We start from the raw sequence: 56,017 nt of genomic DNA, 5'->3' as shown, positions 1-56,017 counted from the left end.
TTGGTCACCAGACAGCGCGCCCGGCTGTCGGACGAGGCGGCGCTGCTGATGTGCAGGATCGAGCGGTTCTGGCGATGGAAGCTGACGAGGAAGAGGTTCAGGTAGGCGATCCAGACGAACATCATGGCAAGGTTCGCCACGAGGTTTAGAAACTCCGAATTCTCCTGAAGCCACTGCATCGTCGATCCGCTCCGCGTTCCCTGGGTTCACCATTGAACGGGGCGGCGGCGGCGCCCGTTCCCGGCCGGAGCCGGAAACGGGCCTTGGGTCAGCGGGTGATCAGCTCCGGACCCATCAGCAGGGTCGGCAGCCATGTCGACAGGATCGGCACGTAGGTCACCAGGATCAGGAACACGAAGAGCACCGCGAGGAACGGCAGCGCCGCGCGCACCACGCCCATCACCGACATGCCGGCCACGCCCGAGGTCACGAAGAGGTTCAGGCCGACCGGCGGGGTGATCATGCCGATCTCCATGTTGACCACCATGATGATGCCGAGATGGATCGGGTCGATGCCGAGCTCGATGGCGATCGGGAAGACCAGCGGCGCGACGATGACCAGCAGGCCCGACGGCTCCATGAACTGGCCGCCGATCAGCAGGATCACGTTGACGATGATCAGGAACATCACCGGCCCGACCCCGGAGCCCAGCATCGCCGCGGCGATCGATTGCGGGATCTGCTCATCGGTCAGCACGTGCTTGAGGATCAGCGCGTTGGCGATGATGAACATCAGCACGATGGTGAGCTTGCCGGCCTCGAACAGCGTGTCGCGGGTGTCGCGGTGGAAGAACACCGTGATCAGCGCGATGGGCTTGCGCCACAGCGGCAGGTTGCGTTCGCCCTCCGGACGCTTCAGCGGCCCCATATCGGCATAGACGAAGTTGGCGATCAGGAAGGCGTAGACCGCCGCCACCGCCGCCGCCTCGGTGGGCGTGAAGATGCCGCCATAGATGCCGCCGAGGATGATGACGATCAGGAACAGACCCCAGGAGGCCTCGCGGCCCGAGGCGAAGATCTCGCCCCAGCCCAGCCAGTCGCCCTTGGGCAGGTTGCGCATCCGGGCGATGACGTAGATCGTCACCATCAGCATGGTGCCGGCGAGGATGCCGGGGATCACCCCGCCGAGGAACATCCGCCCGACCGAGACGTCGGTCGCCGAGGCATAGACCACCATGACGATCGAGGGCGGGATCAGGATGCCCAGCGTGCCGGCATTGGCGATCACGCCGGCGGCGAAGTCGCGGGTATAGCCGACCTGCCGCATGCCGGCGATGACGATCGAGCCGATGGCCACCACGGTCGCCGGCGAGGAGCCCGAAAGCGCCGCGAAGAGCATGCAGGCGAAGACGCCGGCGATGGCCAGGCCGCCGTGGAAATGCCCGACGATGGCGATCGAGAAGCGGATGATGCGCTGCGCCACGCCGCCCGTCGACATGAAGGCCGAGGCCAGGATGAAGAACGGGATGGCGAGCAGCGTGTAATGCCCGGCCATGGCCTGGAAGAAGGTCTGGGCGATGGAGCCCAGCGAGGTGTCGGACAGCACCAGCAGGAACACCGTGGAGGCGAAGCCCAGCGCCACGGCGATCGGCACGCCGATCAGCATCAGCCCGATGATCAGGGCAAACAGGATAACGACGTCCATCGGGTCAGTCCTTCCGGTCCACGTGGGCCATGTCGGCGAGCGCGTCCTCGACCTCGTGGCTGACGATCAGGCCGGGCTGCGTGCCGGTCCAGATCCGCACCATTGCCTGCACGAAGCGGAACAGCAGCAGCGCCGCGCCGAAGGGCAGGATGAAATAGGGGATGAAGCGGGGCAGCTTGTCGTAGCTTTCGCCCTCGTTCATGATCGGCTGGATCCACCGCAGCCATTCCGGGAACGGGATGTCCACCACCTCGTACCAGCCGCGGTAGGAGGTGCGGCCCATCTCCTCGAACCCGGTCGGGAACCAGCGCCCGGTGGTCTGCGGCAGGTTGGCGAAGTTCGACCAGTAATCCCAGGCGCCCTTGGTCAGCAGGAAGGCATAGGCGATGCAGACCGTCGCGGCGATCAGCGCCAGGACCCGGCGCACCGGCGCGGAGAACACGTTGACCAGCGCGTCGACGCCGAGATGCGCGGTCTTCTTGACGCCGTAGCTCACGCCGAACAGCACCAGCCAGGCGAACAGGAACGACGTCGCCTCGAGACCCCAGATCAGTCCAGTGTTGAAGCCGTAGCGCAGGACCACGTTGATGAAGGTGATGATCGTCATCGCGCCGAGGAGAATGGCGATGCAGGTCTCCTCCAACTCGTCGACGAAACGCCCGAATAGGCCGGACGGCCGGGGGCTGGCGGACATGACATGTCTCCGCTTGGCAGGGTGGAACAGGGCGTGGCGCGGCTCCGCCCCCGGCCGGCGGCCGGGGGCGGTGTCACGCACGGGGCGGGATCAGAAGTTCTGGTTGATCGACTGCGCGGCGTCGATGTTCTCCTGGCCGACATCGTCGGTGAACTGCTCCCAGACCGGCATCATCGCGTCGACCCAGGCCTGGCGCTGCTCCTCGGAGAGTTCGCGGATCTCGCCGCCGGCATCGAGGATCGCCTGGCGCGCCTCGGCATCGACTTCGCCGACCGCGGCGTTGCGCTCCTCGGTCACCTCGCTGAGGATGGTGGCGAGCTGCTCGCGCACGCCCTCATCGAGGCCGTCCCACCAATCGGTCGAGGTCACCACGAGGTAGTCGAGCGCGCCGTGGTTGGTCTCGGTGGTGCCGTCCTGCACCTCGAAGAACTTCTGGCCGTAGATGTTCGACCAGGTGTTCTCCTGCCCGTCGACGACGCCGGTCTGCAGCGCGCCGTAGACCTCGGAGAAGGCCATCGGCTGCGGGCTGGCGCCGAGCGCCTCGAACTGCGCCTTGAGCACCTCGGATTGCTGCACGCGGAACTTCAGGCCCTGAGCGTCCTCGGGCGCCATCAGCGGCTTGTTGGCCGAGAGCTGCTTCATGCCGTTGTGCCAGAACTCGAGCCCGAGCAGGCCGCGGCGGACCATCGATTCCTTCATCTCCTGGCCGGCCTCGGAGGCCTGGAAGGCATCGACCGCCTCGATGTTCTTGAACATGAACGGCAGGTCGTAGATGCGGAACACCTTGGTGAACTGCTCGAACTTCGACAGCGACGGCGCGGCCAGCTGGACGTCGCCCTGCAGCATCGCCTCGAGCACCTGGTCGTCGTTGTAGAGCGTCGAGTTCGGGTAGACCTCCATGCAGGCGGTGCCGTCCATTTCCTCGTTGACGCGCTCCATCAGCAGGTTCGCGGCAATGCCCTTGGGATGCTTGTCGGTGTTGGTGACATGGCTGAACTTGATCACCATCTCGCCGTCGTCGCAGGCCGCGACCGCGGCGCCGGCGCTCAGCGACAGCGCGGTCAGGGTGGCCGCGGTGGTCAGAAGCGTCTTCATGAGATCCTCCCAGATCGTCTTTCAGGACAACGCGGCCCGGGATCCGGGACGCGCCATGCCGGCAGCAAACCGCGCAAGCGCCCGTGTCGCAAACGATTTTGCATAGCGGGCATGCAGCACGGGAAAGACGTTTTTGAACAACACGTTAGGGAAGTCTCCGCAGCCAGGCCCCGAGGCGGCTGTGCGGAAATCCACACAGCGGCTGCGAAAATCGTGCGAAAAACCGCACAGCGCCGGCGTCAGCTCCGGTAGGCCTGCGGCCGCAGCCCGTATTTCGCCAGCTTGTCGTAAAAGGTCTTGCGCGGCAGCTTGAGCGCCGCGGCGGCGACCGAGGCCTGGCCGTCGGCGCGGCGCAGCGCCTCCTCGAGCAGCGAGCGTTCGACCTGCGCCATCTGCTCGGCCAGTCCCAGATCCGCGGCGATGCCCGGCGCCTCGGCGAGGCCCAGCGCGAAGCGCATGGCGGCGCTCATCAGGGCGCGGGCATTGCCGGGCCAGTCGCGCGCCATCAGGCCGGCAATGACGTCGGGGGTGATCTCGGGCGGGGTCAGCCCGGCATGTTCGCTGGCCTGCGCGACATAATGGCGGAACAGCACCGGGATGTCCTCGGGCCGCTCGGACAGAGACGGAATGTGCACCGGAGCCACGTCGAGGCGCCAGAACAGCTCCGCCGACAGCCGCCCGGCCTCGACCTCGGGCGCCAGCGGCGCGGTGCTGCCGGCGATCAGCCGGGTGCCGCCGGCATCGAGCGCGTCGACCAGCGCCACCTGGGCGTCGGCCTCGAGCTGCGCGATCTGGTCGAGGAACACCGACCCGCCGGCGCAACTGTCCCAGAGCGCGGCGAGACCGGCGCGGTCGAGGCTGCCGGCCGCGCGCTTCTCGAAGGGGCGCTTGGCCTCGGGCGCGCACAGATGCACCACCTCGGCGACCTTGGAGATGCCGGTGCCCGGGGCGCCGGTGACCAGCACCGCGGTGCCGGCCCGGGCCGCCTGCCGCACCGCCCGGCGCAGCCCCTCGGCCGCGGCCGAGGTGCCGAAGATCAGCCGCGCGGCCGGGTCGCCGGCCTCCAGCTCGGCCTTCAGGCGGCGGTTCTCGAGCACCAGCGCCCGGGTCTGCAGGGCCCGCCGGATCGCCGCCACCAGATCTGCCGGCGCGCAGGGCTTTTCGAGGAAGTCGAAGGCGCCCTGCCCCATCGCCCGCACCGCCATGGGAATGTCGCCCTCGCCGGTCAGCAGGATCACCGGCAGGTCGGGATCGGCCTTGCGCGCGAAGTCGAGCAGGTGGAAGCCGTCGCGCCCGGGCATGCGGATGTCCGAGACCACCACACCCTCGAAGCGCGGGCCGATGCGGTCCTTGGCCTCGACGAAGCTGCCGGCGGTGATCGGTTCGAGATCGGCCAGCTCGAGGCTCTGGCCCAGCGCCTCGCGCACCGCGGCGTCGTCGTCCACCAGGAGCACCTTGCGGATCATGCCGCCGCCCTCGCCTCGTCCAGTTCCACGGTGAAGACGGCGCCGCCCTCGGGATGGGTGGCGCCGTGCAGGCGGCCGCCGAAGCCCTGCACCAGCCCGTAGGAGATCGACAGGCCGAGTCCCATCCCCTCCTCGCCGGTCACCTCCTTGGTGGTGTAGAACGGGTCGAAGATGCGGTCCGGCTCGGCGATGCCGGGGCCGGTGTCGCGCACCGAGAGCAGGACCCGGCCGCCGGGATCGCGCAGCACCCGGATGGTGACGCGTTTCTCGGGGCTCGCCGCCATCGCGTCGAGCGCGTTGGAGACCAGGTTGACCACCACCTGGGTCAGTCGGACCTCGCCGGCCAGCACCACGGTGGTGATCTCGGGGCGCTGCCAGTCGATCTCCGCGCCGGTCTGGGCGATGCGGGTCTCCAGCATCTCCAGCGCCTGTTCCACCGCCGCGGCGACGCCGACCCGCTTCACCGGCTCGGCCTCCTGGCGGGCGAAGGCGCGCAGGTTGCGGATGATCCGCGCCATCCGCGCCGCCATGTCGCCGATGCGCTGCAGCGCCTCGCCGGCGCGGTCGGTGCGGCCGCGCTCGAGAAAGGCCGCGCCGTTCTCGGCGAAGGAGCGGATCGCCATCAGCGGCTGGTTCAGCTCGTGGCTGATCCCGGCCGACATCTGGCCCAGCGCGGAGAGCTTGCCGGCCTGGACCAGTTCGGCCTGGGCGCGGGTCAGCGCCGCCTCGGCCTCCTCGCGCTCGGTCACTTCGCGGCGCAGCGCGGCGTTGGCACCCGACAGCTCGCGGGTCCGCTCGGCGACCCGCTCCTCGAGCCGGAGATTGGCCGCGGCGAGGGTGCGGCGGCGCTCCATCGCCAGGAACAGCAGCGCCCCGAAGAACAGGCAGAGCGCCGCCGTGGCCGCCGCCTGCAGCGTCGCGAGCCGGCGCGCCGGGGCGATGTCGACCAGCGCCGCGCCGGTCAGGCCGATGACCGGCAGATCCTCGGTCAGGTAGAGCGCGCGCCGCGGCACGTAGGGGCTGAAATCCTGGTGCCAGAGCAGGTGGCCGGCGCGTCTGAGCGGCTCCGCCTCGTAGCGGTTGCCGCGCGGCGACACCATCGCGGCGGCGCCGTCGCGCCGCCAGTAGAGCAGTTCCGAGCGGTTGGTCGCCACCACCCGGTCCGCGGCATCGGTGAAGAACACCGTGGGCAGGTCGCCGCGCCAATCCTGCTCCAGCTCTCCCAGATCGACGGAGACGACGAGCATGCCGCGCACCCCGCCCCCGGGGCCGAAATCGGGCGCTGCGAAGGAAAAGAGCCGCTGCCCGGCCGCGTCCTCGCCCAGCACCGCGAGTTCGGCGCCGAGCGCCCCCTGGGCGGCCCGCGCGACGATCGGCGCCGCCGCGATCCGGCCGCGCCGCCCGTCCGACGCGGCGAGGATGCGCCCGTCCGGGGCGGCGTAGAGCGCGCGGTAGGCGCCGGTCTTGTCGGCCGCGGCCAGCAGCACCCGCTCGGCCTCGGCGCGGCGTTCGGGCGCGGCGTGCAGCGCCGCCAGGGCCGGGTGATCGGCCAGCAGCACGGCGAATTCGCGGTAGCGCCGCAGCTGCGCCACCAGCCGGTCCGAGGCCAGCGCCAGGTCCGACCGGCCGCGCGCCGCGACCGGGCCGAGCGCCTGGTCGTAGCCGTAGGACCAGACCGCCGCGGTGGTGCCGAGCGTGGTCGCGGCGAGCAGCGCGAGCAGCAGGAGGCGGGAGATCAGCGGACCGGTCATGGCGACGCTTCTACCCCGCCCCGCGGCGCCAAGGCCAGCTGCCGTCGCGGCGGCGTCAGAGCGGCAGTTCGGTGGTCGACTTGATCTCCTCCATCGACAGCAGCGCGGTGACGTTGTGCACCTTCACTTCGGCGATCAGCGCCTGGTAAAAGGCGTCGTAGGCGCGGGCGTTCTTGACCCGCACCTTGAGGATGTAGTCGATGTCGCCGGCCAGCCGGTGCGCCTCCTGCACCTCGGGGCGCTCCTTCAGCGCCTTGAGGAAGCGGCGCTGCCAGTCGGCCTCGTGCTCGGAGGTGCGGATCAGCACGAAGAAGCAGGCCTCGAAGCCCAGCGCCTCGGCATCGAGCCGAACCGTCTGCGCGCCGATCACCCCGGCCTCGCGCAGCTTGCGGATGCGCGACCAGACCGGGGTCTTGGAGGATCCCACGGCGCGGGCGATCTCCTCCAGCGACCGCGAGGCGTCGCGCTGCAATTCCTGAAGGATTTTCCGATCCGTCTCGTCCAGCCGCATCAGCGTTCTCTCCCAAGGCCCATGACGAAACGTGCGGACCGGATTTTCCACCTGTGTAGAACGAGAGTTCTTGTTTTTCCATACGGCTAGCAAGAAAGCGGGACAAAATTCTATATCTCTCGCTAACCCGATCCGTGTGCGGAGGCCTGGCCGAATGCAACATTTCCCGATCTTCGTGGCCCTTGCCGGCCGCCGCGTCGTGCTCTCCGGCGGCGGCGAGGCGGCGCTGGCCAAGCTGCGGCTGCTGCTCAAGACCGAGGCCCGCCTGACCGTCTTCGCGCCCGACCCGGCCCCCGAGATCGCCGCCTGGGCCGAGGCCGGCAGGCTGCGTCTCGAACGCCGCCCGATGGAGCCCGGCGACGCCACCTGCGCGGTCCTCTTCTACGCCGCCGACGAGGACGCTGTCGAGGATGCCCGCACCGTGGCGCTGGCCCGCGCCGACGGCGCGCTGACCAACATCGTCGACAACCTCGAGGACAGCCAGTTCATCACCCCCGCCATCGTCGACCGCGACCCGGTCACCGTGGCGATCGGCACCGAGGGCGCCGCGCCGGTCCTGGCGCGCGCCATCAAGGCCGATCTCGAGGCCCGGCTGCCGCAGGCGCTGGGACCGCTGGCGCGCATCGGCAAGACCTTCCGCAAGGCCGTCGAGGCGCTGCCCTTCGGCCGGCCGCGGCGCGACTTCTGGGCGGATTACTACTTCGAGGCCGGCCCCCGGACGCTGGCCGAGCGCGGCGAGGACGGCATCCGCGCCGGTCTCGACGATCTGCTGGCGCGCCACCTCGCCACCGAGGCGCGGCCCGGCCATGTGCAGTTCGTGGGCGCCGGCCCGGGCGACCCGGACCTTCTGACGCTGAAGGCCCGCAAGGCGCTCGACGCCGCCGACGTGGTCATCCACGACCGCCTCGTGGCCCCCGAGATCCTCGAACTGGCCCGCCGCGAGGCGCTGCTGATCGATGCCGGCAAGGAAGGCTTCGGCGCCTCGATGCGCCAGGAGGACATCAACGCGGCGATCGTCGCACATGGCCGCGCCGGCGCCCAGGTGGTGCGGCTCAAGGGCGGCGATCCGACCGTCTTCGCCCGGCTCGACGAGGAGATCGAGGCCTGCGACGCCGCCGGCATCGCCTGGTCGGTGGTGCCCGGAATCACCGCCGCCTCGGCCGCCGTCGCGGCGATCGGCCAGAGCCTCACCAAGCGCGGGCGCAACGCCTCGGTGCGCCTGCTGACCGGGCACGACATGCGCGGCTTCGCCGATCACGACTGGAAGACGCTGGCCCGCTCCGGCGAGGTCGCGGCGATCTACATGGGCAAGAAGGCGGCGCGCTTCATCCAGGGCCGCCTGCTGATGCACGGCGCCGCCGGCGAGACCCCGGTCAGCGTGGTCGAGAACGCCTCGCGGCCCGAGCAGCGCATCCTCGCCGCGACGCTGGGCGGCCTGCCCGCGGCGCTGGCCGAGGCCGACCTGTCCGGCCCCGCGCTCGTTCTCTACGGGCTCGCCCCGCGTGCGGCCGAGGCCGCGCTCCCCGAACTCGCATCCCAGATTGCACACCAGGAGGCCCTCTGATGCCCCGCGCCTTCACCCCCAAGGTCGTCACCGGAAACGCGCTGATCGAGGGCGACGTGATCTACCTCGCCGCCGATGGCGGCTGGACCCGCAGCCTCGCCGAGGCCGAGATCCTCACCGACGAGGCCGATGCCGATCTGCGCCTGCTCGAGGCGCAGCGCCAGCGCGACGCGGTGGTCGGCGCTTACCTGGCCGACGTGGCCCCGGGGGCGCGCGGGCCGGAGCCCACGCATTTCCGCGAGGCCTTCCGCCGCACCGGTCCCTCCAACTATTTCCACGGCAAGCAGCAGGACGCGGGCTGAGCGGCGCCCGGCGGACCCCCGCGGTCCGCCTCGCCGCACCCTGCCCCACCCGAAAGGATCCCGCCATGTACCGCTACGACGATTTCGACGCGGCCTTCGTCGCCGAGAGAAACCGCCAGTTCCGCGCCCAGGTCGCGCGCCGCATCGACGGCAGCCTGACCGAGGACGAGTTCCGCCCGCTGCGGCTGATGAACGGGCTGTACCTGCAGCTGCACGCCTACATGCTGCGCGTGGCGATCCCCTACGGCACGCTGGACAGCGCCAAGATGCGTCAGCTGGCCTATATCGCCGAGCGCTGGGACAAGGGCTACGGCCATTTCACCACGCGCCAGAACATCCAGTACAACTGGCCCAAGCTGACCGACGTGCCGGACATCCTCGATGCCCTGGCCGAGGTCGAGATGCACGCCATCCAGACCTCCGGCAACACCATCCGCAACGTCACCGCGGACCATTTCGCCGGCGCCGCCGAGGACGAGATCGCCGATCCGCGCCCGACCGCGGAGCTGATCCGGCAATGGTCCACCGACCACCCGGAATTCCAGTTCCTGCCGCGCAAGTTCAAGATCGCGGTGACCGGCTCGGCGCATGACCGCGCGGTCATCGCCTCGCACGATATCGGGCTCCGGATCGTCGAGAAGGACGGCGCCATCGGCTACCAGGTGCTGGTCGGCGGCGGCCTCGGCCGCACCCCGATGATCGGCAAGGTGGTCCGCGACTTCCTGCCCAAGGCCGACCTGCTGCCCTATCTCGAGGCCATCGTCTCGGTCTGGAACCTGGCCGGGCGGCGCGACAACAAGTACAAGGCGCGCATCAAGATCACCGTCCACGAGCTCGGGCTCGAGGAGATCGCCCGCCGGGTCGAGGCGCGCTTTGCCGAGCTGCGCCCGTCCTTCTCCGGCGTCGACCAGGAGATGCTGGCCGCCATCGAGGCGCAGTTCGCCGCCCCCGCCTGGCGCAACGCGCCCACCGACGCCTTCGACGCCGCCTACGCGGCCGACCCGACGTTCCGCGCCTGGGCCGACACCAACCTGTCGGCGCACCGCGCGCCGGGCTACGCCATTGCCGAGATCTCGCTCAAGGCGCATGGCGCGACGCCGGGCGATGCCAGCGCCGAGCAGATGCGCGTGATGGCCGATCTGGCGCAGCGCTTCGGCCATGACGAGCTGCGCATCAGCCACGAACAGAACGTGGTGCTGCCGCATGTCCACAAGTCCGACCTGCCGGAGGTCCACAAGATCCTCAAGGCGCACGGGCTGGCCACCGCCAATATCGGCCTGATCTCGGACATCATCGCCTGCCCGGGCATGGATTACTGCGCCCTCGCGACCGCGCGCTCGATCCCGATCGCGCAGCAGATCGCCACGCGCTTCGACGAGCTGAAGATCGAGCACGAGATCGGCGAAATGAAGATCAAGATCTCGGGCTGCATCAATGCCTGCGGCCACCACCATGTGGGCCATATCGGCATTCTCGGGCTCGACCGCGCCGGCGTGGAGAATTACCAGATCACGCTGGGCGGCGACCACACCGAGACCGCGAGCCTGGGCGAGCGCACCGGACCGGGCTTCTCGGCCGAGGAGATCGTGCCCGCCATCGAGACCATCGTCGAGACCTACCTGGCCGAGCGTCGGGACCGCGAGGAACGGTTCCTCGACACCTTCCGCCGCGTCGGCATGGCGCCCTTCAAGGCGGCGCTCTACCCGGCCAAGGACAAGACCAAGCAAGAGGCCCGTGCCGATGCGGCTTGATCCGATCAAACCCGAGACCGAGGTCGATCCGGCGCCCGCCGGCCCGACCGCGGCCGAACTCGCGGATCTGCGCGGGCGCGTCGCGGCGCTGAACGCGCGCTACCGCCATCACGGCGCCACCGCGGTGCTCGAGGGCGCGCTGCGCGACCCGGAGGCCGGGCGCATCGCCATGGTGTCGAGCTTCGGCGCCGAATCGGTGGCGCTGCTGCATCTCGTGGCGATGGTCGACAACACCACCCCGGTGCTGTTCATCGACACCCGCCTGCTGTTCGCCGAAACGCTGGTCTACCAGGAGGATGTGGCCGAACGGCTGGGGCTGAAGGACGTGCGGGTGATCCGCGCCTCCGAGGCCGAGCTGCAGGCCCGCGACCCCTACGGCGCGCTGCGGTTTTCCGACCCCGATTCCTGCTGCGACCTGCGCAAGACGCTGCCGCTGGAGCAGGCGCTGGACGGGTTCGACGGCTGGATCACCGGCCGCAAGCGGTTCCAGACCTCGGCCCGCGCCGCCATGGAGTTCTTCGAGCTCGAGGAGGCGACGGGGCGCATCAAGGTCAATCCGCTGGCCCATTGGGCCCCCGACGATGTCGCGGCCTACATGGACGAGAACCGCCTGCCGCGGCACCCGCTGATCCGCGAGGGCTACCCGTCGATCGGCTGCTGGCCGTGCACCTCGAAGGTGGCGCCGGGCGAGGATCCGCGCGCCGGACGCTGGCGCGGCCGGGACAAGGACGAATGCGGCATCCATTTCGTCAACGGACGCGCCGCGCGCGGCGACCAGACACAAGGAGAGAACGCATGAGCGTGATCGTCACCGATGCGGGCTTCGCCCCCGCCGCCGGGCCGGACGGCGCCGGGGCCCTGACCCTGGCGCCCGATGCCGACCTCGACGCCATCGAGGGTCTCGACGCCGCGCCGCTGGTCCGGGTCGAGTTTCCCAGCTTCTCGGACGGCCGCGGCTTCACCCTGGCGCGGCTGCTGCGGCTGCGCGGCTATGCCGGCCATCTGCGCGCCACCGGCCACGTCATCGCGGATCAATACGCGATGGCGCGGCGGTCGGGCTTCGACGATGTCGAGATCTCCGACGAACTGGCCGCCCGCCAGCCCGAGGAGCAATGGCGCTTCCGCGCCGGCTGGCAGGCCCACGATTACCAGGCACGGGTCCGGGGCTGAGCCCGCCCCTTCCCTTTTGAATGTTTGTATGCTAACAAAAAGACGCGCGACCCCTTCCGCTCGCGAAAGGATGTGACATGACGGAGCAGAGCACCGTGACCCAAGCCCAGGCCAAGCCCGTGAAGGCGCCGACCCTGCCGGATGCGCAGAAGGTCACCGCCGTGCGGCACTGGACCGACAAGCTGTTCTCGTTCCGGGTGACCCGGCCGGCCTCGCTGCGCTTCCGCTCCGGCGAATTCGTGATGATCGGCCTGATGGGCGAGCCGGACGCCAAGACCGGCAAGGCCAAGCCGCTGCTGCGCGCCTATTCCATCGCCTCGCCGTCCTGGGACGAGGAGCTGGAATTCTACTCGATCAAGGTGCAGGACGGTCCGCTGACCTCGCGGCTGCAACACATCCAGCCCGGCGACGAGATCATCCTGCGGCCCAAGCCCGTGGGCACGCTGGTGCATGACGCCTTGCTGCCCGGCAAGCGGCTCTGGCTGTTCGCCACCGGCACCGGCTTCGCGCCCTTCGCCTCGCTGCTGCGCGACCCGCAGACCTTCGAGGATTACGACGAGGTCATCGTCACCCATACCTGCCGCGAGCTGGGCGAGCTGGCCTATGGCGCCGAGACCATCGAGGCGATCCGCAGCGACGAGCTGCTGAACGAACTGATCGGCGCCGAGAACCTCGCGAAGCTGCGCTACTACCCGACCACCACCCGCGAGGAGAGCCCGAAGATGGGCCGCATCACCGACCTGATGCGGTCGGGCGAGGTCTTCGCCGATCTCGGCGTGGAGCCGCTGGCGCCCGAACGCGACCGCGCCATGGTCTGCGGCAACCTCGCCTTCAACCTCGAGATCAAGGAACTGCTCGAAGGCTACGGGCTCGAGGAGGGCGCCAATTCGGACCCCAAGCATTACGTGGTCGAAAAGGCGTTTCTCGACTGATCGCGCCGCCGACCCGACACGACCCGTCACGGCCCGCCGCTTCGCCGCGCGGGCCGTCGACCGTTCCGGCCTCCGGGCCGACCGGGTGCCGGCGCGCGGGGCCGGCCGCCCGGGCCCGGGAGCTTGCCGCCGATAAGGCGAAATCGCCCCCTCAGCGGCCCCAACAGCCCGTTTTGCCGCTTGAATCGCATCCGGCCAAACATTACCTTGGCGCCCTGACAAAAACGTTCGAAAAGGAGCCCGGCCATAGCCCGCAGACCTCACAACGCGCCTCCCACGCGCGACACCGGCCCCCGCGTCAATGACCGCATTCGCGTCGCCGAGATCCGCCTGATCGGCGCAGATGGCGAAAATATCGGCGTCGTGCCGCCCTCCCGTGGTCTGGAGCTGGCCGAGCAGGCCGGGCTCGACCTGGTGGAAATCTCGCCAAACGCCTCGCCGCCGGTCTGCAAGATCATGGACTTCGGCAAGTTCAAGTACGAACAGCAGAAGCGCGAGGCCGAGGCCCGGAAGAAGCAGAAGATCATCGAGGTCAAGGAAGTCAAGTTCCGGCCCAACACCGATGTTCACGACTACGACGTCAAGATGCGCAACGTGGTCCGCTTCCTCGAGGCCGGCGACAAGGTCAAGGTGACGCTGCGCTTCCGCGGCCGCGAGATGGCGCACCAGAACCTCGGGCGCGAACTGCTCGAACGGGTGGCCGAGGACGTGAAGGAACTCGGCAAGGTCGAGAACATGCCGAAGATGGAAGGTCGCCAGATGGTCATGATGATCGGACCGCTGACGCGCTGACCCAAGCGCCGCCGGCCATCCCGGCCGGCGCAGCGCGACGCTGCCGCAGCCGCCGCCCCGCCGGCGGCTGTTTGCGTTCCGGAACCGGCCGCGCCCGTCCGGGGCGCAGGGTGCTCAGGCGTCCCGCGGCCGGCCGCGCTGCGGCACCTCCTTGAGCAGGCCGCCGACGCCCATACCGGCGATGTCGCGCGGGCCGACCTCGACGCCGCAGAGCAGCCGCTCCATCACCCAGTCGGCGCCGTTCAGCGCCGGCGAGCGGGCGCAGCCCGGCAGGCCGACCACCGGCCGCCCCCCGAGTTCGCCCAGAAACAGTAGGTTCCCTGGATCGACCGGCATGCCGTAATGGTGCACCTGGCCGCCGGCCCGGCGCACCGCCTCGGGCGCCACGTCGGCGACGTCCGAGGTGGCCGATCCGGTCAGGATGAACAGCGCCTCGGCCTGCGACGCCGCCAGCGCGCCGGCCAGCGCCGCGGTGTCGTGCGGCACCAGGTGCGGCGGCGCCAGCGCCACGCCCAGCCGCTCCAGCCGTTCGCCGATCGCCGCCTGTCCCTTGCGGCCGTCCTCCTCTGCCCCGGCGACCACGGTCTGGATCAGCTCGGCGCTGCGCATCCGCACCGGGCGCAGCCGCAGCGCGTCGCGGCCCAGCGCGGCGGCGCGCTGCAGCGCCGTCTCCGGCACCGCGTAGGAGATGATCTTGACGGTGGCGACCATGGTGCGGTCGCGGGTGCGCTGCCAGCGCGGCACGGTGGCCACGGTGATCATCGGATGCACCGCGTTCACCGCGTCGATCTTGGGCGCGTCGATCTCCACCACGCCGGGCGCGGTGGCAAACAGGTTGACCCGGCCGGTGGTGGCCGGCCCGACGCGCAGCCCGGCCGCCCCGGGATCGGTGACCAGCGCCGCCGCGAGCCGGGCGGCGGCGGCATCCTCGTGCAGGTCGCCGGGCTCGAGCCGCGCCACCACGACCTCGGCCACGCCGGCCGCGGCGAGACGCGCGAGGTCGCCGGCCTCCAGCACCCGACCCTTGCGCAGCCGCCCGTCCTCGAGCTGCAGCGAATGCGCGAGGATCGCGCCCGCCGCCGCGCCGACCGGGACCGGGCCGAACCTCATGCGGCGCCCCGGCGCAGCACCCGGGTCATCTCGGCCAGGATCGAGACGGCGATCTCGGCCGGGCCGGCAGCGCCGAGATCGAGCCCGACCGGCCCGTGGATGCGCGCGATCCGGTCGGCGTCGAGCCCCGCCGCCTGCAACCGCTCGACGCGCTTGGCATGGGTCCGGGTGGAGCCCAGCGCGCCGATGTAGAAGCACTCCGAGGCGAGCCCCTTGAGCAACGCCGGATCGTCGAGCTTGGGGTCGTGCGTCAGGAGCACCAGCGCGGTGCGCTGGTCGAGCCCGATGGCGTCGAGCGCGGCGTCGGGCCAGTCGTTGACGATGCGCTCGCCGGGAAACCGCGCCGCCGAGCCGAAGGTCTCGCGCGGGTCGACCAGCACCGGGTCGTAGCCCGCCAGCCGGGCCATCGGCACCAGCGCCTGGGCGATGTGCACGGCGCCCACCACCACCAGCCGCAGCGGCGGGTTGTGGATCGCCACGAAGGTGCGGCCGTCGGGCTCGAAGCCCGAGCGGTCCATGCGGAAGCGCTCGGCATGGCCGGCCGCGCCCGCCGGGTCGAGCCGCCGCGCGCCGCTGTCGAGATCGACGCTGTAGGCCACCGGCCGGCGCTCGGCGCGGGCCGCCACCAGCTTCTCCAGCATGTCCTCGGGCAGCGCCGCGCCCACCGGCTCCACCAGCACCCGGATGCGGCCGCCGCAGGCCAGCCCGACGGCGAAGGCGTCGTCGTCGGAGACCCCGAATTCCAGTTCGCGCGCCCCGCCCTCCTCGAGCGCCTCGAGCGCCTCGACGATCACCGCGCCCTCGACGCAGCCGCCGGAGACCGAACCCTCGATCTCGGCATCGCCGGAGATCGCCAGCTGCGCCCCGATGCGCCGCGGCGCCGAGCCCCATGTCTCGATCACCGTGGCCAGCGCCGCGCCGCGCCCGGCCCGGTGCCAGGCCAGCGCGGTTTCGGGAACCTGATCAAAGCGGTCCAATCCTGCCTCCATGCGCCTTCCCTCCCTGCATAGGCCGGCCCCGCGGCGCTGTCGCCCCCTCGAAAGGTCGGGTCCGCGCCCGTGGGCCTGCGGTCTCAGGCCCGCGTCACGTCGTGACCGTAGAGCCAGTCGAACTGCCCCGCCACCCGTTGCGGCGCCAGCCGCCCGGCCAGGCCCAGCATGGCATGCGCCGCGCCGCGCAGCAGCGGCTGGCGCAGGTGGAACTTCCAGGCATTGCCGGCGGCGGCGCGCGCCACCTGCACCACCCGCGCCCGGCGCCGCGCCTCGTAGGCGGCGAGCCCGGCGGCGAGATCGGGCGCCCGCTCCAGCTCTTGCGCCAGGACCCAGGCATCCTCGAGCGCCATGTTGGCGCCCTGGGCCAGGAACGGCAGCATCGGATGCGCAGCATCGCCCAGAAGCGCGCTGGCGCGCCCGGTCCAGCGTGCCGCCACCGGGTGGCGGAACAGCCCCCAGAGGCCGGGCCGCTCGACCGCGGCCAGCAGTTCGGGCACCGCTCCGCCGAAGCCCGCGAAGGCGGCGCGCAGGTTGTCGGCCGCGTCCTCGTGCTGCCACCCCTCGGCGGTCCAGGTATTGCGCTCCTCGACGGCGACGAGGTTGACCGCCCGCCGGTCGCGCAGCGGATAGCTCACGATGTGGCGGCCCGGCCCCATATGGACCTGCGCCTCGTCGGGGTGGCCGATCCGGTTCGGCACCACCGCGCGCCACGCCACCTGGCCGGTGAAGCGCGCCGCCTGCGGCCCGTTGAGGAGCGGGCGCAGCACCGAATGCAGCCCGTCGGCGCCGATCACCAGATCCGCCTCCTCGGCGGCGCCGGGGCAGGTCAGCCGGGGCCGCGCATCGTCATGGATCGCGGTCACCGGGCAGCCCAGTCGCAGCGCCACCCCGGACCCTTCAGCGGCGCCGATCAGCCCGGCCAGGAGGTCGGCACGGTGCAGGAAGCGGTAGCCCGCCCCGTCCGCCGCCGGCGCGATCGGCAGCCGCAGCACATCGCGCCCCGAGGGCCCGTCGCGGAGCCGCACCGCCTGCGCCCCGGGGGCCGCGGCCAGCTCGGCCTCGAGCCCCAGCGCGCGCAGCACCCGGAATCCGTTGGGCGAGATCTGCAGCCCGGCCCCGACCTCGCGCAGCGCCTCGGCGCGCTCGTAGACCGTGACAGCGGCGCCGCGCTGCGCCAGCGCCAGCGCCGCCGCCACGCCGCCGATGCCGGCCCCGACCACCGCGATGCGCCGTCCACTCAGCTCCATGCCGTTCCTCCTGCGCCCCCCCCCCCCGAAACGCGAAGCGCCGGGATCGGCGATCCCGGCGCATCCGCCTGTCCCGGTGGTGCGGCGTTCAGTCGTCGCGATGCACCTTCTCGCGGCGCTCGTGGCGTTCCTGCGCCTCGAGGCTCATGGTGGCGATCGGGCGGGCATCCAGCCGCTTCAGCGAGATCGGCTCCCCGGTCACTTCGCAATAGCCGTACTCGCCCTCGTCGATGCGGCGGAGCGCGGCGTCGATCTTGGCCACCAGCTTGCGCTGCCGGTCGCGGGTGCGCAGTTCGATGGCGCGGTCGGTCTCTTCGCTGGCGCGGTCGGTGACGTCGGGAATGTTGCGGGTCGAGCCCTGCAGCCCCTCGATCGTCTCGCGGCTCTCGGCCAGCAGATCGTTCTTCCAGGTGATCAGCTTGCGGCGAAAATACTCGAGCTGCCGATCGTTCATGAACGGCTCGTCTTCCGCGGGCCGGTAATCGTCGGGTAGAAAGGATTCTGGTTTCATAATCGTTCCCCTGGCCGCAATGATATCTGCCATATTTGTTTCCCCAGATATCTGGAACCCCTGCGTGGCCCGGCTTAAACCAACCCCCCACCGTTGTCACTACTCAAGTGTGTGTGTAGGAAGACATTTCCCACCATCCGTCACCAATTGGAAACGGAGCGTTTTGCCGTGAAATTCAAAGGCACCGCCGAATATGTCGCGACCGACGACCTGACGCTCGCGGTCAACGCCGCGGTGACGCTCGAGCGTCCGCTGCTCGTCAAGGGCGAGCCCGGCACCGGCAAGACCGAGCTCGCCCGGCAGGTCGCGCAGAGCCTCGGCGTGCCGATGCTGGAATGGTCGATCAAGTCGACCACCCGGGCCCAGCAGGGGCTCTACGAATACGACGCGGTGAGCCGCCTGCGCGACAGCCAGCTCGGCGATCCGCGGGTTTCCAACGTCGCCAACTACATCCGCCGCGGCAAGCTCTGGCAGGCCTTCACCGCCGAGGAGCGGGTGGTGCTGCTGATCGACGAGATCGACAAGGCCGACATCGAGTTCCCCAACGACCTGCTGCAGGAACTCGACCGCATGGAGTTCCACGTCTACGAAACCGGCGAGACGGTGCGCGCCCGCCAGCGCCCGATCGTCATCATCACCTCGAACAACGAGAAGGAGCTGCCCGACGCCTTCCTGCGGCGCTGCTTCTTCCACTACATCCGCTTCCCCGACCCGGACACGCTGCGCCGCATCGTCGAGGTCCACCATCCCGGCATCAAGCCGGCGCTGCTGACCGAGGCGCTGACCCAGTTCTACGAGCTGCGCGACCAGCCGGGGCTGAAGAAGAAGCCCTCGACCTCGGAGATGCTGGACTGGCTGAAGCTGCTCCTGGCCGAGGATCTGGCGCCCGAGGATCTGCGCCGCGACGGCGCCGACGCGCTGCCCAAGCTGCACGGCGCGCTGCTCAAGAACGAGCAGGACGTGCACCTGTTCGAACGGCTGGCCTTCATGGCCCGCCGGCAGCGCTGAGCGGGGCGCCGGCGCGGCATCCGCGCCGCGCGCGTCACACCCGCCGGCAAAGTTCCGCGCATCGCGCGGGTGGCGTTCCGGCGGCCGGCAAATGCGGCTAGGTTGTCGGCGACCCGTCCCGCGGCGCCGCGCGCCGCGCTTCCGCCAGATGCAGGAGAGTCATGCCACCGCCCCGCCGCCCCGGATGTGACGCGCCGCGCCGGCGGTTGCTCACGCGCCGCTGATGCGCCGTCCCCTGCTGCTTCTGGCCCTGCTCCTGGGCGCCTGCATGCCGGCCGCGCCGGAGGAGCGCGCCAGCCGCGCCGCGCCGGTAATCGGCGAGCCCGCGGTGCTGCCGGCGATGAAGGCCTTCGCACCGCAGCCCAGCGACCCGGTGGCGGGCTCCAACGCCGATCTGGCGCGCGACTTCCTCGACCTCGCCTTCACGCTGGAATCGGGCAAGGCGCTGCCGGTCTTCACCCGCTTCGAGGAGCCGATCGGCGTGCGCGTGCTGGGGCCAGCCCCCGACACCCTGACCGGCGATCTCGACCGCGTGCTGGCCCGGCTGCGGCGCGAGGCCGGCATCGACATCGCCCGCAGCGGCGCGCCCGGGGCCAGCGTCACCGTGCAGGCGGTGGGCCGCGACGCGATCCGCCGGGTGCTGCCGCAGGCGGCCTGTTTCGTGGTCCCGAACGTCTCCTCGTTCGACGAGTTCCGGCGCCACCGCCACAGCGCCCGGGTGTCCTGGTCGGGGCTGCGGAGCCGCGACCGCGTGGCGATCTTCGTGCCCGGCGATTCCAGCCCGCAGGAGGTGCGCGACTGCCTGCACGAGGAGCTGGCGCAGGCCCTGGGCCCGCTCAACGACCTCTACCGCCTGCCGGATTCGGTGTTCAACGACGACAACGTGCACACCGTGCTCACCGGCTTCGACATGCTGATGCTGCGCCTCCATTACGACCCGGCGCTGCGCTCCGGGATGCGCCGCGACGAGGTCGCGGCCCGGCTGCCGGCGATCCTCGACCGGCTCAACCCGGCCGGCCGGGGCGGCGCCGCGACGCCGCTGCGCCCGACCCCGGCCGCCTGGGTGGCGGCGGTGCAGCGCGCCCTCGGCACCGAGGGCAGCCATGCCGAACGCCGCGCCGCGGCGCGCCGCGCCCAGCAGATCGCGCTTTCCGAGGGCTGGCGCGACCACCGGCTGGGCTTCGCCCATTACGCCCTGGGCCGGCTGCTGACCGCCGAGGATCCGGAGGCCGGCATGGCCGAGTTCGCCCGCGCCGACACGGTCTTTGCCGCGGCGCCCGGCGGCGGGCTCTACCGCGCCTATGTCGCCGCCCAGCTCGCCGCCCACGCCATCGCGCGCAACCGCCCCGAAGTGGCGCTGGCGCGCATCGCGCCGCATCTCGACACCGTGCGGCGGCACGAGAACGCGGCGCTGCTGGCGACCCTGCTGATGCTGCGCGCCGAGGCGCTCGACCTCGCCGGCGATGCCGGCGCGGCGCGCCAGGAGCGGCTGGACAGTCTGGGCTGGGCGCGCTACGGCTTCGGCCCCGACTGGGCGGTGCGCGCCAAGCTGCGCGAGATCGGCGCCCTCAACCCGCAGGCAGAAGGGATCGGCCGGACATGATCGTGGTGCTCCTCGCCCTCCTCGGCGCCGTGATCGGCGGCCTGACCGCGCGCCGGCGCAAGGGCAGCGGCGCCGACATCGCGCAATATGCCGCGGTCTACGGCATCCTCTTCGCGCTGATCGGGCTGGTGCTGACCATCGCACTCGAGAAAATCCTGCTCTGAGCGGGAGGCCGGCATGTTCGTTCCCTTCTTCGAGACCCTGCGCAAGGCCGAGATCCCGGTCTCCCTGCGCGAATACCTGACCTTTCTCGAGGCCCTGAAGGCCGGGCTCGCCTCCTATGACGTGGAGGAGTTCTACCACCTCGCCCGCACAGCCATGGTCAAGGACGAGCGCCACATGGACCGCTTCGACCGCGCCTTCGCCGAGGCCTTCCGCGGCCTCGAGACGATCCCCATGGAGGCGCTGGTCGACGCGGTGGAGCTGCCCCGCGGCTGGCTCGAGAAGATGGCCGAGAAGCATCTCAGCGCCGAGGAAAAGGCCGAGATCGAGGCGCTCGGCGGCTTCGACAAGCTGATGCAGACGCTGCAGGAGCGGCTGCGCGAGCAGCAGAAGCGCCACCAGGGCGGCTCGAAATGGATCGGCACCGCCGGCACCTCGCCGTTCGGCGCCTACGGCTACAACCCCGAGGGCGTGCGCATCGGCCAGGCCGAGAGCCGCCACCGCCGCGCCGTCAAGGTCTGGGACCGCCGCGAGTTCCGCGATTTCGACGACCGCGTGGAGCTCGGCACCCGCAACATCAAGGTGGCGCTGAAGCGGCTGCGCAGATGGGCCCGCGACGGCGCCGCCGAGGAGCTCGACCTGCCGGGCACGATTCGCGCCACCGCCGAGCACGGCTATCTCGACGTGCAGACCCGGCCGGAGCGGCGCAACGCCGTCAAGGTGCTGCTGCTGCTCGATGTCGGCGGCTCGATGGACGACCATGTCCGGGTGGTGGAGGAGCTGTTCTCGGCGGCCCGGGCGGAGTTCAAGCATCTCGAGCATTACTACTTCCACAACTGCCTCTACGAGGGGCTGTGGCGCGACAATGCCCGGCGCTGGAACGCCCAGACCCCGACCTGGGAGGTGCTGCGCACCTATGGGCCCGACTGGAAATGCATCTTCGTCGGCGACGCCTCGATGAGCCCCTACGAGATCGCCTATCCCGGCGGCGCCAACGAGCACTGGAACGAGGAGGCCGGCCAGACCTGGCTGGCCCGCGCCCGGGCGCATTGGCCCGACCATCTCTGGATCAACCCGGTGCCGGAAAAGTACTGGGGCTACACCCAGTCGATCGCCATGATCCGCGAGATCTTCGAGGACCGCATGGTGCCGATGACGCTGGACGGCATCGACCGCGGCGCCCGCCTGCTGGCGCGCTGACCGCCCCGCCCGCCCGGCCCGACATGACACCCAGGCGCAGCGCCCCCGCCCGCTTCTTCTGAGCCGAAATATCCCGGGGGACGGCGCCGGAAGGCGCCGGGGGGCAGCGCCCCCGCCCCGCCGGCCGGCCGCAACGCGGACGGCCGGCCAGACCGGCCCGCGCACGCCCGCGCGCAAACCTGCCGCCAAGGCCGCCCTCAGGCCGCCTTCAGCGCCAGCACCGCGTTCAGCCCGCCGAAGGCGAAGGCGTTCGACAGCGCCACCTCGACCCGCGCCTCGCGGGCCTCGTTCGGCACCACGTCGAGGGCGCATTCGGGATCGGGCTCCTCGTAGCCGATGGTTGGCGCCACCACGCCGTCGCGCACCGCCATGATGCAGGCCAGGAGCTCGACCGCGCCGGTGCCGCCGATCAGGTGGCCGTGCATCGACTTGGTGGACGAGATCAGCAGGTCGTCGGCATGGGTGCCGAAGACATCGGCCACCGCGGCGCATTCGGTCTTGTCGTTGGCCGCGGTGCCGGTGCCGTGGGCATTGATGTAGCCGACCCGGCTGCGGTCGATGCCGGCATCGGCCAGCGCGCCCGAGATCGCCCGCGCCGCGCCCTGCTTCGAGGGCATGACGATGTCGGCGGCGTCCGAGGACATGGCGAAGCCCGCCACCTCGGCCAGGATCTCGGCGCCCCGCGCCCGGGCATGCTCGTATTCCTCGAACACGAAGATGCCGGCGCCCTCGCCCTGCACCATGCCGTTGCGGGTGGCCGAGAACGGCCGGCAGCCGTCCTTCGACATCACCCGCAGCCCCTCCCAGGCCTTGATGCCGCCGAAGCACAGCATCGATTCGGAGCCGCCGGTGACCATCACCGGCGCCATGCCGGAGCGCACGAACCAGAAGGCCTGGCCCATGGCGTGGTTCGACGAGGCGCAGGCCGAGGCCACGGTGAAGGACGGTCCCTTGATGTTGTATTGCATGGAGACGTGGGAGCAGGCGGCGTTGTTCATCAGCTTCGGCACCACGAAGGGGTGGACGCGGTTCTTGCCCTCCTCGTAGACCGCCCGGTAATTCTCGTCCTGGGTGGTCAGCCCGCCCCCGGAGGTGCCGAGCACCACGCCCGACCGCGCCGCCAGTTCGCCGTCGAAGACCAGGCCGGATTGCCCGATCGCCTGCTCGGCGGCGATCAGGGTGAACTGGGTGTAGCGGTCGTAGAGCGCGATCTGCTGACGGTTGAAGACGGTCTCGGGGTCGAAATCGCGGACCTGGCCGCCGATCCGGATCGCCAGCCGGTCGGCGTCGCGGATCGCCAGCTCGCCGATGCCGCAGCGGCCCTCGCGCATCGCCTCCAGCGTCGCGGCGACGTCGTGGCCCAGCGCGTTGATCGTGCCGGCGCCGGTGATGACGACCCGCTTCACGCCGTCTTTTCGGCGACCAGCCGCTCCACCCCGGCGACGATCGAGGCCACCGACGAGATGTCGAAATCGCTTTCGGACGGCTCGTTGGCGTTGAACGGCACGGAGATGTCGAAGGCCTCCTCGATGGCGAAGATCGCCTCCACGAGGCCCAGCGAATCGATGCCCAGAGCCTCGAGGCTCATCTCCATCGTCACGTCCGCGGGCTCCAGCATCGCCTGCTGGGCGATGATCTCGATCACCCGGTCCCTGATCTGCATCGCGGCTGCTCCAGCTGTCTCGTTCCGGGCGGAGATCTAGTCGCTCGACCCGGCGTTTGGAACCGCTTTCCGAAGCTCCGCGACCTCCCGGAAGAGCCGCGGCAGGCGACGCAGGTTCTTGTAGGCCTCGATGTGGCTTTCCATCTTCATCGCCGGGTAGCCCAGCATCACCCGCCCGGCCGGAATCGAGGACAGCACCACGGTGGCGCCGCCGCAGATCGCCCGGTCGCCGATGCGCACCCCGTCGGAGACCCCGACCTGCCCGGCCAGCACGGCGAAATCGCCGATCGTCACCGAGCCCGCCAGACCGACCTGCCCGCAGAGCAGGGTGTGGCGGCCGATGACGCAGTTGTGGCCGACCTGCACGAGGTTGTCGATCTTGGTGCCGTCGCCGATCCGCGTGTCGCGCACCGTGCCGCGGTCGATGGTGGTGGAGGCGCCGACCTCGACATCGTCGCCGATGCTGACGCCGCCCAGCGAATGGATGCGCGCCCAGGGCTGGCCCTCGGTCTCGCCCTGGTCGCCGAGCGAGGCGCGCGCCTTCTCGACGCCCGAGGGCTCCGGCGTCACGAAGGAGAAGCCGTCCGAGCCGATCACCGCGTTGGGCTGGGCGATGAAGCGGTCGCCGATGCGCACCCGGGCGCCGATCTTGGCGCCGGCATGGATCAGCGCGTCGGCGCCGATCCGGGTCTCGGCGCCGATCGAGACCTGCGGGCCGATCACCGCACCGGCGCCGATCTCGGCCCCGGCGCCGATCACCGTGAACGGGCCGATATGGGCGTCGCGCGGCACGCTGGCGGAGGGGTCCACGAAGGCCATCGGGTGGATGCCGCGGGGATAGCCCTGGCCGGGATCCATCACCTGCGACAGCCGCGACAGCGAATAGCGCGGCCGCGGCGCGAGGATCGCCGCCTCGAGCCCGAGCGCCTGCCAGTCGGCCTCGGCCCAGAGCATCGCCGCCCGGGCCTGGCCGCCGGCCAGGCCTTCGGCATAGGCCGGCGTGGTCGCCATGGCGAGGCGGTCCGGCGTGCAATCCGCCGGTTCGGCCACGCCCTCCACCCGGATCCCGGTGTCGCCCACCGCCTCCAGGCCGAGGGTGCGGGCAATCTCTGCGATGCTGTGGCTCATCTTGTCCTCCGGCTGATCTGGCGGAGGGTTTAGCTGTCTCCGCGCCCGAGTGTCACCCCCGCGGCCTGCAGCGCGTCCCAGATCTTTGCGTCGCGGCCATAGACGTCGTCGCGGAACTGCACCTTGCCCTTGGGCAGCGTGTAGGCGGTGCGGTAGACGAGGTGCACCGGCACCGGCGTGTCGAGATTGACCCGCGCCTCGGACCCGGTGCGCAGCCGGGCCTGGAAGAAGCCCTGCGGGTCCTCGGTCTGCGGCGCCAGCAGCGCATAGGCGAACTCGAACGGGTCGTTCAGCCGGATGCAGCCATGCGAATAGGCGCGCGCCTCGCGGCTGAACAGGTGCTTCGCCGGCGTGTCGTGCAGGTAAATGTTGTACTTGTTGGGGAACATGAACTTCACCTTCCCCAGCGCATTGTCCGGCCCCGGGGGCTGGCGCATGGAGAACGGGAAGGACGAGGCGGAATATTGCGAGAAGCCCCGCCCCCGGCTGACCTCGCGGCCGCGGCTGTCGGTGATCTTGAGATGCGACACCGCGTAGGGGTTGCGGCGCAGCATCGGCAGGTATTCGTTGACGATGATCGAGCGCGGCACGTACCAGCTCGGGTTGATGACCATGTGCTCCATGACGTCGGAGAATTCCGGCGTGCGGCGGTCGGGGGATTCGGCGCCGATCACCGCGCGGGTCTCGAAGGTCACCTTCTCGTCGTCGTAGATGCGCGCGGTGTATTCGGTGAGGTTCACCTTGACGTGGCGCGCGCCCAGCCCCTCCGGCAGGTTCATCCAGCGCTCGCGCTCCATAGCCACCAGCACCGATTTCAGCCGCTCCTCGGCGGGCACGTTCAGCGCCTCGAGGGTCTGGCCGCCGACGATGCCGTCCACCGCCAGCCCGTGATCGGTCTGGAAGCGGCGCACCGCCTGGTCCATCGCGGCGTCGAAGCGCGCCAGGTCGGTCGGCGCGAGATAGCCCATGGCGATCAGCCGGTCGCGCAGCGGCACGACCGCGGCGCCGCTGGCGCCCTGTTCGAGCCGGCCGCCGGCCGACACGCCGGGCCCCCAGCCGCCCCGCGCGATGGCCTCCTCAAGCGTCACCTTGGCGCGCAGCAATTCGCCATACTGGCGGGTCTGCGGCACCAGCGAACGGAAGACCGCGCGCGGCGGCTCGGATTGCAGCCGGGCCAGCAGAACCTGCGGGTCACGCCGCGGCGGCTCGCGCTTGATTCCCGCATCGATGCGGCGGGGATCGAGGATCCCCGATTGCAGGTCGTTGGCGAAGTCGAGGAAGGCGCGGGTCAGGTGCACTTCGAGCTGACCGCGCTCGCGGCCGCTGCGCGCCGCGCGCATCTCGGTCATCAGGCGCTGCGGGTCGTAGCGTCCCGCCGGCAGCCCGTGCGCGGCGGCCCCGGTGATCGCGTCGAGCAGCGCCTCGCGGCGACGCAGATGGGTCTCCTCGGGACCGGTCCAGTAGGGCGCGAAATCGCGGGCGCGGTAGAAGGCGGCGACCGCGTCGACCTCGGAGGCGGCCTCGGCGACGCTCTGCTTGAACGGCGTCACGCCAAGGCCCACCGGGGCCGCCGCAACGCCCGGCCCGCCCAGCATCATGAGCGCCAGAGCCGCCCCGGCAAACGCCCCGCGCCGCAGGGTCGCCGCCCGTTTGCCGCCTTCGACCGCCCCGATATCCCGCATTCCGCATCCCCCGAAAGTCAACGAATTCGCCGCCTTGCACATTCATCTGGCGCCGCTCGCCGACGCCTGTCCATTCACAAAGGCTTGGCGCAAAGCCTCGGTTCCTGCTGTGCCGGGATTGCTGCGGGACTGCGGCAGCGCTGCCACAGAAATGAGACACTTGGCAAATTTTTGCCGAAAATCGTTATCCGCGGGAACCTTTTCGCGGGACCGCTTTCGGGCCCATCGGTGATGTGCAATAAGCGTTAAGACATCTGGGGGAAGATGGCAGCAGCGTTCCGGCAACGACTCGGAACTCACGACAGGCAATACGGGACAGCATATCCATGCACAATGCACGCTCTGGCAGCATCACGCGCCGTGGCCTTCTTGGTGCGTTCGCGGCAACTGCGGTCACGGCCGCGCCCACCTTCGCCAACGCCGCAGGGTTCCTGCGCGGCGCCGGCGACATCCGGCGGCTGAAGATGTATTCCGGTCGCACCGGCGAACGGCTCGACATGATCTACTGGGTCGAAGGCACCTACATTCCCGAGGCGGTCGAGGAGATCACCTACTTCATGCGCGACTGGCGCAACGACAAGGTGAAGCACATCGACCTGCGCACCGTCGACCTGATGACCGCGGCGCGCAACCTTCTCGACTGTTCGGAGCCCTACATGCTGATCTCGGGCTACCGCAGCCCCGAGACCAACGCCATGCTGCGCTCGCGCAGTTCCGGCGTGGCGAAGAATTCCCGCCACCTGAAGGGCGAAGCGGCCGACCTGCGGCTGTCGTCGCGCTCGGTCAACCAGATGGCCAAGGCCGCGGCGGCCTGCAATGCCGGCGGCGTCGGACGCTATTCCAGCTCGAACTTCGTGCATATGGATTGCGGCCCGGTGCGCAGCTGGGGCAGCTGAGCCCGGCTCCGGACACCGACCGACCTGCCGTGAAAGGCGCCCACCGGGCGCCTTTTCGATTCACGCCTGAGGCTATGCGGGGCGCGGGGCGCGGGGCGCGGGGCGCCCGCGCCGGACGGGCAGGCCGGGCCGTCGGGCGCGCACATACGCCGATGCCCCGCAGGCCAAGCATGCAGGGGCATCACATCGTCCGATCGGAATGGAAAGTGGCGCGGTTGACGGGGCTCGAACCCGCGACCCCCGGCGTGACAGGCCGGTACTCTAACCAACTGAGCTACAACCGCGCATTTTGCGCAGGGCGTTCTCGGGCGGGACAGCGATGGCGCGGTTGACGGGGCTCGAACCCGCGACCCCCGGCGTGACAGGCCGGTACTCTAACCAACTGAGCTACAACCGCATGCTGCCCGCCCGGGCTGCCCCGGGCGTGGGGCGGGTTCTAGGCGGGCCGGCGCACCGCGTCAAGCGGATTTGCCGGGAAAATCGTGCCGCCCGTTGCGTCATCTTCGGCGCCGTGCGGCGGGCCGCAGATTTCCCTGTCAGCGCCGGTCCGGGCGGCTAGGTTCGAGGCGGTATCGCAGCGACGGAGCGGCCCGCATGCTGGAGGCCCGGGACCTGGTGAAGAGCTTTGACGGCGCCGATGCCCCGGTGCCGGTGCTGCGCGGCGCCTCGCTCAGCCTGGCCCGCGGCGAGAGCGTCGCGCTGACCGGGGAGAGCGGGTCCGGCAAATCCACCTTGCTGCACATCCTGGCCTGCCTGGAGCCCGCCGATGGCGGCAGCCTGCGGCTCGACGGGGCCGAGCTCACGGGGCTCGACGAGGCCGGGCGCGCGCGGCTCCGGCGCCACCGGATCGGCGTCGTGTTCCAGAGCCTGAACCTGATCCCGTCGCTCACCGTGGCGCAGAACCTCGCCTTTCAGGCAAGGCTGGCCGGCCGCCACGACCCCGAGCGCACCGCGCGTCTGACCGAGCGGCTGGGCCTCGCCGGCCTGGAGCGGCGCTACCCCGAACAGCTCTCCGGCGGCCAGCAGCAGCGCGTGGCGATCGGGCGGGCGCTGGCCGCCGGGCCCGACATGGTGCTGGCCGACGAGCCCACCGGCAATCTCGACGAGGCCACCGCCGACGCCGTGCTGGCGTTGTTTCTCGACCTCGTGGCCGAGGCCGGGGCCGGCTTTCTCATGGTCACCCATTCGCCGCGCCTGGCGTCCCGACTGACCCGGCGGCTGCATCTCGAGGCGGGGCGGCTGGGATGAGTCGGGCGGGGCTCGCGGCGCTCCTCGCGCATTGGCGGCGCCACCCGCTGCAGGCCGCGGCGCTGGTCCTCGGCCTGGCGCTGGCCACCGCGCTCTGGTCCGGCGTGCAGGCGGTCAATGCCGAGGCGCGGGCGAGCTATGCGCGGGCCGCCGGAACCCTGGGCCAGCAGCCGCTCGACCGGCTGGTGGCGGCGGCGGGCATCGCGCCCGAGACCTTCGCGGCCCTGCGCCGGGAGGGCTATCTCGTCACCCCGGTGATCACCGGGAGCCTCGATCCCGGCACCGGGTCAGGTCCGCTGGAGCTGCGCGGCATCGACCCGCTGACCGCGCCGCCCGAGCCGGCGCTGGCCGGGCTGGCCGAGACCGGGACGCTCACCCGGTTCCTGACCCCGCCTGGGCTGCTGCTGGTGGCGCCGGAGACCGCCGCCCGGCTCGACGGGACCGACCTGCCGCCGCGCCAGGCGGTGGCGGGGCTGGCGCCGGGCCTCGCGCTGACCGACATCGCCACCGCCGCCCGCCTGCTCGACCGGGCGCGCTACAGCCACCTGCTCGTCCTGCCGGACCAGCCCTTCGGCCTGCCGCCGCTGGACCCCGGCGTCGGGCTGCAGCTGCTGCCGCCCGAGAGCGGCGGCGACCTCGCCGCGCTGACCGACAGCTTCCACCTCAACCTCACCGCCTTCGGCCTGCTGAGCTTCGGCGTCGGGCTCTTCATCGTGCAATCGGGCATCGGGCTCGCCTTCGAGCAGCGCCGCGGCACCTTCCGCACCCTGCGCGCGCTGGGGCTGAGCCTGCGCCGGCTGATCCTGCTCCTGGCCGCGGAACTGGCGCTGATCGCCACGCTGGCGGGGCTCGCCGGGCTGGTCCTGGGCTACCTCCTGGCGGCGGCGCTGCTGCCCGGGGTCGCGGGCACCCTGCGCAGCCTCTACGGCGCCGAGATCGCCGGCGCGCTGAGCTTCGATCCGGTCTGGGCGGCCGGCGGCCTGGCGATGACCTATGCCGGCACCGCGCTGGCCGGGGGCCGGGCGCTGATCCAGGTGGCGCGGATGCCGCTTCTGGCCCCGGCCCGGCCGCGGGCCTGGGCGCTGGTCTCGGCGCGCACGCTGCGGCTGCAGGCGGCGGCCGCGGCCGGGCTGGCGCTTGCCGCGGCCGGGCTGGCGCTCTGGGGCGAGGGCCTTCTGGCGGGCTTCGCCTGCCTCGCCGCGCTGATGCTGGCCGCGGCGCTGGCCCTGCCGCCGCTCCTCATGGGCGCCCTCACGCTGGCGCGGCCGCTGGCCCGGGGACCGGTCGGCGAATGGCTGCTCGCCGATGCCCGCCAGCAGGTCCCGGCGCTGTCGCTGGCGTTGATGGCGCTGCTCTTGGCGCTGGCCGCCAATATCGGCGTCGGCACCATGGTGGGGTCGTTCCGCGCCACCTTCACCGGCTGGCTCGACCAGCGGCTGGCGGCAGAGCTCTACGTCACCGCCGCCGACCCGGACGCGGCGCAGGACGTCGCCCGGCTGGCGGCCGAGCGGGGCCTGCCCGCGCTGCCAATCTGGTCGGTGGACCGCCCGGTGCTGGGCCGCGCCACCGCGGTCTACGGCGTCGCCGACCACGTCACCTACCGCGAGAACTGGCCGCTGATCGCCTCCCGGCCTGGGGTCTGGGACAGCGTCGCGGCCGGCGAGGCGGCGCTGATCAACGAACAGCTCTGGCGCCGCGCCGACCTGCAGCTTGGCGATGCGCTGGATCTCGGCGCCGGCTGGCGCCTGCCGGTGGCCGGGGTCTATTCCGATTACGGCAACCCCGAGGGCCAGGTCATGGTGGCGAGCCCCGCCCTGGCCGCGCGCCACCCAGAGGTGGTGCCGCTGCGCTTCGCCCTCCGCGTGCCGGAGGGCGAGACCGGGGAGGTGACCGCGCTGCTCCGCGACGAGGCCGGGATCGCGTCCGACGCCATCATCGACCAGGCCCGGGTCAAGGCGGCCTCGCTGCGGGTCTTCGAGCGCACCTTCCTGGTCACCGGGGCGCTCAACGTGCTGACCCTGGGGGTGGCGGGCTTCGCCATGCTGACCAGCCTGCTGACCCTGGCGACGCTGCGCTTGCCGCAGCTCGCGCCGCTCTGGGCGCTCGGCCTGCGCCCGGCGACGCTGGGCCGGCTGGAGCTGGCGCGCAGCGCGTTGCTGGCGGCGCTGACCTGGGCGCTGGCGGTGCCGGTCGGGCTGGTCCTGGCCTGGGTGCTGCTCGCCATCGTGAATGTCGAGGCCTTCGGCTGGCGCCTGCCGATGCGGCTGTTTCCCGGCGGCTGGCTGGCGCTCGGCGCGGCGGCCCTGGCCGCGGCGCTGCTGGCCAGCCTCTGGCCGGTGCTGCGGCTGGCGCGGATGCCGCCGGCGCGCCTTCTGGGCGTGTTCGCCAATGACCGCTGAGCGCCGCCCCCCTGCCCGCCCGTCCCGGCGCAGCGTGCTGGCCGGGCTCTCGGGGCTGGCGGGGCTGGCCGGGCTTGGCCCCGCGCCCGCGGCGCGCGCCCAGGGCTTCGCCGGGCTCGGCAGCGCGGCCGAGGGCTTCGAGGTGCCGCGCCGCGGCCGGGCCCTGGCCTTTCCCCGCGATCATTTCGCCCATCCCCGGTTCCGCATCGAGTGGTGGTACCTGACCGCCAATCTGGAGACCGCGGAGGGCATTGCCTGCGGCGTGCAATGGACGCTGTTCCGCTCCGCCCTCGCCCCCGGCGACAACGCCGAATCGCCCGGGCAGATCTGGTTCGCCCATGCCGCCCTGACCCTGCCCGACCGCCATCTCTTTGCCGAGCGCAGCGCCCGCGGCGGTCTGGGCCAGGCCGGGCTGGCGCGCCCCTTCGCGGCCTTCATCGACGATTGGCGCCTCGCAACGAGGCTGCCGCCGGACGGGGCGGAGGACCCGATGCAGGCGCTGCACGTGGCGGCCCGTGGCGCGGATTTCGCCTACGCGCTGGACCTCGACGCCGAGGGCCCGCTGGTGCTGCACGGCGAGGACGGCTATTCGGTCAAGTCCGCCGCGGGGCAGGCCAGCTACTATTATTCCCAGCCCTTCCTGCGCGCCCGGGGGCGGCTCGACCTGCCCGAACGCAGCCTCGACGTCACCGGCCATGCCTGGATCGACCGGGAATGGTCGTCGCAGCCGCTGGCCGCCGACCAGCGCGGCTGGGACTGGTTCTCGCTGACCTTCGAGAGCGGCGACCGGCTGATGGGCTTCGGCCTGCGCAGCACCGGCGGGGCGCATTTCACCTCCGCCACCTGGATCGGGCCCGACGGCGTCAGCCGCAGCTACGGCGACGGCGCGCTGCGCCTCACACCGCTGGACTACGGCCGGGTGGCCGGGCGGCGGCTGCCGCTGCGCTGGCGGCTCGCCCTGCCCGCCGAAGGCGTCGAGGTGGAGACGCGCCCGGTCAACCCGGACGCCTGGATGGGCACCTCCTTCGCCTATTGGGAAGGACCGGTCACGGTCTCCGGATCGCATCGCGGCGCGGGCTACCTGGAGATGACCGGCTACGATGCGGCGCCGGCCGAGTGAGCGGGTCCCGGCAGCGCGCGCCGCAGCACCGGAACGCGCCCGACCGCGCGCAGGGCTCGACAGGACGGGCCAATCCTGTAAAGCCTGCAAACGTCATGAATCTTTTCCGGGCTCGCTCCGGTGCAGGGAACGCCTGAAATCATGTCGGCGGACGATCGCGGTACGGACCATCCCGGAGATACGGAGAGCCTGCTGGAACACGACATTGCCCATGCCCACGGGCTTACCGGACCGTTCGGGTCAGCCGAGTCCTGGGATGCGGGGTTCCGGTCCGCTGTCGAGACCGTCCAGGCCTCGGCGGCGCCGATGTGGCTCGCCTGGGGCGACGACAATGCGCTGATCTGCAACGCCGCGCTGCGCAGCCTCCTGCCCGGCACGGCGCCGGCCCACGGGGTCCCGGCCGACCGGGCGCTGGCCGGGCTCTGGCCCGGGATCGGCGGCGCGCTGGACGAGGTCAGGAACCGCGCGGCCGGGCTGGAGCTGCCCGGCAACAGGCGCGACGGGGTCACCGGGCCGCGCGCCGTCCTGACGCCGCTGGCCGCCGCGGACGGCCGCCGCCGCGGCGTGCTGGGCGTGGTTCTCGACATTCCGGGCGGGGCGGAGCGAAACGCCGAGATGCCCGGCGAACGGCTCGAGGCGCTGCACCGCCGCTTGCTTGAACTGACGCTGCAGGAAACCCCGCTCGACACCGTGCTGACCGAACTCGTGCAGGCGCTCTGCGAAAGCACCGGGCGCGATCCGGCCTGCTCGATCCTGCTGACCGACGCCAGCGGCACCCGGCTGACCCACGGCGCCGCGGTCGGGCTCTCCGAGGCCTATTGCCGGGCCGTCGACGGCGTTCCGGTGGCCGAGGGCGCCGGGTCCTGCGGCACCGCGGCGCATCGCCGGCAGGGCGTCCAGGTCGCCGACATCGCCACCGACCCGCTCTGGCAGGAGTACCGCGACCTCGCCCTCCGCGAGGGTCTGCGCGCCTGCTGGTCGCATCCGATCCTCGGCCGGGGCGGCGAACTGCTCGGCACTTTCGCGGTCTACGACGCGGAGCCGGGCCTGCCGGGCGCCGAGTTCGAGGGGCTGATCGAGTTCGTGGCGCAGACCACGGCGCTGATTCTCGAGCGCTACGCCGCGCAGCACGCGCTCTCCGACCAGAAGCGCCTGCTGGAAACGCTGAACCGCGTCGGCGCCGGCATCGCCGCCGAACTCGACCACGATGCCATCGTGCAGATGGTCACCGATGCCGGGGTCGAGCTGACCGGCGCCGCGTTCGGGGCCTTCTTCTACAACGTGATCGACGCGACCAGCGAGAGCTACATGCTGTACGCGCTGTCGGGGGCGGCGCGCGAGGCCTTCGCGGCTTTCCCGATGCCGCGCAACACCGCGATCTTCAAGCCGACCTTCGAAGGCACCGGGATCGTGCGCTCGGACGACATCACCCGCGATCCCCGCTACGGCCGCAACCGGCCGCATCACGGCATGCCGAAGGGCCATCTTCCGGTCCGCAGCTATCTCGCGGTTCCGGTCATCTCGCGCTCCGGCGAGGTCATCGGCGGGCTGCTGTTCGGCCATCCCGAGCCGGGCCGCTTCTCGGACCATCACGAGCGCCTGATGGAAGGCATCGCCGGCCAGGCCGCCATCGCGGTGGACAATGCCCGGCTCTACCAGGCCGCGCAGCGCGAGATCGAGGTGCGGCGGAAGGCCGAACAGGACCTGCGCCGCACCCAGGCCGACCTGGAGGACGCGCAGGAGCGGGTCGAACTGGCGCTCGCTGCCGGCGCCATCGTCGGCACCTGGGTGCTGCACATTCCCACCGGCCGGATGACCACCGACGAGCGCTTCGCCCGGACCTTCGGACTCGATCCCGAGCGCTGCCATTCCGGCTACGACGTGGCGGAGGCGATCGCCGCGGTGCATCCCGACGACCGCGACCGGGCGCATGCGGTGATCGCCGAGGCGTCACGCCGCGGCGGCGAGTTCCGCGCCGAGTACCGGGTGCGGCAGCGCGACGGCAGCTATCGCTGGATCGAGGCCAGCGGGCGGTGCGACCTCGACGCCGAGGGCCACGCCATCCGCTTTCCCGGCGTGCTCATCGACATCGAGCAGCGCCGCCGGATCGAGATCGACCTGCGCCGCCGCGAGGCCGACCTGGCGCTGCTGCTCGACGCCACCGCGGACGGCTTCTACGCCGTCGACCCGGAGGGCCGGACCACGCGCTGCAACGCGGCCTTCCTGCGCATGCTGGGCTTCGAGCGCGAGGAGGACGTGGTCGGCAAGCAGCTGCACGAGATCATCCACCATTCCCATGCCGACGGCTCGCATTACCCGCGCGCCCAGTGCCCGATCTACCGGGTCGCGGCGACCGGCGAGATGGCGCATGTCGACGACGAGGTGTTCTTCCGCACCGACGGCAGCGTCTTTCCGGTGGAGTACTGGGTCCGCCCGGTGATCTGGCAGGGCGAGCTGCAAGGCGCGGTCTGCACCATCGTCGACATCAGCGAACGCAAGCGCGCCGAGGAGGCGCGGCAATTGCTGCTGCGCGAGCTGAACCACCGGGTGAAGAACCTCTTCTCGATCACCTCGGGGATGATCCAGATGACCGCGCGCAGCGCCTCCTCGGTGGAGGGCATGGCGGCGGCGCTCAGCGGCCGGCTGATGTCGCTCGCCCGGGCGCATGAACTGATCACCTCGAGCCTGACGGCGCGCGCCGACCACGTGGCGCCGAGCCGACTCGACGCGCTGATCGCCACGGTGATGGAGCCGCATGTGGAGGGGCGCGACGCGGCCTTCCGGCAGTCCGGCCCGGAGGTCGAGATCGGCCCCTCGGCGGCCACCAGCTTCGCGTTGATCCTGCACGAGCTGGCCACCAACGCGGCGAAATACGGCGCGCTCTCGGTGGCCGAGGGCCGGGTCGAGGTCGCCTGGGACTGGCACGACGACACCCTGCAGATGACGTGGCGGGAAAGCGCCGGGCCGGCGATTGCCGGACCGCCGCAGCGCGACGGCTTCGGCAGCCAGCTGGCGCGGCTCAGCGCCTCGGGCCAGCTCGGCGGGAGCATCGTCTACGACTGGCGGCCCGACGGGGTGGAGATCCGCCTCGCGGCGGCGCGCGGGCGTCTGGCATCGTGACTATGGCGTCCGCGAGCTCCGAGGACCCGCTCCGCGGCGCGCGGGTGCTGGTGGTGGAAGACGAGCCCTTCATCGCGCTCGACATCGCCTGGGGCGTCGAACGCGCCGGCGGCATCGTCCTGGGTCCCGCCCCGACCGTGGCCGAGGCGCTGCGCCTGATCGCCGAGACCCGCCCGGACGGCGCCATCGTCGATGCCGACCTGCCGGACGGCACCATCGCCCCGGTGCTGGCGGTGCTGCGTCCCGCCATCCCGGTCATCGTCCATACCGGGGTCGGGCTGCCCGAGCCGCTGCGGCGCGCCCATCCCGACCTCGCGGTCTACAGCAAGCCCACGCCCCCGGCGATCCTCGCCCGGCGCCTGGCGCACAGCGTCGGCCCGGCGATCTGACCGCGCCGGGCGGCGGCGGGCGCCGCCGGCGGATCAGCCGATGCGGCCGCCCCGCCCCGTGCGCGGGCCGGCCTGCCCGGCGGTTTCGCGGATCAGCAGGGCGATGCCCTCCGCCTGGGCCTGCCGGGCGCGCATCAGGTGCTGCTGAAGGGCGCGCAGGCGGACCCGCGACATCGGGGCATTCGGGCCTATCCCGGTCTCGCCGGCGCCGATATTGCAGAACTCGGCTTCGGCGGCATCGAGCGCGGCGAGCGTTTCGGTGGCCAGATTCAGAAGGTGGCACGAAGCTTTTGCGGGCATCGGTGATACTCCCTGTGAGATCCCAGACGTATTACGTGACGTCACTCCGTCACATCCCACGGTAGAAAACTTTCTGTTTCCGCTAACGCAACCAATGCCGGGCCCTGCGCCGGGGTTCGGATCGCGCGCGCCGCCGGATTGCGACAAAAGTCGCACACCGGATTCGGAAACGCATTGTTCCGGGTTCGTGAACACCGAAATCCTTGATGAGCAAGACTTTGCGATTCTTGGCGATTTGCCGCTCGTATTTGGAATTCCGAATGCATGGACATTTGGCGGCGACCCGGCATTGCGGCGCCTTTGCTGGATAATTCGATAGCGGAATTACCCTCAAAGTTGTTTCGGGGATGACCCGGCCCGCATTTCAGGGCCGGGGCTCCCGGCAATTTGGAGGATGTGACACGTGATTGATGGAAATCGTTCTGCCAACGCCAAGGCCTTCATGCACATGACCGTCGCGACGCTCGCGCTCGCGGCGCTCGTCTCCCCCGCGCCGGTCGGCGCCCAGGGCATCAGCACCGATGGCAGCCCGTCGGTCAGCGCCGATGCCAATGTCGGCGGCGTTGCGAGCGCCGAGGCCGACGCCCTCGGCGGGGGCAACATCGCCGATGCCCAGGTGGATGCGCTGGGCGGCGCCGGAGCGGGCGGCGCCACCGCCGAGGGCTGCGTGGGCAGCTGCGGCGGGTCGACCGGCGGCTCCGCCGGATCGGGCTCCGGCGTCTCGGCCAATGTGGACGCGTCCGTCGGCGGATCCGGCACCGGGGCCGGCGTCTCGGTCTCGGGCGGCGGCACCGGGGCGACCGGGTCGGTGTCGGTCGGCGGCAGCGGTTCGGGCGGCGGCTCGGGCAGCGGCGTCGGCGCCACCGGATCGGCAAGCGTCGGGACCGGCGGCACCTCCGGGACCGGCGCGACCGGGTCGGTCGGCGGCACGGTCGGCGCCGGCGGCGGCACCGCGGGCGGGACCAGCGGCGGCACCACCACCGCCGGCGGCAACACCGCGACCACCGGCGGCAGCGGCGCCGGCACCGCGTCCTCCGGCGGCGCCACCGCCTTCGCGGGCGGGGCCAGCGGCGGCGGCATCGGCAGCGCCGCCGAGGCGGCCGGCACCGTCACCCGCGGCGCCACGCCGACCCTTCCCGCCGTGCAGCCCGGGCCCTATCGCTGCGCCAGCGGCGGCAACACCGCGGCCTATGACGGCTTCCCGGTGGTCGATGCCCGCGGCGAGCTGGTGGGCACCGCCCACAGCGTCACCCTGGGCGGCAACAATGCGGTCGAGACGTTGCGGCTGATGTCGGTCTCGGGCAGCTGCATGGCGCTGCGCGGCGGCGGCGTGGTGGCGCGCGGCCAGGCCCTGCAGCTGACCTTCGGGGCCGAGCAGCTCGGGCGCTGACCCCGCCGGTCCGTCGAACCGGGGCGCGGGCGTGGCCCGCCCGCGCCCGCACCACGAGACGCCGATCATTCCCACCGCGCGCGGCACACGCGGGCGAAATTCGCATCCCTGTTGACCTGGAATTGGGCCCCCGGACGCCGCATCGCGATGCCGGGTTTCTGGCGCCGAACTTGGGAGACAAGGCGATGCCCGGCGCGGGCCGGTGCGGTCCTGGTGGGTCGTGACGGACTCGAACCGCCGACATTCTCGGTGTAAACGAGACGCTCTACCAACTGAGCTAACGACCCCCGGGGCTCCGGCTTTAGCCCGGCCCGAAACGGGCTGCAAGTCCCGCCGGACCGGGGGGAGGACAGGCCCGCCGGGGCGGGCCTGCGCGCGGGTCAGGGTCCGTAGACCACGTTGGGCAGCCAGGTGATGATCTGTGGGAACACCATGCAGAGCGCCAGCCCCACCACCTGCAGCGCCAGGAACGGCAGCGCCGAGCGGAAGATGTCGCCCATGGGGATCTCCGGCGGCGCCACCCCGCGCAGGTAGAACAGCGCGTAGCCGAAGGGCGGCGACAGGAAGCTCATCTGCATGTTGACGAGGTAGAGCACGCCGAACCACAGCACCAGGTCGCCCGGATCGTCGAGCCCGAAGGCCGCGGCGCCCAGCGCCTTCACGATCGGCACGAAGATCGGCACGCAGAGCAGCAGGATGCCCACCCAGTCGAGGAACATCCCCAGCGCCACCAGCAGGATCTGCATCAGGATCAGGATGCCCCAGGGCCCGAGGCCGGTGGCGGCCAGGCTCTCCTGCACGAATTGCTGCCCGCCCTCGAGCACGTAGAGCCCGACGAAGATCGTCGCGCCGAACATGATCCAGATCACCATGGCCGAGGCCTTGAGCGTGGTCAGGCAGGCTTCGCGCACCGTCGGCCAGTCGAGCTTGCGGTGGATGGCAGCGACGATGAAGGCGCCGAAGGTGCCGATGCCGGCGGCCTCCACCGGGGTCGCGACGCCCGAGAAGATCACCCCGAGCACCACCACGATGAGCGCGATCGGCGCCGCCATCTTGGAGACCAGCGCCACCTTCTCGCGGGTCGAGATGCGCTCGGCCACCGGGATCGGCGGGCCGAGCTGCGGGTTCAGGTAGGAGCGGCCGACGACGTAGAGGATGTACATCCCCGACAGGAGAAGCCCCGGGATCACCGCGCCGATGAACAGCTCGCCCACCGATTGCTCGGCCACCACGGCGTAGATGATGGCGAGGATCGAGGGCGGGATCAGGATTCCCAGCGTGCCGCCGGCCATGATCGAGCCCATGGCAATCTTGGGGTCGTAGTCGCGCGCCAGCATCGCCGGCAGCGCAATGATCCCCATCGTCACCACCGCCGCGCCGATCACGCCCACCATGGCGGCGAGCACCGTGGAGGCGAGGATGGTGGCGGCGGCGAGCCCGCCCTTCAGCCCGCCCAGCACCTTGTAGATGACGTCGAACATGTCGTTGATGATGCCCGCCCTCTCGAGCATCGCCGCCATGAAAATGAACAGCGGGATGGCCGAGAGCTGGTAGTTCGTCATCAAGGGGAAGATGCGGCTCGGCACGATGTTCAGCGCCTGCGCGTCGCCCAGCAGGAACAGGAAGACGCAGGCCAGACCGCCGGTCACGAAGGCCAGGGGCAGCCCGGCCATCAGCAGCGCCAGAAGGCTGCCGAACATGATCAGCGTGAGCCAGCCGATTTCGATTTCCAAACCCATCCGGTCAGGCCTCCTGAAGCGTGCGGATGTCCTTGAGGAGCTTCGACACTCCCTGCAGGACGAGAAGAAGCGCGCCGATCACCATGACCCATTTCATCGGCCAGAGCGGCACTTCCCATTCGTTGAAGCTGATTTCCCCCCAGCGCACGTTGGAGTTCGACCATTGGTCCCAGGACCAGTTGGCGAGCATCTCGGTGGTGGGGATGTCGCCGCGCGCCCATTGCGACAGCAGGCCGTTGCCGGTCGGAACGGCGAGCGCGTCCATGGCGAAGATCCAGCTGGTGACCAGCAGCGTGCCGGCGAAGATGAAGAAGAAGATCGAGGTCAGGATGTCGACCCAGGCCTTCCGCTCGCGGGTCAGCGGGGCGTAGAAGATGTCGACCCGCACGTGCTGCTCGGTGAGCATCGCGTAGGCGCCGGCGATCAGGTACTGCATGCCGAACATCAGGTACATGGATTCATGCGCCCAGTTCGTCGGCGTGTTGAAGACGTAGCGCGAGATCACCTCGAAGTAGTAGACGAAGACCGCGATCACCGCCCAGTAGGCGACGAATTCGCCGGCGAAGAGACAGAGCCGGTCGATCCAGTTCTCGGCATAGGATTCGTCGGGCCGGGTCTCGGTGACGCCGGCCTCCTCAAGCCGCTTGGCGGCCTCGCTCTCCTCCTCGGGGCGCAGGTGGCGGTTGGCGTTGCGCACCAGACGCTTCATCAGCACCGCGTCGATCAGGATCATGATCAGCAGCAGGAAGAAGGCGTAGCGCGCTACGTCGTTCCAGTAGGCGCGGTCGGCGCGGGCGGCGGCCAGCGTCGGTTCGAGCTGGGTGACCGTGGCCTGGGCCTCGCGGACCCGCTCTTCGCCGCGCCGGATGGTGGTCTCGGCGCGGCTGAGCCGGCGCTCCGCGGCCTTCTGGGCGAAGGATCCCTCCTCGGCCTCGGCCAGCTCGTTGCGGTAGCGCTCGATCTCGGCCTGGGCCTCCTCGACCCGCGGCCCCTCGCGGTCGAGCGTGCGCTGTGCCACCCGGACCTGGTTGGCGTAGTCCGACACCACCGACCGCGCCTCCTGCCCCGCCCCGTTAGCGTAGAGGATGACGAGGAAGATCGGGATGAAGACGAAGCCCCAGAGGTTCTTCAGGTAGAAGCGGTGCAGGCCCAGCATGCCGCCGGTGACGAGGATCATGTAGCCGAGCGCCATGGAATAGCGGTTTTCGCCGGTGCGCGGGCGGCGCGCCAGCGCCATCGCGATCAGCGGGAAGACGATCAGGCCCACCCAGTAGAGCCAGTGCGGCAATGTGTAACTTACGTCGGGCATGTCACGGGTCCGGTTCTGACAGGCGCCGCCCGGGCGCGGACGGCGCAAGCCGCCCGGACGGGCTCCGGGCGGCTCGGTTTCGCGGAACGCCCCTGTCCGGGGCCATGGATCAGAGCTTGAGTTCCAGCCCCTCGGTCAGCGCCGGGTCGACATAGCCGAGCGAACCGGACTGCATGTAGTCGAGCTGGATCTTGAAGACCCGCGCGGCGTTGGGGTCGCGGTTGGCGTAGTCGAACCAGATCGGCACCGCCACCTCGGTCATCAGCTCGACATCGTCCTGGCTGAGGCGGGTGACCTCGGTGCCGTCCTCCTCGAATTTCTGCCAGGCCTCCTGGTCGGCCTTCTGGATCGCCGCGTGGTGCATGTCGGAATAGACATGCGTCTCCATCTCCACGAACTGCTTCATCTGGTCGCTGAGCGCGTTCCAGGCGTTCATGCCGACGGTGATGTCCATGAGGTCGACCGGCTGGTAGAGCGACATGAAGCCCGGCGGGCCCATGACGATGTAGTCGGTGACCTGGCTGAAGCCCAACGCGTAGTTCACCGCCGGGCCCACGTAATCGGCCACGTCGATGGTGCCCTTCTCGAGCGCCGGGAAGATCTCCGAGCCCGGCAGAACCGTGGTCTCGGCGCCGATCTCGGAGAACACGTCGGCCACCATGCCGCCCGGCAGACGCATCTTGCGGCCGGCGAAATCGTCGATCGAGCGGATCGGCACCTTGGAGTGGATGATGTTCGGGCCGTGGTGCACCGGGCCCACGAAATGCATGCCCTGTGCCGCGAACAGCTCGCGCGCGATCTCCAGCCCGCCGAGGCCGTAATAGAACACGTCCCATTCATGCGGGTTGCGCAGGCCCAGCGGATAGGACGTCAGGAAGGTCGCCGCCGGAACGATGCCCTGGCCGTAGATGGTGAACGGGTTGATGGCGTCGAGCACGCCGTTCTTCACCGCGTCGTAGAGCTGGAAGTCGCCCACCACGTCGTTGGCGCCGAAGGGCGTGAAGGTCAGCTCGCCGCCGGACTTCTCCTGGATCGAGGCGCACCAATCCTTGAAGATCTGCAACCCGGCGCCGCCCGGCCAGGAGGTCTGGATCTTCCAGGTGGTGCCGTTGGCCTGCGCGCCGGCGATGTGCGGGGCGGCGAGGCTTGCAGCCCCCACCCCCGCCAGCGTGCGCAGCGCGTGTCTGCGGGTCGTGCGTGTCATGATCTCTCCTCCCCAGGATCGGTCTTGGTTATCTGGCCCCGGCCCGATCGCAAGCGCGCGCCGGCGCATCGCCATGCAACGCGGTATGCCGGGCGGGGTCAAGCGTCGCCTGCCGCAGCGTTCCCCGATGCAGCGGCACGGTCGCAGGCCCGTCACAGCGCCGCGGCGCGCCCGGAGAGGGGGGCGCGCGCCGGCCTGCCGCGGCGCGTCCGGCAACGCGGCGTTAATCCGCATGGCCTAGCTCTGGCCCCACCCGGTTCAGTCAGAAGCGCCCGATGTCCGTCACCTCCCCCCTTGCCGCCCTGCCCGCTCCTGCCGCCGCTGCCGGCCGCGCCCGGCTTTCCCGCCGGGACAAGGCTGCGATCGTCGTGCAGTTCATCGTCAACGAAGGCGCCGAGGTGCCGCTGGCATCGCTGCCCGACCCGCTGCAGGAGCGCCTGACCCAGGCGCTGGGCGGGCTGCGCTATGTCGACCGCAGCACCCTCGACGCGGTCCTCACCGAGTTCAGCGAGGAGCTGGCCGAGATCGGGCTGCGCTTTCCCGACGGCGTGGCGGGCGCGCTCGACATGCTGGACGGCCGGCTGGCGGCGCAGACCGCGCGGCGCCTGCGCAAGGCCGCCGGCGTGCGCCAGGCCGGCGATCCCTGGCAGCGCATCGGCGCCCAGAGCGTGGAGCGGCTGCTGCAATTCGTCGATGCCGAAAGCTGCGAGATCAGCGCCGTCATCCTGTCGAAGATCGAGGTCGCGAAGGCCGCGCAGATCCTCGAACGCCTGCCGGGACCGCAGGCGCGGCGCATCACCTTCGCGGTGTCGCGCACCGCCGGCATCACCCCCGACGCGGTGGACCGGATCGGGCTGAGCCTCTCGGCGCAGCTCGACGCCGATCCCGACCGGGCCTTCGCCGCCGCCCCGGTGGAGCGGATCGGCGCCATCCTGAACCAGTCGCCCGATGCCCTGCGCGACGACGTGCTGAGCGGCCTTGCGGAAAGCGATGCCGGCTTTGCCACGCTGGTGCGGAGGGCGATCTTCACCTTCGCCAACATTCCCGAGCGCCTCGCCCCGGAGGACGTGCCGCGGGTGATCCGGGAGGTCAACAACGGCACGATGGTCACCGCGCTGGCCGGCGCCGCCGGCGGCGAACTGGCACCGGTGGCCGAGTTTCTCCTGTCGGGCCTCTCCAAGCGCGCCGCCGCCGCCCTGTCCGAGGAGGTGGCGGAACGGGCCATGCCCGCGACCAAGGAGGCGGAGGCGGCGCAGCGCGCGGTGGTCTCGGCGATCCGCGACATCGCCGGCCGCGGCGAGATCGTGCTGCTCACGATGGAGGATCAGGAGTGACCCGGCGGCAGGGCGGAGGCCGCAAGGACTCCGCCGCAGCGCCGCATTCGCACCGCATTTGAAGGCGACACGGGCGCCGGCAACGGTGCGGCCCGGGCTGCACCGATCTCCACAGCCTAGTCCTGAAAGACCACTGTCGGGCCGCCCTCGGGCGGCCCCTTTTTCGTCCGCCGCACGCCGCGGGCGGGGGCGCGGCCGGCCGCGTCGCGGCGCGCCGGCGCTATCTGAGCGGCGCGTAGCTGCGGTCCGGGCGGAAGGCCGCGAGCGCCGGGTCGGCGGGCCGTCCTTCGACCATTTCGGTCACCAGCCGCCCGGTGATGCCGGCCAGGGTGAGGCCCAGATGCTGGTGGCCGAAGGCGTGCAGGATGCGGTCGGAGACCGGGCTCGGCCCGATCACCGGCAGCGAATCCGGCATCGTCGGGCGGAAGCCCAGCCAGGACGCGTCGGGCGCCGGCAGATCGCGGAACATCTCGCCGCCGCGCCGCGCCAGATAGGCCAGGCGCTCGCGGTTGGGCGGGGCGCCCAGCGCGGCGATCTCGACGGTGCCGGCGAGCCGCAGCCCCTGCGCCATCGGCACCGCGTAGAAGCCGCCCTCGGCCCAGCCCACCGGGCGGTTCAGACGCGCCCCCGACCCCGCGAAGCGCAGGTGGTAGCCGCGTTCGGTCCCGAGCGGCAGCCGCTCCGCCCCGGAGCCCGCGATGCGGCCGGAGAACGCCCCGGCCGCGATCACCGCACGGCCCGCCGCGAGGCTCCGGGTCTCGCAGCGCACCGTGACGCCGCGCGGCTCCGGGTGCAAGGACAGCACGCGCTCGGCCAGGGTCCGGCCGCCCAGGTCGGCGAAGCGGGCATGCAGGCGCCGCACCAGCGCCTCGGGGTCGCGGATGTGACGGGCCTCGGGGAAGAACGCCGCCGCGGCCACCGGCAGGTCGAGGCCGGGTTCGAGCGCTTGCGCCTCGGCTGCGCTGAGATGCTCCACCGCCACGCCGAGCCGGCGGCGCAGGTCGAGCCCGCCGCGGGCGGCCTCGGCGCCGCGCCGGCTCGACCAGACCGTCAGCTGGCCGCCCGCCACCACGAGGTCCCCGGCCCCGGCCTCGCGGATCAGGGGGTCGAGCCCGTCATCGGCGCGCGACAGCAGCCGCGCCAGATGGCCGGCGATGGCGCGGGAGCGCGCGCTCCGGCAATTGGCCAGGAAGGACAGCATCCAGCGCGGATGCGTCAGGGCATGCGGCCAGGCCACCGACAGCGCGCTGTCCCGCGCGAAGAGTAGCCGCGGCAGCGCCGCCAGCACCGCCGGGTCGTTCACCGGCAGGCAGGCATAGGTGGCCAGCGTGCAGGCATTGCCGGAACTGGTGCCCGAGCCCGGCGGCGCAGGATCGACGAGCAGCACGTCATGGCCCCGCATCCGGGCCCAGAGCGCGGTGCAGGTGCCGACGATCCCGGCCCCTGCGATGACGATATCGGCGTCCATTCCCTGCCCGTCTCCCTGCCGCTCCGGCCCCCTGCGGCCGCCGCCCGGCCATGCGACCGGTGATAGCGTCCCGGGGGGCGCTACGGAAGCGCCGGCGCGGGCTAGGGCAGAACCAGCATCAGCGCCGCGCTCATGGTGAAGAACGACACCACCGTCATGGCGAACATGGCCGCGGCGGCGCCCTGCTCCTCGCCGAAGCGCTGCGCCAGGATCGGGTAGATCCCCATCACCGGCATGGCCGCCATGATCACCGCCGCCGCCCGCAGCCCGGCATCTTCGACCCCCCATCCGATGGCCGAGAGCAGGCCGAGCGCGAGGAGGACGGCGAGGGGATGCAGGACGAGTTTGCCGACGATCACCGCGACCACCGTGGCATCGAAACTGCGCAGCGGCAGGCCCGCCAGCGTGCCGCCGATGACGGCCAGCGACAAGGCCGCGCTCGCCGCGGCGAGGATCTCCACCGGGCGGGTGATCACCGTCGGCAGGGTCAGGCCCCCGACCGACACCGCCATGCCGCAGATCAGGGCGATCACGATCGGGCTGCGCAGCAGCCGCCCGGCGATCCGCAGCGCCGCCGCTCCCGGCGCGCCGTCGCCCTGGCGGGATTTCTCGGCCAGCGCCAGGACCAGCGGGATCATCACGAGGTTCTCGACGATCATGTTCATGGCCAGCGCGGGCGAGGCCACCGAGGGCAGCGCCATCAGCAGGACCGGATAGCCGATGAAGCCGCTGTTGGCGCAGGACATGCCCATGGCGTGAAAGGTGCTGGCGGCCGGGGCGTGCCCGGCGATGCGGCGCGCCCAGAGATAGCCGGCGGCGAACACGGCCAGCGAGCCGCAGAGCACCGCCGACAGGTAGCCGACATTCGAGATCTCGGCGATCGGGCGGGAGGAGACCGCCCTGAAGACCAGCGCCGGCAGCGCGATGCTGACGACGAACTTGCCCAGCGTGCGCATCTCGTCCGCGCTGAAGAACCGGCAGGCGACCGAGGCATAGCCGATGCCGATCAGAACGAAGATCACGGCGGTGATGGACAAAATGTCGAGCAAGCGATCCTGCCTGTCTGGAACGACCCGGGTGACGTCGGGGCCGGCACGTATTTCGGCCGCCTTAGCCCCGGGACCGGACCGACCACAAGGCGGTTCTCGGCGCGCGCGGGGACGCCGCATCGAGAGGTAGCGCACATAGTCGCGCTGATCCCGGTTCTCGGCGCGCGCGGGGACGCCGCCCGCCGGCCGGGGGCCCGGCCCTGCGGTGCGGGCGGCGCGGACGCATCCCACACCGGCGCCGGGGCGTCTGTCGGCGCGCCGCCGCGCCGGGGCTCTTGGCCGCCGCCGGGCCGGACCCCCGCGGCGGTCGCGTCATCCCGCCTTGCCGCCTCTGCCGCGGGCGAACCGGTCCAAGGGACCTGCGGCAGCGGCACGGCACCGCGAGCGCGGGCCGCGCCGCGCCGCGATGCCCCGCCGGAACCGCCGGAACCGGGCCGCGGCCGCGCCGCTTGAGCCGCCCGGGATGCAGCCTATCCTTCGCCGACAGGCCATCGACGGGAGACCTGCATGCGGATTCTGTTCACCGGCGGCGCGGGCAAGGCCGGGCGCCACGTCATCCCCTACCTGCGCGAGCGCGGCCACCGGGTGGTCAATGCCGACCGGGTCCCGCTCGACGTGCCGGGGGTCGACAATCTCCGCCTCGAGCTGACCGACAGCGGCCAGGTCTTCAACGCGCTGAGCGCGCTGGCCGGGCTCGACGAGCTCGACCTGCGCGCGGTGCCCCGCTACGACGCCGTGGTGCATTTCGCGGCGCTGGCGCGGATCCTGATCGAGCCCGACAGCGAGACCTACCGCGTCAACGTGATGTCGACCTACAACATCCTCGAAGCCGCGGCGAAGCTGGGCATTCCCAAGGTGATCTTCGCCTCGTCCGAGACCACCTACGGCATCTGCTTCGCTCATGGCGAGGTGCGGCCGCACTACCTGCCGGTGGACGAGGACCATCCCACCGTGCCGCAGGACAGCTATGCCCTGTCGAAGGTCGCCAACGAGGTCACCGCGCGCGGCTTCCAGGCCCGCACCGGCGCCGACATCTACGGCCTGAGGATCAACAACGTCATCGAACCCCATGAATACGCACGGGATTTCCCGGCCTATCTCGCGGATCCGGCGCTGCGGCGGCGCAACATCTTCGGCTATATCGACGCCCGCGACCTCGGCCAGATGGTCGAGCGCTGCCTGCGCACGGACGGGCTGGGCTACCAGGTCTTCAACGTCGCCAATGCCAACCTGTCGGTGGGCCTGTCCAACGCCGAGCTGCGGCGGCGCTTCTACCCGGACGTGCCGGTGCGGCGCGAGATGGGCGAGACCGAGACCTTCTACGCCATCGACAAGGCGCGCGAGATGCTGGGCTTCGTCCCCGAGCATGACTGGCGCAACGAACTCTAGCCCGCGCCGGCGCTGCCGGGCGGGCGCGGCAGGCCGCCCGCGAGGGGGCGGCGGGCCCGCCCCGGGGGGCTGTCCTTCCCGGGACGCGGCGCATAGTCTTGCGCCCGGGACATGACGAGAAACGGACACGAGAACATGGTCGTCGATCCTGGCGCGCATCTCGCCGGCAAACGGGGCATCCAGTCTGTCGAGGTCGGCTGGGCGCTGATCGAGGTCCTGGAGCGGGCCTGCCGGGCGCTGCCGCTCAAGCAGCTGGCCGAGGAGGCCGGCATGCCAGCCAGCCGGGCGCATCTCTACATGGTGAGCTTCCAGCGCCTGGGCCTGGTGCGCCAGGACGGCCGCAACGGGCGTTACGGACTGGGACCGGCGGCGTTGCGGCTGGGCGCCGCGGCGATCAGCCAGTTCGACGTGGTCGATGCCGCCATGCCGGTGCTGGAGCGCCTGTCGCAGGATCATGCGCAGGCCTTCACCCTGTCGATCTGGGGCAATCGCGGGCCGACGATCATCTACAAGCTCGACGGCCGCGACCGCAGCCCCTTCGCGATCAAGGTCGGATCGGTGCTGCCGCTGCTGACCACGGCGACCGGGCGGACCTTCCTCGCCCATCTGCCGCGGAGCGAGTGGACCGAGATCGCGGCCTATGAGGAGAAGCTGTCGCCCGGCGCCCTGGCCGAGGCCGAGGCCCGCGTCGAGGCGATCCGCCGCGCCGGGCTGGCGATGACCGAGGGCCGGCTGCAGGCCGGCTTCTACGGCATTTCGGCGCCGGTCTTCAGCGTCGACGGGCGCATCCAGGCGACGTTGACCGCCGTCGGATCGGTGGCGCTCGGCGAGCCGTCGCAGAACCGCCGCCTGCAGGACGCGCTGCGCGCCGCGGCCGGCGAGATCAGCCGGCAGAGCGGCGCGGCCCTGCCCGACTAGCCCCCCGCCCGCTCAGTCCGCGCGGCCCGCGGCGAGGCGCAGCACCCCGGCGGCGTCCGCGGCGCCGTCGCCGCTCCAGGCCACGAAGTGGTCGGGACGCACGAGGATCAGCGGTGCCGCGTAATCCCCGGCCGCGCCGTCGCGCGCCAGGGGCACGATGTCGAGCGGCAGCCCGAGATCGCGCGCCGCCGCGTCGAACGCCTCCGCCGCCTCGGCCGCATCGAGGGCCAGCAGGGTGAAGCCGCTGCCCAGCCGGTCGAAGGTGGTGCCGCCCTCCGGCAGCGGCCGCGGCGCCAGGTGATAGCCGGGACGCGCCGCGAAACTGTGCTCGGCCACCGCGTCGGCGGCGCCGGGGGGGGGGGGGGGGGGGGGGGGCCCGCGACGACCGGCGAGCCGCGGTAGTTCGGCTGGTAGGACCCCACCTCCGAGGCGGCGCCGTTGGCGCGCTCGGACCACGCCGCCTCGAAGCCGGCGCGGTCGGTCTGCGGATCGTGGCGCGCCAGGAAGTCGCGGTCGGTGCGGATCGAGGCCTCGATGAAATCGACCGCGGTCGAGCGGAAGACCGGCCGGCGCTCGGCATCGTAGGAGGCCAGCAGGCCGGCCCCGCCCCAGCCCTGCAGCACCGCCGCCAGCTTCCAGCCGAGATTGCGCGCATCCTCGAAGCCGGTATTGATGCCGTAGCCGCCATAGGGCGGGTGGTTGTGCGCCGCGTCGCCGGCCACGAAGAGGCGGTCGTGGCCGTAATCGTCGGCGATCGCCACGCGGCAATCCCAGAGCCCGCGATGCCGCACCTCCATGTCGATCTCGGCGCCAACGGCCCGTTCCACATAGGCCTGGAAGTCGAAGCTCTCGGGATCGGTGCCCGCCGGCAGCGGCGCGTGAAAGAAGAACTCGCCCTCGAGATCGACGCGCCCGAAGAACAGCCAGTAGCCTTCCAGATCGGGATGCAGCACGTTGAAGAAGCTCTTGCCCGGATGCCGGTCGAGCAGCGCCGCGTGCAGCGCCTCGGACTGGAACACCAGCAGCACCATCACCCGGTCGTGGTCGCGCACCGTCTGCGGCAGCCCCGCCGCCCGGCGCAGCGGCGAGCGTGCGCCGTCGCAGCCCACGGCGTAATCCGCGGTGACGCGGAACTCGGCGCCGCTCTCGCGGTCGCGCGCGGTCACCGTGACGCCGTCGGCATCCTGCGCGGCGGCCTCGACCTCGACGCCGGTCCGGAGCGTCACGGCGTCGATCTCGGCGGCGCGCGCGCGCAGCACGGCCTCGGTCTCGTATTGCGGCAGCCGCTCGTTGTCGGCGGCGTAATAGGGCCGCACCAGCTCCCGCTTCAGCCAGTCGTAATGGTAGTCGCCCAGAAGCGTGCCATAGGCCGTCAGCCCGCCGATGCCGAACTCCGAGGGCACCGGGCGGGCGGCGCGCAGCTGCGCCTCGGCGCCCCAGGCCTGGAAGTGCTCCATGGTCCGCGGGGTCAGGTTCTGGCCCTTGGGAATGCGCTGCGGAGCCGGGTATTTCTCCAGCACCAGCACGTCGATGCCGCGCTGCCCAAGCTCGATGGCGAGGCCGATCCCGACCGGGCCCCCGCCCGAGATGATGACCTGCGCGTCCTTGTCCGGTGCCATGCACGGATCTCCTTGTTGGTTCGAATTCGTATCGGCGTCAGGCCCGGCCGAGCACGCGCGGCGCGAATACCAGCGCGAGGCCGAGCAGGATGGCGCCCAGGTTCACCGCCGCTCCGCCCATGCCCACGGAGACGGGCAGGATGGCGGCCAGCGCCAGCACGGCGAGCAGGCCACGCTCGACCGGGTTGAGCGGCCGCGCCAGCACGCCGTAGATCGCCCCGGTGGCGAACCATATGCCGATCACCGCCCCGGCGACCTGCCAGAGGATGTCGGCCAGCGGCGCCTGCATCACGAGGCCGGGCTCGAACACCATGACGAAGGGGATGAGATAGGCGACCCAGCCCATGCGCACGGCGGCCCAGCCGGTCGTCATGGCGTCGGCGCCGGCCATCGTCGCGGCGGTAAAGCTGGCCAGCGCCACCGGCGGGGTGATCATCGACAGCATGCCGAAATAGAGCAGGAACATGTGCGCCGCGATCGGATCGATGCCGGCGCGCACGAGCGCCGGGCCGATCAGGCTGGCCAGCAGCACGTAGACCCCGACGGTGGGCATGCCCATGCCCAGCACCACGCTGACCAGCGCCGCGACGATCAGGAGCAGGAACAGGCTGTCGGCGGCCATCGCCACCAGTTGCAGGGTCAGGGCGAAGGACAGGCCGGAGATGTTGAGCACGCCGATCACGATGCCCGCTGCGGCCGAGATCATCACGATCTCGACCATGCCGAAGCCCGCCTCGGGCAGCGCGCGGAGCAGCGCCACGGGGCCGGTGCGGTGGCCGCGATAGGGCAGGATCAACGCCAGCAGCGCCAGCGCGCCGGTCGCCGCCAGCGCCGCGATCTCGGGCCGCCAGCTGAGCCAGAACAGGCCGTAGATCAGGATCACGAAGGGCACGACATATTGCCAGCCCTCGGCGAGGACGCGCGTCAGCGGGCGGATCTCGACGTCGTCGGGCAGGACCATGTCATGGGCCGCGGCATGGGCGTCGACGTAGAAGAAGATGGCGAGGTAGTAGAGCGCCGAGGGGATCACCGCCGCCAGCACCACGGTGGCGAAGGAGATCTGCAGGAACTCCGCCATCAGGAAGGCCGCTGCGCCCATGATGGGCGGCGCCAGCTGCCCGCCGGTGGAGGCCAGCGCCTCGACCGCGGCGGCCATGTGGGGCTTGTAGCCGGCGCGTTTCATCAGCGGCAGGGTCACGCCGCCCGAGGCCGCGACATTGGCCACCGCGCTGCCCGAGACGCTGCCGAACAGGAAGGAGGAGACCACCGCGATCTTGGCGGCGCCGCCGCGGGTGCGCCCGACCAGCGCCAGCGCGAGATCGTTGAAGAAGGCCGATCCGCCCGAGGCCACCAGGACCTGGCCCAGCAGGATGAAGGCGAAGACCATGGTCGCCGTGACCATCAGCGGCAGGCCGAGCAGGCCGTTGGTGTCCATCACCACGTAGATCGCCAGCCGGTCCCAGAGGATCTGGCGCGACATGCCGAAGGGCAGCAGGTGGCCGAACAGGCCGTAGAGCACGAACAGCACGACGATGAGGGTCAGGCCCCGCCCGGTCAGCCGCCGCACCGCCTCGATGCTCAGCGCGCCGATCACCAGGCTGACCGCGATGCCCTGCCAGGGCTTGTAGACCAGTTCGTTGATCAGGTCGGGATAGGCGATCGCCACGTAGCCCGCCGCCGCGAAGCCGGCCAGCGCGAGCATCGGGTCGAGAACGGCCAGCCGCCCCGAAAAGCGCGGCGCGACGAGGAAGGCCAGACCGAGCGCGAGGGCGAGGATCGCCGCCAGATACTGCTCGGTGTAGAGGCTGAGACCGAGGCTGCGCGGCACGTCGAGCGCATAGGCGATGGCCGCCAGCGTCATCGCCGTGGCGATCAGCGTCGCGGCGGCGCCGCGCATCTGGGGAGCGGTCGGGGCATCTGGCATGGCGGCTCCAGGGGTCCGGTACGGGACGCGGCCGGCGGCCGTGGCGCCTGGCCACGCCCGCCGGAACGGGGGCGAGAGATCAGCCCTCGGGGTTCAGGACCTGCTGTGCGCCCGGGTGGTAGGGCACGCCCACGTCGACATACATCGCCTCGGGATCCATGTCGGCGAAAGGGGCGAAGGATTCGACCAGCTTGTCCTTGTTGTCGCGCAGCGCGGTGACGACGGCGGCGACCGTCTCCTCGGGGACATGCGCGCCGACCACCAGCATGTAATCGTAGGCCATCACCGGCATCTCGGCATCGACCCCGGTCAGGCCCTCGCGCGGCGCGATGGTGTCGACATAGGCCTGCGGCACGACCTCCTGCAGCGCCGCCTCGGCCTCCGCCGTGTCGGGCAGCGGCAGCCAGTGCAGGCCGCCCACCGCGGCGTCGACCTCGGTCACCTTGCCCGACCCGACGGCGAAGAAGGCGCCGTCGGCGCGGCCGCTGACGAAATCGTCGGCGCCGCGGATGACGTTCGGCACCATGTTCTGCTCGATGTCCTCGGGGGTGAGCCCGCCGGCGGCGAGGATCGCGGTGACGATGCGGTTGATGGTGAGCTGGCTGGTGAAGCCATAGGTCACGCTCTTGCCGGCCAGATCCGCGACGCTGTCGATGCCGCTGTCGTCGCGCGCGAAGATGCCGACGCGGAACGGATAGAGCCGGGCCGCCGGGGCGATGTTCTCGAGCGCCCGGCCGTCGAAATCGCCGGTGCCGTTGACCGCGTCGTTGACCTCGATGGCATTGGCGATGCCGAGATCGAGCTCGCCCATGTCGATGAGCGGCAGGTAGGCGCTGGTGCCGGCGCTGGGCTGGACGAGCGCGTTGATGCCCTCATCGGCCAGCACCCGCGCGATGGCCGAGCCGATCGAATAGCCGCTGGTGCCCTGGCCCATCGTGCCGATGCCCAGCTGCTGCGCCTGCGCCGCCGGCGCCAGCGTGACGAGGGCCGCAACGGCGGCGATCGTGGTCTTGAACGTCATTGTTTTCCTCCCTTTGGAAAGTCTCCGAAGTCTCCTGCGCGCGGCGCCGCCCCGGGCTGCCCCGGGCCTGGCCGGGCGCGTCCCGGCCGCGCCGGCCGCGCGCGCCTTAGGCCGGTTCCGCGACCCTGGTCGCGTCGTAGTCGAAGAGCCAGTCGTAGCGCCTGCGCACCGCGTCGGGGGCCCATTGCGCGGCAACGTAGCGCCGCGCGCTCTCGGGTCGCGCCAGATCCGGGTTGTGGAAGCGGCCGGTATTGCCGGAGGAGCCGGCGATGACCGCGTCGGTGCGCGGCTTGCGCAGCGCCGCGTAGCGCTCCAGCGCGGCGGTTACCCCGGACGCGTCCTGCGCCGGCGCGCCGGCGACCCGGGCCAGGCACGCCGCCAGCACGATGCCGTCCTCGATCGCCATGCCCGCGCCCTGGGCCAGGAATGGCAGGGTGGCGTGGCAGGCATCGCCCAGCATGGCACAGCGCCCGTGGACCCAGGCCTCCACCGGGTCGCGCTCCACCAGCGCCCAGCGGTAGGGAATGTCGATGGCCGCCACGATGTCCTGCACCAGGGGGTGCCAGCCCTCGAAATCAGCGGCGCAGTCGCTGCGCGCCCCGGCCTCGGACCAGCTTTCGCCGGTCCATTCGGCGTTTTCCACTACGCCGACGAAATTCATCAGCGCGCCACCGCGCACCGGATAGGTGATGACATGCGCCCCGGGGCCGACCCAGTTGGTCCCGACCGGGCGGCGCAGCTCCGCCGGCAGCCGCTCCGTCGCGGCCAGACCGCGCCAGGCCATAAGACCGGTGAAGCGCGCCCGCGGCGCCGCGGAGAAGGCGTCGCGCAGCCGCGAATGCACGCCGTCGGCGGCGATCACCACGTCGCCGGTGACCGTGCCCTCGGCCAGGTGCAGCGTCGCGGAGGCTGCGTTCTGGCTGACATCCAGCGCCGGCGCGCCGAGGCGCAGCGCCCCCGGGGCCAGACGCTCGAGCTCGTCCACCAGCACGCCGTGCAGGTCGCCGCGGTGCACCATCCAGTACGGCGCGCCGAAGCGCTGCCGGCAATCCTCGCCAAGATCGAAGAGCGGCCAGGCCTCGCCGGTGTTCCACAGCCGCACTTCCTTGCCCGCGGCCTCGCTGACCAGCGGCCGCAGCGCCTCCTCGAGCCCGAGGACGCGCAGCACCCGCGTCGCATTCGGCCCGAGCTGGATGCCCGCGCCGATCGGGGCGAATGCGGCGGCGCGCTCGCAGAGCACGACATCGATCTGCCGCCGTGCCAGTGCGATGGCCGCGGTGAGACCGCCGAGACCGGCGCCGGCAATGACTACGCGCACGCTGCTCCTCCCCCCATAGACATTCTACCCTGTAGAATTTGGTTTGCTAATTGTCAATGATGCCGGGGCCGGCGGGGCCCCCGCCCTCCGCCGCGGCCCAATCCGCGCCCCAATCGTCTCGGAGCATCTTAGGCATGCCACGCCGACCCCTCTTGAGCTGCGCTACACGTTGGCCGGCAGTATGTGGCGCAGCCCCGGCGGACCCGCCGCGCACGGGTCGCCCCCCTGTCCCGCCGGGCCCGGGGCGCGCCGCGCGTCACTCGACCATGCGCGGCACCGGCGCGAAGACGCTGAGCTTGAGCCAGTCCGCCAGCTGCCGGGTCAGGCGGGGGGTCGAGTCGATCTGCACCGCGCCGCTGGCGATCTCGTCGGACAGTTTCGACAGGCCCATCCAGACCGCGGTCATCGCCCGCAGGTCGGCGGTCACCAGGATGTCCACGTCGTAGCCCGGATCGAACTTGCACAGATCGGTGCCGTGCGGATCGACCACCAGCCACCAGTCGCGCAGCTGTTCGGCCAATTCGGGATACAGAAACTGTATCGTGCAGCGCGCGCTGGGCGGGGGATCGGGCACGAAATTGCGCCGGATGTCCCACATCAAAAGCGAGGGGTCGAGGTTGCGCAGCGACAGCGAGGATTCCACCCAGCGCTGCCCCCAGGTGCCGAGCCCCATGACGAGCGGGCGCAGTTCCTCGCCGGCCTGGGTCAGGCGGTACTCCGAGCCGCCGCCCGCCGCGGGCTCGGCGGTGATCACCCCGGCGCCCTGCAACTCCCTGAGCCGCTTCGACAACAGGCTGGGCGACATCCGCGGCACGCCGCGCCGGATGTCGTTGAACCGGGTCGAACCGCAGAGCAGCTCGCGCAGCACCAGCGGCGTCCAGCGCGTGCAGAGCACCTCCGAGGCCATCGAGACCGGGCAGAACTGGTTGTAGAGGGACTTCTCCGCCATCGACCCCTCCCCTGCCGGCCAAGGTAGCACGACCGCTCCATTTCCTGAACTAGTCCGGCCCGGCGGCGCGGCGCATCCTCGCAGCATCCGATCAGGGAGGAAGACCGATGACGGAACTGCTTGCCATGCACGCGCCGGGTCACGCCGCGGCGGGACCGGCCCTCGACCACCTGCTGGAGCGCTGCGCGGCCCGGGCCGCGGCCTGCGACCGCGACGAGACCTTCGTGGCCCACGGCTACGACATCGCGCGGGACAGCGGGCTCCTGGCCGCCGGCGTTCCGGCGGAACTCGGCGGCGGGGGCCTCGAGGTCCGGGCGCTCTGCGACATGCTGCGGCGGCTGGCCCATGCCTGCCCGGCCACGGCGCTGGCGCTGTCGATGCACACCCACCAGGTCGCCTTTCCGGCCTGGCGCTGGCGCCACCAGCCCGAAACCCGGCCCAAGACCGAACCCCTGCTGGCGCGCGTCGCCGCCGAGTCCCTCGTCCTGTTGTCCTCGGGCGGCGGCGACTGGATCGGCGGCTCGGGCGAGGCCGAACCGGTCGCCGGCGGCTACCGGGTGACGGCGCGCAAGCCCTTCGTCTCGGGCGCGCCGGCCGGCGACCTGCTGATGACCAGCGCCGTCTCGCCCGAGGACGGCGGCACGGTGATCCACTTCGCCTGCCCGATGGCGGCGCCGGAGGTCACCGTCCTCGACACCTGGCACGTGCTGGGCATGCGCGGCACCGGCAGCCACGACGTGAAGATCGCGGGCCTGTTCGTGCCGGCCGAGAAGGTCGCGGTGAAACGCCCGCGCGGCCGGTGGAACGCCGTGTTCCAGACCCTTGCGCCTTTGGCCTTCCCGCTGATCTACGCGGTCTATCTCGGCATCGCCGAACGCGCCCGCGATCTCGCCGTCGATCTCGCCAAGGCGCGGCCGCCCTCGGCGCTGCTGCGCGACCGCGCCGGTCGGATGGAGACCGCGCTCGCCGCGGCGCGGATGGCGCATGCGAGCATGGTGGCGGCGGCCGAGCGCAACGCGCCCGGCGCCGACACCGTCAACGCGACGATGATCGGGCGCCATCTGGTGGAGGCGAACGCGATCCGCACCGTCGAGCTGGCGCTCGAACTCGCGGGCGGCGCGGGCTTCTACCGCGGCGCCGGTCTCGAACGATTGTTCCGCGACATCCAGGCCGCGCGCTACCACCCGCTGCAGAAGGAGACGCAAGCGGCCTTTGCCGGCGCCCTGGCGCTCGGACACCCGAGCGAGGAGATCTACTGACGCCGCCGGGGAAACCTCCCCGGGGCCGGGCCGGCCCAGCGGCGATCATCACTGCGTACGCGACGAGCGAGGCAGCGCGCTCCGCCGTCATCGACCGGCTTGGGGGGCGGCGCGAGAACGGGTCGCGGACGGCGGCGAGGTAACGCCAGCCCTCAACTGTCCGGATATTGGGGAAGTCGGCCAGCCAGTTCCGGTTCGGTCCGTCCGCGCGGAAACCCCGGTCGAGACGGGTCTCGGCGATGACGGCGTGCGCCCCTCGGGGCCTTCGGAACGCCGCGTCGACGGGGCAGTGCAAGCCGTTCGGCTGCGTCCGAGGTTCGATCCGGTGCAGGCCGCAGGTGCTCCCTTCCGCGGGCACGTCCCGCCAGAGGCGCCGGGCGCGCGTCGCGTCCGGTCGCTGGGCCCGAAAGCTCTGGCGCATGACCTCGCTCGGCTTCCGGTCGCAGAGGGACCGGACATTACCGTGCCGGTTCCGCCAGGCAGGGTCGGCCGGCGCAGGCGGGAGGGAGACACGCAATGTCCGCCATGTCTGCTGCAACCGCAGCATCAGACCGGGCGGATTGTGTTGAAGAAGTCGGTCGAGGACGACCGTTTTGCCAGCCCAAACGTCGGCGCGCCGCCGTTCCGTTCGGGCAACTGCCCGTCTGTCCGCCTCAATACGGCTATTCGGCCGCTC

General features: G+C 71.4%; 48 protein-coding genes, 3 tRNA genes and 1 pseudogene (1 of these 52 cut by a window edge). 22 read left to right on the top strand and 30 right to left on the bottom strand.

Annotated elements, in window-relative coordinates:
• The 7 genes from ACXYMW_RS00260 to ACXYMW_RS00230 all read right to left on the bottom strand — a co-directional run.
• A protein-coding gene (locus ACXYMW_RS00260; protein ID WP_459033277.1) for a hypothetical protein crosses the window boundary here: on the bottom strand, positions 1-179 show its 5' portion. 430 nt of this gene lie to the left of the window's left edge; only the first 179 of its 609 coding nucleotides appear in the window; its start codon is at positions 177-179; its stop codon lies off the left edge, out of view.
• A gap of 89 nt (positions 180-268) precedes the next feature.
• Complete coding sequence (locus tag ACXYMW_RS00255; RefSeq protein ID WP_459033276.1) at positions 269-1,645, bottom strand: TRAP transporter large permease; 1,377 nt, start codon at positions 1,643-1,645, stop codon at positions 269-271.
• A gap of 4 nt (positions 1,646-1,649) precedes the next feature.
• Entirely contained in the window at positions 1,650-2,339 is a 690-nt protein-coding gene (locus tag ACXYMW_RS00250) for a TRAP transporter small permease (protein WP_459033275.1), read from the bottom strand.
• Between the two features lie 90 nt (positions 2,340-2,429).
• The gene (locus ACXYMW_RS00245) at positions 2,430-3,434 is read right to left on the bottom strand and encodes a DctP family TRAP transporter solute-binding subunit (RefSeq protein ID WP_459033274.1); all 1,005 of its coding nucleotides are present in this window, start codon (positions 3,432-3,434) and stop codon (positions 2,430-2,432) included.
• A 239-nt stretch (positions 3,435-3,673) separates the two neighbouring features.
• The gene (locus ACXYMW_RS00240; protein ID WP_459033273.1) at positions 3,674-4,900 is read right to left on the bottom strand and encodes a sigma-54-dependent transcriptional regulator; all 1,227 of its coding nucleotides are present in this window, start codon (positions 4,898-4,900) and stop codon (positions 3,674-3,676) included.
• Positions 4,897-6,651: a sensor histidine kinase gene (locus tag ACXYMW_RS00235; protein WP_459033272.1), complete on the bottom strand. Its 1,755-nt coding sequence runs from the start codon at positions 6,649-6,651 to the stop codon at positions 4,897-4,899. Before ACXYMW_RS00235 ends, ACXYMW_RS00240 begins: the two co-directional genes overlap by 4 nt.
• A gap of 55 nt (positions 6,652-6,706) precedes the next feature.
• Positions 6,707-7,162 carry an Lrp/AsnC family transcriptional regulator gene (locus ACXYMW_RS00230; RefSeq protein WP_459033271.1) on the bottom strand — a complete coding sequence of 152 codons (456 nt, stop codon included), beginning with the start codon at positions 7,160-7,162 and terminating at the stop codon, positions 6,707-6,709.
• A 154-nt stretch (positions 7,163-7,316) separates the two neighbouring features.
• Here ACXYMW_RS00230 and cysG point away from each other — a divergent pair, with 154 nt between their 5' ends.
• From cysG to infC, 7 genes are all read left to right on the top strand, one after another.
• On the top strand, positions 7,317-8,726 hold the full coding sequence (cysG, locus tag ACXYMW_RS00225) for a siroheme synthase CysG (protein ID WP_459033270.1): 1,410 nt from the start codon (positions 7,317-7,319) through the stop codon (positions 8,724-8,726).
• Positions 8,726-9,028: a DUF2849 domain-containing protein gene (locus tag ACXYMW_RS00220; RefSeq protein ID WP_459033269.1), complete on the top strand. Its 303-nt coding sequence runs from the start codon at positions 8,726-8,728 to the stop codon at positions 9,026-9,028. Before cysG ends, ACXYMW_RS00220 begins: the two co-directional genes overlap by 1 nt.
• Before the next feature lie 65 nt (positions 9,029-9,093).
• On the top strand, positions 9,094-10,779 hold the full coding sequence (locus ACXYMW_RS00215; RefSeq protein WP_459033268.1) for a nitrite/sulfite reductase: 1,686 nt from the start codon (positions 9,094-9,096) through the stop codon (positions 10,777-10,779).
• The gene (locus ACXYMW_RS00210) at positions 10,769-11,578 is read left to right on the top strand and encodes a phosphoadenylyl-sulfate reductase (RefSeq protein WP_459033267.1); all 810 of its coding nucleotides are present in this window, start codon (positions 10,769-10,771) and stop codon (positions 11,576-11,578) included. Before ACXYMW_RS00215 ends, ACXYMW_RS00210 begins: the two co-directional genes overlap by 11 nt.
• Positions 11,575-11,949, top strand: coding sequence for a DUF934 domain-containing protein (locus ACXYMW_RS00205; protein ID WP_459033266.1), 375 nt, complete (start codon positions 11,575-11,577; stop codon positions 11,947-11,949). Before ACXYMW_RS00210 ends, ACXYMW_RS00205 begins: the two co-directional genes overlap by 4 nt.
• A gap of 77 nt (positions 11,950-12,026) precedes the next feature.
• Positions 12,027-12,881 carry a ferredoxin--NADP reductase gene (locus ACXYMW_RS00200; RefSeq protein ID WP_459033265.1) on the top strand — a complete coding sequence of 285 codons (855 nt, stop codon included), beginning with the start codon at positions 12,027-12,029 and terminating at the stop codon, positions 12,879-12,881.
• 246 nt (positions 12,882-13,127) lie between these two features.
• Positions 13,128-13,673, top strand: coding sequence for a translation initiation factor IF-3 (gene infC, locus ACXYMW_RS00195; protein ID WP_459033547.1), 546 nt, complete (start codon positions 13,128-13,130; stop codon positions 13,671-13,673).
• 114 nt (positions 13,674-13,787) lie between these two features.
• Here the strand turns inward: infC and ACXYMW_RS00190 are convergent, their stop codons facing one another.
• The 4 genes from ACXYMW_RS00190 to dksA form a co-directional block, all read right to left on the bottom strand.
• Positions 13,788-14,783 carry a molybdopterin-binding protein gene (locus ACXYMW_RS00190; RefSeq protein ID WP_459033264.1) on the bottom strand — a complete coding sequence of 332 codons (996 nt, stop codon included), beginning with the start codon at positions 14,781-14,783 and terminating at the stop codon, positions 13,788-13,790.
• Entirely contained in the window at positions 14,780-15,772 is a 993-nt protein-coding gene (locus ACXYMW_RS00185) for an XdhC family protein (RefSeq protein WP_459033263.1), read from the bottom strand. The genes ACXYMW_RS00190 and ACXYMW_RS00185 overlap by 4 nt, the downstream gene beginning before the upstream one ends.
• Positions 15,773-15,855: 83 nt before the next feature.
• Positions 15,856-17,022, bottom strand: coding sequence for an FAD-dependent monooxygenase (locus ACXYMW_RS00180; RefSeq protein ID WP_459033262.1), 1,167 nt, complete (start codon positions 17,020-17,022; stop codon positions 15,856-15,858).
• A gap of 88 nt (positions 17,023-17,110) precedes the next feature.
• A complete protein-coding gene (dksA, locus tag ACXYMW_RS00175) occupies positions 17,111-17,533 on the bottom strand; it encodes an RNA polymerase-binding protein DksA (RefSeq protein WP_459033261.1) in 423 nt (140 codons plus the stop codon).
• Positions 17,534-17,701: 168 nt separating this feature from the next.
• On the opposite strand from dksA, the gene ACXYMW_RS00170 reads away from it, so the two are divergent.
• The 4 genes from ACXYMW_RS00170 to ACXYMW_RS00155 all read left to right on the top strand — a co-directional run bounded on the left by ACXYMW_RS00170 (position 17,702) and on the right by ACXYMW_RS00155 (position 21,506).
• Positions 17,702-18,541 (top strand): AAA family ATPase, encoded by an 840-nt coding sequence (locus ACXYMW_RS00170; protein WP_459033260.1) that lies wholly within the window; start codon positions 17,702-17,704, stop codon positions 18,539-18,541.
• 223 nt (positions 18,542-18,764) lie between these two features.
• On the top strand, positions 18,765-20,144 hold the full coding sequence (locus ACXYMW_RS00165) for a DUF2927 domain-containing protein (RefSeq protein ID WP_459033259.1): 1,380 nt from the start codon (positions 18,765-18,767) through the stop codon (positions 20,142-20,144).
• Positions 20,141-20,308 (top strand): apolipoprotein acyltransferase, encoded by a 168-nt coding sequence (locus tag ACXYMW_RS00160; protein ID WP_459033258.1) that lies wholly within the window; start codon positions 20,141-20,143, stop codon positions 20,306-20,308. Before ACXYMW_RS00165 ends, ACXYMW_RS00160 begins: the two co-directional genes overlap by 4 nt.
• Before the next feature lie 13 nt (positions 20,309-20,321).
• Positions 20,322-21,506, top strand: a complete 1,185-nt coding sequence (locus ACXYMW_RS00155) for a vWA domain-containing protein (protein WP_459033257.1) — start codon at positions 20,322-20,324, stop codon at positions 21,504-21,506.
• Positions 21,507-21,703: 197 nt separating this feature from the next.
• Here the strand turns inward: ACXYMW_RS00155 and ACXYMW_RS00150 are convergent, their stop codons facing one another.
• Genes ACXYMW_RS00150 through ACXYMW_RS00135 form a run of 4 tightly spaced genes read right to left on the bottom strand, consistent with a single transcriptional unit; the run spans position 21,704 to position 25,979 of the window.
• Positions 21,704-22,912, bottom strand: a complete 1,209-nt coding sequence (locus ACXYMW_RS00150) for a beta-ketoacyl-[acyl-carrier-protein] synthase family protein (RefSeq protein WP_459033256.1) — start codon at positions 22,910-22,912, stop codon at positions 21,704-21,706.
• A complete protein-coding gene (locus ACXYMW_RS00145) occupies positions 22,909-23,169 on the bottom strand; it encodes an acyl carrier protein (RefSeq protein WP_459033255.1) in 261 nt (86 codons plus the stop codon). Before ACXYMW_RS00145 ends, ACXYMW_RS00150 begins: the two co-directional genes overlap by 4 nt.
• Before the next feature lie 36 nt (positions 23,170-23,205).
• Positions 23,206-24,297: a UDP-3-O-(3-hydroxymyristoyl)glucosamine N-acyltransferase gene (lpxD, locus tag ACXYMW_RS00140; RefSeq protein ID WP_459033254.1), complete on the bottom strand. Its 1,092-nt coding sequence runs from the start codon at positions 24,295-24,297 to the stop codon at positions 23,206-23,208.
• 29 nt (positions 24,298-24,326) lie between these two features.
• A complete protein-coding gene (locus ACXYMW_RS00135; RefSeq protein WP_459033253.1) occupies positions 24,327-25,979 on the bottom strand; it encodes a L,D-transpeptidase family protein in 1,653 nt (550 codons plus the stop codon).
• Positions 25,980-26,305: 326 nt separating this feature from the next.
• Between ACXYMW_RS00135 and ACXYMW_RS00130 the strand changes: the two genes are divergently transcribed.
• On the top strand, positions 26,306-26,875 hold the full coding sequence (locus ACXYMW_RS00130; RefSeq protein WP_459033252.1) for a YcbK family protein: 570 nt from the start codon (positions 26,306-26,308) through the stop codon (positions 26,873-26,875).
• Between the two features lie 207 nt (positions 26,876-27,082).
• Here the strand turns inward: ACXYMW_RS00130 and ACXYMW_RS00125 are convergent.
• Together ACXYMW_RS00125 and ACXYMW_RS00120 are read right to left on the bottom strand one after the other, a co-directional pair.
• Positions 27,083-27,159, bottom strand: a tRNA-Asp gene (locus ACXYMW_RS00125).
• Positions 27,160-27,195: 36 nt separating this feature from the next.
• Positions 27,196-27,272, bottom strand: a tRNA-Asp gene (locus ACXYMW_RS00120).
• 197 nt (positions 27,273-27,469) lie between these two features.
• Here ACXYMW_RS00120 and ACXYMW_RS00115 point away from each other — a divergent pair.
• The 5 genes from ACXYMW_RS00115 (at position 27,470) to ACXYMW_RS00095 (ending at position 35,151) form a co-directional block, all read left to right on the top strand.
• Positions 27,470-28,123, top strand: coding sequence for an ABC transporter ATP-binding protein (locus ACXYMW_RS00115; RefSeq protein WP_459033251.1), 654 nt, complete (start codon positions 27,470-27,472; stop codon positions 28,121-28,123).
• A complete protein-coding gene (locus ACXYMW_RS00110) occupies positions 28,120-30,522 on the top strand; it encodes an FtsX-like permease family protein (protein WP_459033250.1) in 2,403 nt (800 codons plus the stop codon). The genes ACXYMW_RS00115 and ACXYMW_RS00110 overlap by 4 nt, the downstream gene beginning before the upstream one ends.
• Complete coding sequence (locus ACXYMW_RS00105) at positions 30,512-31,642, top strand: lipocalin-like domain-containing protein (protein WP_459033249.1); 1,131 nt, start codon at positions 30,512-30,514, stop codon at positions 31,640-31,642. Before ACXYMW_RS00110 ends, ACXYMW_RS00105 begins: the two co-directional genes overlap by 11 nt.
• A 141-nt stretch (positions 31,643-31,783) precedes the next feature.
• Positions 31,784-34,762 carry a GAF domain-containing protein gene (locus tag ACXYMW_RS00100; protein WP_459033248.1) on the top strand — a complete coding sequence of 993 codons (2,979 nt, stop codon included), beginning with the start codon at positions 31,784-31,786 and terminating at the stop codon, positions 34,760-34,762.
• Entirely contained in the window at positions 34,759-35,151 is a 393-nt protein-coding gene (locus tag ACXYMW_RS00095; protein ID WP_459033247.1) for a response regulator, read from the top strand. The genes ACXYMW_RS00100 and ACXYMW_RS00095 overlap by 4 nt, the downstream gene beginning before the upstream one ends.
• Before the next feature lie 33 nt (positions 35,152-35,184).
• On the opposite strand, the gene ACXYMW_RS00090 is transcribed toward ACXYMW_RS00095, so the two are convergent.
• Positions 35,185-35,451, bottom strand: a complete 267-nt coding sequence (locus ACXYMW_RS00090; RefSeq protein WP_459033246.1) for a hypothetical protein — start codon at positions 35,449-35,451, stop codon at positions 35,185-35,187.
• 442 nt (positions 35,452-35,893) lie between these two features.
• On the opposite strand from ACXYMW_RS00090, the gene ACXYMW_RS00085 reads away from it, so the two are divergent.
• Entirely contained in the window at positions 35,894-36,841 is a 948-nt protein-coding gene (locus tag ACXYMW_RS00085) for a hypothetical protein (RefSeq protein WP_459033245.1), read from the top strand.
• Between the two features lie 211 nt (positions 36,842-37,052).
• Here the strand turns inward: ACXYMW_RS00085 and ACXYMW_RS00080 are convergent.
• The 4 genes from ACXYMW_RS00080 to dctP all read right to left on the bottom strand — a co-directional run bounded on the left by ACXYMW_RS00080 (position 37,053) and on the right by dctP (position 41,093).
• A tRNA-Val gene (locus tag ACXYMW_RS00080) sits at positions 37,053-37,128 on the bottom strand.
• A 93-nt stretch (positions 37,129-37,221) separates the two neighbouring features.
• Complete coding sequence (locus tag ACXYMW_RS00075) at positions 37,222-38,580, bottom strand: TRAP transporter large permease (RefSeq protein ID WP_459033244.1); 1,359 nt, start codon at positions 38,578-38,580, stop codon at positions 37,222-37,224.
• Between the two features lie 4 nt (positions 38,581-38,584).
• A complete protein-coding gene (locus ACXYMW_RS00070) occupies positions 38,585-39,889 on the bottom strand; it encodes a TRAP transporter small permease subunit (protein WP_459033243.1) in 1,305 nt (434 codons plus the stop codon).
• 109 nt (positions 39,890-39,998) lie between these two features.
• Positions 39,999-41,093, bottom strand: a complete 1,095-nt coding sequence (gene dctP / locus ACXYMW_RS00065; RefSeq protein WP_459033242.1) for a TRAP transporter substrate-binding protein DctP — start codon at positions 41,091-41,093, stop codon at positions 39,999-40,001.
• Between the two features lie 275 nt (positions 41,094-41,368).
• On the opposite strand from dctP, the gene ACXYMW_RS00060 reads away from it, so the two are divergent.
• On the top strand, positions 41,369-42,427 hold the full coding sequence (locus tag ACXYMW_RS00060) for a FliG C-terminal domain-containing protein (RefSeq protein ID WP_459033241.1): 1,059 nt from the start codon (positions 41,369-41,371) through the stop codon (positions 42,425-42,427).
• A 220-nt stretch (positions 42,428-42,647) separates the two neighbouring features.
• On the opposite strand, the gene ACXYMW_RS00055 is transcribed toward ACXYMW_RS00060, so the two are convergent.
• Both ACXYMW_RS00055 and ACXYMW_RS00050 read right to left on the bottom strand, forming a co-directional pair.
• On the bottom strand, positions 42,648-43,895 hold the full coding sequence (locus ACXYMW_RS00055; RefSeq protein WP_459033240.1) for an NAD(P)/FAD-dependent oxidoreductase: 1,248 nt from the start codon (positions 43,893-43,895) through the stop codon (positions 42,648-42,650).
• 101 nt (positions 43,896-43,996) lie between these two features.
• Positions 43,997-44,932 (bottom strand): AEC family transporter, encoded by a 936-nt coding sequence (locus ACXYMW_RS00050; protein WP_459033239.1) that lies wholly within the window; start codon positions 44,930-44,932, stop codon positions 43,997-43,999.
• A gap of 519 nt (positions 44,933-45,451) precedes the next feature.
• On the opposite strand from ACXYMW_RS00050, the gene ACXYMW_RS00045 reads away from it, so the two are divergent.
• Together ACXYMW_RS00045 and ACXYMW_RS00040 are read left to right on the top strand one after the other, a co-directional pair.
• Complete coding sequence (locus ACXYMW_RS00045; RefSeq protein ID WP_459033238.1) at positions 45,452-46,333, top strand: NAD-dependent epimerase/dehydratase family protein; 882 nt, start codon at positions 45,452-45,454, stop codon at positions 46,331-46,333.
• A 111-nt stretch (positions 46,334-46,444) separates the two neighbouring features.
• Positions 46,445-47,251, top strand: a complete 807-nt coding sequence (locus tag ACXYMW_RS00040) for an IclR family transcriptional regulator (RefSeq protein ID WP_459033237.1) — start codon at positions 46,445-46,447, stop codon at positions 47,249-47,251.
• Between the two features lie 12 nt (positions 47,252-47,263).
• On the opposite strand, the gene ACXYMW_RS00035 is transcribed toward ACXYMW_RS00040, so the two are convergent.
• From ACXYMW_RS00035 to ACXYMW_RS00010, 6 genes and pseudogenes are all read right to left on the bottom strand, one after another.
• The gene (locus ACXYMW_RS00035) at positions 47,264-47,587 is read right to left on the bottom strand and encodes an aromatic-ring hydroxylase C-terminal domain-containing protein (protein ID WP_459033236.1); all 324 of its coding nucleotides are present in this window, start codon (positions 47,585-47,587) and stop codon (positions 47,264-47,266) included.
• Positions 47,588-47,865: 278 nt separating this feature from the next.
• A pseudogene (locus ACXYMW_RS00030) lies at positions 47,866-48,870 on the bottom strand (FAD-dependent monooxygenase); the annotation flags it as partial.
• Positions 48,871-48,907: 37 nt separating this feature from the next.
• Entirely contained in the window at positions 48,908-50,794 is a 1,887-nt protein-coding gene (locus tag ACXYMW_RS00025) for a TRAP transporter permease (protein ID WP_459033235.1), read from the bottom strand.
• Between the two features lie 79 nt (positions 50,795-50,873).
• Complete coding sequence (locus ACXYMW_RS00020; protein WP_459033234.1) at positions 50,874-51,815, bottom strand: TAXI family TRAP transporter solute-binding subunit; 942 nt, start codon at positions 51,813-51,815, stop codon at positions 50,874-50,876.
• A gap of 106 nt (positions 51,816-51,921) precedes the next feature.
• The gene (locus tag ACXYMW_RS00015) at positions 51,922-53,133 is read right to left on the bottom strand and encodes an FAD-dependent monooxygenase (protein WP_459033233.1); all 1,212 of its coding nucleotides are present in this window, start codon (positions 53,131-53,133) and stop codon (positions 51,922-51,924) included.
• 256 nt (positions 53,134-53,389) lie between these two features.
• Complete coding sequence (locus ACXYMW_RS00010; protein WP_459033232.1) at positions 53,390-54,082, bottom strand: winged helix-turn-helix transcriptional regulator; 693 nt, start codon at positions 54,080-54,082, stop codon at positions 53,390-53,392.
• A gap of 107 nt (positions 54,083-54,189) precedes the next feature.
• Here ACXYMW_RS00010 and ACXYMW_RS00005 point away from each other — a divergent pair, with 107 nt between their 5' ends.
• Complete coding sequence (locus ACXYMW_RS00005; RefSeq protein WP_459033231.1) at positions 54,190-55,341, top strand: acyl-CoA dehydrogenase family protein; 1,152 nt, start codon at positions 54,190-54,192, stop codon at positions 55,339-55,341.
• Positions 55,342-56,017: the final 676 nt, after the last annotated feature.

The organism is Roseivivax sp. CAU 1761, assembly GCF_054482755.1.
This window is presented reverse-complemented; position numbering and strand designations above follow the sequence as displayed.

Bases quoted from the DNA above. Each gene is read 5' to 3' on its own strand.
- ACXYMW_RS00210 (WP_459033267.1), top strand. From the start codon at position 10,769: ATGCGGCTTGATCCGATCAAACCCGAGACCGAGGTCGATCCGGCGCCC.
- cysG (WP_459033270.1), top strand. From the start codon at position 7,317: ATGCAACATTTCCCGATCTTCGTGGCCCTTGCCGGCCGCCGCGTCGTG.
- ACXYMW_RS00190 (WP_459033264.1), bottom strand. From the start codon at position 14,783: ATGAGGTTCGGCCCGGTCCCGGTCGGCGCGGCGGCGGGCGCGATCCTC.
- ACXYMW_RS00075 (WP_459033244.1), bottom strand. From the start codon at position 38,580: ATGGGTTTGGAAATCGAAATCGGCTGGCTCACGCTGATCATGTTCGGC.
- ACXYMW_RS00045 (WP_459033238.1), top strand. From the start codon at position 45,452: ATGCGGATTCTGTTCACCGGCGGCGCGGGCAAGGCCGGGCGCCACGTC.
- lpxD (WP_459033254.1), bottom strand. From the start codon at position 24,297: ATGAGCCACAGCATCGCAGAGATTGCCCGCACCCTCGGCCTGGAGGCG.
- ACXYMW_RS00235 (WP_459033272.1), bottom strand. From the start codon at position 6,651: ATGACCGGTCCGCTGATCTCCCGCCTCCTGCTGCTCGCGCTGCTCGCC.
- ACXYMW_RS00115 (WP_459033251.1), top strand. From the start codon at position 27,470: ATGCTGGAGGCCCGGGACCTGGTGAAGAGCTTTGACGGCGCCGATGCC.
- ACXYMW_RS00165 (WP_459033259.1), top strand. From the start codon at position 18,765: ATGCGCCGTCCCCTGCTGCTTCTGGCCCTGCTCCTGGGCGCCTGCATG.
- ACXYMW_RS00180 (WP_459033262.1), bottom strand. From the start codon at position 17,022: ATGGAGCTGAGTGGACGGCGCATCGCGGTGGTCGGGGCCGGCATCGGC.
- ACXYMW_RS00245 (WP_459033274.1), bottom strand. From the start codon at position 3,434: ATGAAGACGCTTCTGACCACCGCGGCCACCCTGACCGCGCTGTCGCTG.
- ACXYMW_RS00070 (WP_459033243.1), bottom strand. From the start codon at position 39,889: ATGCCCGACGTAAGTTACACATTGCCGCACTGGCTCTACTGGGTGGGC.
- ACXYMW_RS00040 (WP_459033237.1), top strand. From the start codon at position 46,445: ATGACGAGAAACGGACACGAGAACATGGTCGTCGATCCTGGCGCGCAT.
- ACXYMW_RS00055 (WP_459033240.1), bottom strand. From the start codon at position 43,895: ATGGACGCCGATATCGTCATCGCAGGGGCCGGGATCGTCGGCACCTGC.
- ACXYMW_RS00230 (WP_459033271.1), bottom strand. From the start codon at position 7,162: ATGCGGCTGGACGAGACGGATCGGAAAATCCTTCAGGAATTGCAGCGC.
- ACXYMW_RS00185 (WP_459033263.1), bottom strand. From the start codon at position 15,772: ATGGAGGCAGGATTGGACCGCTTTGATCAGGTTCCCGAAACCGCGCTG.
- ACXYMW_RS00025 (WP_459033235.1), bottom strand. From the start codon at position 50,794: ATGCCAGATGCCCCGACCGCTCCCCAGATGCGCGGCGCCGCCGCGACG.
- ACXYMW_RS00130 (WP_459033252.1), top strand. From the start codon at position 26,306: ATGCACAATGCACGCTCTGGCAGCATCACGCGCCGTGGCCTTCTTGGT.
- ACXYMW_RS00220 (WP_459033269.1), top strand. From the start codon at position 8,726: ATGCCCCGCGCCTTCACCCCCAAGGTCGTCACCGGAAACGCGCTGATC.
- dksA (WP_459033261.1), bottom strand. From the start codon at position 17,533: ATGAAACCAGAATCCTTTCTACCCGACGATTACCGGCCCGCGGAAGAC.
- ACXYMW_RS00100 (WP_459033248.1), top strand. From the start codon at position 31,784: ATGTCGGCGGACGATCGCGGTACGGACCATCCCGGAGATACGGAGAGC.
- ACXYMW_RS00255 (WP_459033276.1), bottom strand. From the start codon at position 1,645: ATGGACGTCGTTATCCTGTTTGCCCTGATCATCGGGCTGATGCTGATC.
- ACXYMW_RS00110 (WP_459033250.1), top strand. From the start codon at position 28,120: ATGAGTCGGGCGGGGCTCGCGGCGCTCCTCGCGCATTGGCGGCGCCAC.
- ACXYMW_RS00005 (WP_459033231.1), top strand. From the start codon at position 54,190: ATGACGGAACTGCTTGCCATGCACGCGCCGGGTCACGCCGCGGCGGGA.
- ACXYMW_RS00090 (WP_459033246.1), bottom strand. From the start codon at position 35,451: ATGCCCGCAAAAGCTTCGTGCCACCTTCTGAATCTGGCCACCGAAACG.
- dctP (WP_459033242.1), bottom strand. From the start codon at position 41,093: ATGACACGCACGACCCGCAGACACGCGCTGCGCACGCTGGCGGGGGTG.
- ACXYMW_RS00085 (WP_459033245.1), top strand. From the start codon at position 35,894: ATGCACATGACCGTCGCGACGCTCGCGCTCGCGGCGCTCGTCTCCCCC.
- ACXYMW_RS00250 (WP_459033275.1), bottom strand. From the start codon at position 2,339: ATGTCCGCCAGCCCCCGGCCGTCCGGCCTATTCGGGCGTTTCGTCGAC.
- ACXYMW_RS00060 (WP_459033241.1), top strand. From the start codon at position 41,369: ATGTCCGTCACCTCCCCCCTTGCCGCCCTGCCCGCTCCTGCCGCCGCT.
- ACXYMW_RS00240 (WP_459033273.1), bottom strand. From the start codon at position 4,900: ATGATCCGCAAGGTGCTCCTGGTGGACGACGACGCCGCGGTGCGCGAG.
- ACXYMW_RS00155 (WP_459033257.1), top strand. From the start codon at position 20,322: ATGTTCGTTCCCTTCTTCGAGACCCTGCGCAAGGCCGAGATCCCGGTC.
- ACXYMW_RS00105 (WP_459033249.1), top strand. From the start codon at position 30,512: ATGACCGCTGAGCGCCGCCCCCCTGCCCGCCCGTCCCGGCGCAGCGTG.
- ACXYMW_RS00200 (WP_459033265.1), top strand. From the start codon at position 12,027: ATGACGGAGCAGAGCACCGTGACCCAAGCCCAGGCCAAGCCCGTGAAG.
- ACXYMW_RS00205 (WP_459033266.1), top strand. From the start codon at position 11,575: ATGAGCGTGATCGTCACCGATGCGGGCTTCGCCCCCGCCGCCGGGCCG.
- ACXYMW_RS00160 (WP_459033258.1), top strand. From the start codon at position 20,141: ATGATCGTGGTGCTCCTCGCCCTCCTCGGCGCCGTGATCGGCGGCCTG.
- ACXYMW_RS00010 (WP_459033232.1), bottom strand. From the start codon at position 54,082: ATGGCGGAGAAGTCCCTCTACAACCAGTTCTGCCCGGTCTCGATGGCC.
- ACXYMW_RS00215 (WP_459033268.1), top strand. From the start codon at position 9,094: ATGTACCGCTACGACGATTTCGACGCGGCCTTCGTCGCCGAGAGAAAC.
- ACXYMW_RS00145 (WP_459033255.1), bottom strand. From the start codon at position 23,169: ATGCAGATCAGGGACCGGGTGATCGAGATCATCGCCCAGCAGGCGATG.
- ACXYMW_RS00135 (WP_459033253.1), bottom strand. From the start codon at position 25,979: ATGCGGGATATCGGGGCGGTCGAAGGCGGCAAACGGGCGGCGACCCTG.
- ACXYMW_RS00020 (WP_459033234.1), bottom strand. From the start codon at position 51,815: ATGACGTTCAAGACCACGATCGCCGCCGTTGCGGCCCTCGTCACGCTG.